This window comes from Pseudomonas sp. RP-B7 (assembly GCF_059803535.1).
The window spans coordinates 1-55,947 of sequence record NZ_JAPFHC010000032.1 but is presented as its reverse complement, the minus strand read 5'-3'; the positions used below and the strand labels follow the sequence as shown (position 1 = coordinate 55,947).

Genomic DNA, 55,947 nt, shown 5'->3' with positions numbered 1-55,947 from the left:
CGGGGGGTCGATGATGTCCATGAAGTGTTCAAGGTTGACGTGGTCCGGCACCCCCGGCAAACGCACGAGCACCGCTGGGGCGATACCAGCAGGTTGGCCAAGGTCCAGGTGGTCGTAGACCAGCACATGACGTACCTGAGGCTGCGGCCCGCTGGCCTGGGCCGCGAGCCCCGCGTTGATGATCAGCACATCAAACGGCTTCGCCGGGATGGCAGTGAGGATCTGGACTTCATCGAAGGTCTGCACCGGCACTATCCGGTGATACCCCAGTTGGTTGAGCATTTTTTCGATGTGCAGCCGCTGCAGGTGCTGTTCATCGGCAATCAGGATGGTTAGTGCTTTGTTCGGCATGGCAAACCCCTGGGCAGGCAGCGCTCGTCAGTGAGCGCCGCCCATTTTCCAGACATCTTCCGAAGACAAAATCAGGCTTGTTCCCCCTTCGCGTAGGAGTTCTCCCAAACCCACCGAACGGTACTCAAGGTTGATTGCAATAAACGCTCAATCTCTGCTGCAGATCAGCGCAAGCGTCACTCACCGCGTCAACCGCCGCCCCAAGAGCCGTCTTGTCCTTGGCTTCACACACCGCCTCCAGCGTTTCACAACAGCTGATCAGCGCCTGCGCCTTGACCATGCGCGCTCCACCCTTGGCCCGATGCGCAACGTCGTGCAACCTGGCAAAGTCGGCCTCTTGTCGCAGCGTCGGCAATAACGCGCGATCCGCTTCCAGGCTGTCGAGCAGCGGCGTCAACAATTCCTTGAGAGCGCCGCGATCATTTTCCGTCAACGCGATCAGCGCGCTCAAGTCATACGCCTCGACGGCATTCGCCGCAGCGACGCTCGCCACCCGCGAGGCCAACGCCGCTCGCAAGTCATCCAGCCCGGTGGGTTTGAACAGGCAGCCATCCATTCCCGCTTGCCGGCAGCGCTCGGTTTCTTCCGGCTGCGCATTGGCCGTAAACCCCAGGAGTAAACACGGCACCAGCCCCCGTGCCTGCTCTTGAGCACGAATATCCTGCGCCAGCTGGTAGCCGTTCTTGAGCGGCATATTGCAATCGGTGATGACACCATCAAATTCCCCCGACTGCCAAAGCGCCAGCCCCTGAACACCGTCTTCGGCGGCGGTGATTCGGTGCCCCAGGAAGCTCAACTGTCGCGCCAACAACAAGCGGTTGGCCGGATAGTCATCCACTACCAGGATGTTCAATGCCCGGGCGGGTGGAGTGTGTGCAACCGCTGCTCCCGTCTCGAGCGCTGACGCCGCTGCCAGGTCCAGTTGCATTCGCACATCAATCCGCGTGCCCTGCCCCAGCACACTGCTCAACTGCAACTGCCCCCCCAGCATTTCGCACAAGTTGCGGCTGATCACCAAACCCAGGCCGGAACCGCTGCGCACCGACTGCTCGTTGTTGCTGCCCTGGATAAACGGGTTGAATAGCCGCTGCTGATCTTCAGCGCTGATGCCGATCCCGGTGTCCAGCACCCACAGCCGCAATATCAGTTGGTCAGCCGTCACCTCCCCTTGCGCACCGAGCAACACCTGGCCGCTGGCGGTGAACTTGATGGCATTACTCAGCAGGTTGGACACCACCTGCTTGAAACGCAGGGGATCGATCAGCACCGTGCGATCAATTGATGGGGCCAGTTCAACCTGCAGCGCCAGGCCCTTGGCCCGCGCCAAGCCCTCGAATACCCGCGCCACGGACATCAACAGGTCGCGCAGGTTGGCCGGCTCCAACGCCAGAGAAATATGCCCGGTCTCAATGCGGGCAATGTCGAGAATATCGCCGATCAACTCCAACATGCCGTGGGACGCCACCGAGGCAACCTCCAGCGCATCACGATCAGCCCGGCCCTGCTCGGCGTTTTTCAACGCCAACTCGATCATGCCGATCACGGCGTTCATTGGCGTGCGGATCTCATGGCTCATGGTCGCCAGAAAAGTCGTCTTGGCGCGGTTGGCAGCGTCGGCCTCGTCCTTGGCGTCCTGCAATTGGCCCAACAGGCGCTGGCGCTCGCTCACATCCACCCAGCCAGCGATCATGCCCACGACCTTATCGTTGCCATCGCGGTACGGCAGCATCCACTGGTAGATCGTCAGGACATCCCCCGAGGGCAACCGAAGTATCCGGTCATGAATCTGCGGCTCGCCCCGGGCCATCAACTGCAGGTAGTCCTCATGAAACGACTGGGCCTGCGGCGGGTTGCCGGTGTCGGTTTCCACGACAGTCTTGCCGATCACATCCTCGAGCTTGAAGCCGAACACATCGAGGTAGGCGTTGTTGCAGGCCATCAAGCGGCCCTGGCGATCACGCACATAAATCGGGTGCGGCGTGCCGTCGATCAGCACACTCATAAAGCGCATCTGATCACTCAGCGCCCGCTCCGCCTGGGCCCTTCGGCGAATCAGGTTACGCAGGTAGATCGCCCAGCCCAGGGTAATCAGCAACAACAGCGCCGCGAGGCCGAACCCTTGAAGAATTGCGTTGCGATGCCGCAGCCAATAGCTGTCCTGGATGATCACCTCACTGCGCCAGTGGTTGCTCAGTTCGTCCATTTCTTCGGGCGTGATGCTCAACAGTGCCTTATCCAGGATCGAGTACAACTCCAACTGGCTGCGGTTGACGCCAAACGTCACACGTGCCGGTTCCGTGCCGACAGTGCTGGTCACCCTCAAGCGATCGCGGTAATAGCGGGCAATCATGTAGCGCGCACTGAGGAGCGACAGCACGGTCGCGTCGACGTTGCCACTGGCCACCATCGCCATGGCTTGCTCAGGGCTTTCGGTATCAACAAAGACGATGCCGGGATAGTCGCGGGCAATTCGCTCGCCCAGGCTGTTGCCACCGACAAAGGCCAGGCGCTTGCCGTGCATATCTTCCAGCGTGATCGGGCTATTACCCTCAATGCGGCTGACGAGCACATAGGGACTGCTCAGGTAGGGCCGGGTAAAACGGATCTTGTCAGCGCGTTCATTGCTGGGGGTGACGACCGCGAGCATATCGACACTGCCCGCACTGGCTTCGTCGATTTGGCGAGGCAGTGAGTTGCCCTTTACCACGTCGAATTTCAGCCCCGTACGCAAGCTGATCCGCGACAGTACCTCGGCACTCAAACCCTCGAGCTGCCCCTGCTCGTTGAAAAATGACAGTGGCAGAAACTTATCCAGAGCGGCCACTTTCACCCGCGGGTGTTTCTCCAGCCAACGTTGCTCGCGTTCACTCAGGCGCAGCCGGTCAACTTCCATGGCCCCGCCGCCACCGGCGCTCCAACGGCGCAGGATTTCCATCTGCGTGGTCACCGGCACGGCCGCCAACGCGGCATTGAGGATACGTAGCAATCGATCATCACCCCGGGTGACCGCAAACGCGAAAGGGTTGACTTCCAGGGCGGAAAAATCCGCCATGCGCACGTTATTCAGGTAGTTTTTATTGATCAGGTAACGCGTGCTGATCGCGTCGCCCAGGTACACATCCGCCTGCTCGAACGCGACCGCCCCCAGCGCCTCAAAGGACGAGGCGTAGAGCAGCAAATGGGCGCGGGGGTAAAATTTCTGTACCGCCTCGGGCTGCATATAGTGATACAGCATGGCCACGCGCTTGCCGGCCAGGTCGGCACTCAAACCCTGGGCTTCTGCGCTGCGGGTCGCCAGCACCGGTTGGTCATTGGCATAGGAGCGCGACAGCGCCAGTTGCGGGTCTACCGCTTCAAAACCGTTGGCGGAGCCGAGAAAATCCACTGCGCCCTGCTTGAGCGCCTCGATGACTTCGTCGCGGGTGTCGTAGCGACGGACCTCTACCCGGATATTCAACGCCTGCGCCACCAGCGCCGCGTAATCGGCGGTGATGCCTTCGAAATCCTCACTGTTGCTCATGTCGAAGGGTGCGTAGTCGGGGGCCGATACGCCCATCGATAACACCCGCCGTTCGCGCAGCCAGCGCCAGTCGGCTTCGTCCAGCGCGACATTGGGGTTTTCGAGGCGAGAGTGGCCCAGCAACTGCAGCGAGTAAGGTTCGTCAAGGGCTTGCGCCGCCAGGGGCAACAGGCTCACCCAGAGCAGCGCGACCAACCCTCGCAGCGCGCGGGCGTTCATTTCAGATCAGCTGATTACGTTGCGCGAACTTGGACAAGTGCACCACCGACGACATGTGCAATTTCTCCTTGAGTCGCGTCTTGTAGGTGCTGATGGTCTTGTGGCTCAGCAACATGTCCTCGGCGATTTCCTTATTACCCAGGCCCAGGGCCAACTTCTGCAACACCGTCAATTCGCGATCAGACAGTGCTTCCACCAGTTCAATCTCGGACGCTTGCAAATCATCACGGCGCACTGAACTGGTGGGCAGGCTGGGGAAACAGCTGTAGTTGGACATCACTGCCTTGATTGCTTTTTGCAACTCGTGCAGCTCACCCGTCTTGGCAACAAAACCCATGGCTCCAGCGCGCATGCAGCGGGTGGAAAAAAACACTGCGAGGTACGAGGTCAACACCAGGATCTTGCATGGCAAGCCCAGCGCCTTGATGCGGCTGATCACTTCCAAACCGCCCAGCTTGGGCATCGCCAAGTCGAGGATAATTAGGTCGGGGCACTGTTCTCGAGCGATCTGCATGGCATCGGCGCCATTGCCCGCCTCGAAGATTTCATTGAAACCTTCCTGCTTTAGCAGAAAGCGAACCGTGGCACGGATGAACGGGTGGTCATCCACAATTAAAGCTTTGCTCATTAAGACTCCCCTGAAGGACAAATTAATCTGACACATCACACGGGACCCAGCTACCTGTGAGAATTGACAGTTCCGACGAGCGGTTCCGCACTTTTCCAGATGCCAGCCAGGCAGTGCCTGGTCCCTCCAATTGAACAACACCATTGATGCCTGAAGTTCTGCGCAGCCTCTTAGGTAGCAGCAAGCGCGCAACCTTAACAATGAAGTGATGTTTGAACTGAAGGGATAGTCCTGACTGCGTGTAGGATTTATCCGTAGGAAATCAGTCAGTCGTGCTCGGGCTCCAGAACGCCTGCACCACCAGGCTGGAGTTGGATATGCGTGTAACCAGTGCATCCAGCTCATCGCCATCGACCGACGTCGCAACCAAAGTGGCCTCGATCTCCACCTCTTCACTGCCAAACGGCCGCACATCCACGTCGCTGGCCGGGTAGTTGCACCGTGCGAGCTCGGCTTCCAGCAACACCATTACCGCCTGCTGCTGACTGCGCTGCGCGATCACATACAGAATGTTGGTGACCTCCGCCGACACCACATCCAGCGGCTGGCGGTTGATGTTATTGACGATCGGCCGCAGCAACGTGTTCGCTGCCAGCACAAACAACGTGCCCAGCAGCGCTTCGAGGATCAGGTCGGCACCGGCGCAAGCGCCGACGGCCGCCGACGCCCAAAGGGTGGCCGCAGTATTCAGCCCGCGCACATTGCCCTCTTCGCGCATGATCACGCCGGCCCCCAGGAAACCGATGCCCGAGACCACGTACGCCACCACCCGCACCGCCCCTTCCGCGCCGCCCAGGCGGTTGGCCATATCGACAAAAATCGCCGCCCCCACCGCCACCAGCACGTTGGTGCGCAAACCAGCCGTGCGCTGGCGATACTGGCGCTCGAAGCCGATCAAGCCGCCGAGGATAAACGCCGCACTGAGACTGACCAGGGTGTCGACCAGCGAGTCGAGGTTGATGTTGTTGATTGCCTGCATAAGAAATCTCCTCAGTTCATTGCCAGCCACATTGATGGATGTGGCTGCTGCGCGAGAACACCGTCATGCAGGTACGACCCGCTGCGCCGCGCCCATCGGGTAGGCGCAGTCAGCTTGGCCCGCCCGCCGTAAAAGGCAGGCGCGTCCGTAGCATCCCGAAATGGCTCGGGTGCTGGTCAGCGTCGATGAGAGGGAGTCCGGCAGGCGCCAGGACTGGCTGCTGCCGGGATGCCGCTTCTCGCGTGTATTGGCGAGACAACGGCATCGAAAGAATGCGCGTTACCTTGCCGAGTATGTGCCGGTAACCAGAACCGGCCGACGACTGTCGCTCGAACAAGTACCCACTGAGGGTCTCCGCTATTGATAAAACCGCGCCAAGGTTACGCCCCGACTACAGACGAGTAAACCGTAGGAAAGTTACTACATGACGAATAAGACGCTTCTTCAGGAGCGGTTCAGCCTGCTTGCGTCAGGACACTTCAATCATCCCGCGTCAGCACTTCGAGCAATTCAATCTCAAAACGCAGGTTGCTGTTGGGCTGGATATGCGCGCCCATCGAGCGCTCGCCGTAGGCCAGGTGCGCCGGCACGAACAGCGTGCGCACACCACCGACTTGCATGCCCATCAGGCCTTGATCCCAGCCCTTGATCACACGGCCCGTGCCAATTACGCACTGGAACGGTTTGCCACGCGCCCACGAGGAGTCGAATACGGTGCCGTCTTCCAGGGTGCCCGTGTACTGGGTAGTGATCAGTGCACCTTTGACCACGGTTTTGCCATCGCCCAGGCGGATGTCAGTGATCTGGAGTTGGTCGTTGTTCATGGCAAATCCCGTTGAATGCGCAAAGGCTGGGGTTTTCCCAGAATTGGTTGGGTTTGGCAAGCGCTTCAGGGTGGCACACGCAAGCCCCTTGCCAGTGGTTTGACCGCGTACCTTGCACTATCGCGAACCACAACTGTCCTAATCTCATGCCCCCCTCGCCCGCTCGGAGCCCCCATGACCCAGGATGTCCTCGCCAAAGAAACCAACCGCCGCCAACTCCAGCAGATCATCTCCGGCCTGTCCGACGGGATCATCCTTGCCGAAGTCGACCAGACCCTCCTCTGGGCCAATGAGGCGGCGCTGAACATGCATGGCGTGGACGACGTGATGGCATTGGGCGCCAACACCCAGGAATACGCCGAGCGCTTCACCTTGCGCTATCGCAACAACCACCCCGTGCTGCTGGACAACTACCCACTGGCCCGTGTGGCGGCAGGCGAGGAGTTCAGCGACGTGGTGGTGGAAGTCACCCCCACTGCCGATCCGGACAGAACGTGGGTCCACCGCCTGCGCAGCCTGGTGATCAGCGATTCCCACGGCGCACCGGAGCTGCTGGTGCTGATCCTCAGCGATGCCACCGAGTGGGCCAGCGCCGAGCAACGCTTCGAAAAAACCTTCAACGCCAACCCGGCACCCGCCGTGATCTGCCGCTTGAGCGACCTGCGTTACATAAAGGTCAACCAGGGGTTTCTGGAGATGACCGGCTACAACCGCGATCAGGTCATCGGCAAATCCGTGTACGAGCTGGATGTGCTGGAACAGGCCGAACGTAAAGACCTGGCGATTGCGCGCCTGGGCGAAGGCGCGACGATCCCGCAGATGCAGGCCGAGCTGAAATTGCCCGGGGGCGGCAGCAAGCTGGTGATCGTCGCCGGGCAACCGCTGGACATGAACGAGGAAGACTGCATGTTGTTTTCCTTCACCGACCTGGAGCCGCGACGCAAGGCGGAAACCGCCCTGCGCCAGAGTGAAGAGCGCTTCGCCAAGTCGTTCCGCCTGACGCCGGTGCCGACATTGGTGTGCAACGCCGGCAACCGCCAGGTGGTGGATGTCAACGAAGCCTTCATGAGCATTACCGGCTATATCAGTGAGGAGCTGCTCGGCAAGGCCATCGAAGACATCGATTTCATCGACAGCCCCCAGGCGGGCACACAGTTGTTTGCCACCCTGGAAAAGTCCGGCAACCTCGACGGCCAGGACCTCAAGGTGCGTAAGAAAGGCAACGAGGTGATCGATTGCGTGGTGTCCGCCGACACCGTGATCATCGATGACGTGCCCTGCTACCTGCTGGTGATGATGAACATCACCGAACGCAAGCGCTCGGAGCTGGAGCTGGTGGCGGCCATCGAGGAGGTGATGCAGGACGCATCTTGGTTCAGCCAGACACTGATCGAAAAACTGGCCAACGCCAAGAGCGTCAACAGCCCCAACCAGCCTGCCATTGCCTTCACCGACCTCACGGCCCGTGAACGCGATGTACTGGGACTTATCTGCGAAGGCTTGGCCGACAAGGAAATCGCCGCGCGCCTGAAACTGGCGCCCAACACCGTGCGCAACCACGTGGCCACGGTGTACTCCAAGCTGGGGGTGCACAGCCGCAGTGCGGCCATCGTTTGGGCCCGTGAACGCGGGCTGTTTGCCGGTGAACTGCGCCTGAAAAAATAGGCCGGCCAAGTGCAAATGCACTAGTGCAGCTAGTGCGAATTCGCCTTATTGCGGCGCCAGGCAAGCCATAACCTTCAAGACATCGAACTTATGTCTTGAAGGAACCAGCATGTTTACCCTCGCCCAACTGCGCAACTGCATCGAAGAAGGCCTGTCGCCGCTGACATGCGAGTTCACCCTGTGCCGGGATGCCTCCTTGACCCTCAAGGTATTTGACGCTGATACCGGCCGGGTGGACCTGGTGGTGACAGGGATCAGCACCAACCGGCTGCAGACCCCGCACGAAGTGGAAAAGATGGTCGAAGAGTTGCGCTACGAATTGCAAAGCAACAATGTCGGCAAGCTCACGCTGAAGGACTGGCCTTCAACGACGAACCAATGAAATAGAACACCCCACCCGCGACGATAAACGCCCCGAGCATGTAGAACATGGCGTGGGCCGGCAGGTTGGCCAGCACCAGCCCACACAACACCGGCCCCATGGCGGCGCCCAGGTTGGACAGGTTCTGCGCGCCGTAGTACATGCCGCGCAGGTGGTCCGGCGCGATGCGGTCGATAAACATATATTCGGCCGGAAACACGATGATCTCCCCCACCGTGAACACCGCCATCGCCAACACCCACCACAGCACGCTGGTGGACAGCGCAAAGCCGATCAGCCCCAGCATGAACATGCTCAAGCCGAAAATCAGCCACTGGCTCAGGTGGCGGTGGGAAATGCGCCGACCAATCACGTACTGCAAGGCAATCACCAGCACGGCGTTGGTAGTAAGGACGGCGCTGATCACGGTGTAAGTGTATTCGGCCGAGGTCGTGGTCACCAGGTATTGCGACAAGTAGGCCGTGAATTGTCCAAACACCACCGCGCTGAGCAAACCGCCGACGGTAAAGCACACCAGGCGATGATCCCTCAACAGCACACGCCCGACGGCAAGGAATGACACAGGCTTGTGTGTCGCGTCGACGGTGGTCAACGTGCGATCGCCCCAGCGCCAGTACAGCAGGAAGAACCCCGCCCCCAGCAGCGCCGACAGGATGAACGGCAGGCTGATGTCCAGCTTGGCCACCACCGCACCGAACGCCGGCCCGACGGCATAGCCGATGTTGGTCAGGGTGTACTTGATCGAGAACACCTCGCTGCGCGCGTCTTCAGGCAACAGGCTGGCGAAACCGGCCTTCACGGCGATGTCGATGACCGCGTAAGCGAGGTTGATCAGGATCAGGCAGCTGTAGAACACCCAGATATTCTGCGCGAGGACCGTGCCAATAAAGCCCAGCACGAACAGTACGCTCAGGCAGAGCAACAGCCGGTAACTGTTGATGCGGTCGACGAGAAAACCACCGTACACGCTGAGCAATGAACCGACGATCAATGAACTGCCGATCACCAGGCCGACCTGGGTGATGTCCAGGGAGAAATGGCTGGTAAGGTAAATCACAAGGTAGGGAAAGGTAATTGCCTTGGCCAGCGTCAGCATCAATGTGGCGGACAACAACAGGTTCACGGTGCGGGGGTAGTTTCTTATTGTGGCAAGCATCCTGCTCTCTTTCCTTGAAGGTAACGCGGCCTTTTAAGCCGCCTACCTTAACGCAAGAATCGGGACAACAGGCAGGTCATTTTTTGACGGGCGTGATCTCAAGGATGGTGCCGTTGGTGGTCTTGAGCAGCACGAATTTATCGTTCACCCGCGCCCATTGGCTGTCGGCTTCAGGCTGCTTGAGGCCGCGCTTTTTCCAATCGCTGACAGCGGATTCCTTGCGCATCAGGATGTCTGGGGCTCGATCGCCTTCTTTCAGATCACGGGTGTTGATATTCGAAGGTTGCACGGTTTCCTGGGGGGTGTCTGCGGCTTGCACGACGAAGCTCGTGCCTGACAGGCTGGTCGCAACAAACAGGCAGGCGGCTAGGCATTTGGCTTTCATGGGTGCTCCTTCAATGAATGATGCGTACCCAGATTCCGACCGCTGCCACGCAGGATCATTCAACCCATATTTCATACCTGTGGTTTGCCTTTATAGCCCGCATGCATCTTTTGCAAAGGGTGCTCGGTGGGTGTCTTGGGGCTGCCGCGCAGCCCAGCGGGAGCAAGCTCCCTCGCCACAAGGTCCTCACCTTGGTCCCATCCGGCCATTGCCCTCGTGAAATAAATCCTGTAATTTTTCATGAAATTTATAGAAATAAATTTCATGACCCCACAAGAAGAACTTGCCACCCTCGCCGCGCTGATCCACGACCTGCGCAAGCACAAGAAACTCACCCTCGCCCAGCTCGCACAAAAAATCGAGCGCTCTGTGGGTTTCCTGTCCCAGGTCGAACGCGGCCTGTCGCGCCCCACCGTGGCCGACTTGACGGCCATCAGCCACGCCCTCGACGTGCCCACCACCTACTTCTACAGCCAGCCAAAACCCAAGGCGGTGGACTGGATCACTCGCCCCAACGAGCGGCGCACGGTGTATTACGCCAATGGCATCACCGACATCCTCGTTTCGCCGAGCATGAACGGTGCCTTTTCGATGCTCGACAGCCTACTGGCACCTGGTGCCAACAGCGGCGAACAAACCATGAGCGATCGCGCCGAACAGGCCGGTTTTGTACTGGAAGGCGAGCTTACGCTGTGGGTCGAAGGTGAAAACGACTGCGTCACTCTCGGCCCCGGCGACAGCTTCCACCTGGCCAGTTTCGCCCATTGCCGCTACGCCAACCTGACCGACCTGCCCGCCCGCGTGCTGTGGGTTTACAACTAGGAGCTGCACCCGTGAAAAGCCATTCCTCTGCGTTGCTGGCCGAAGTACGGAGCTTTCGTCAGAACCATCCCGATGTGCGTTACGTCGACCTGATTGCCCTGGACATTCCCGGGCATTTCTACGGCAAGCGCTACCCGGTGGAGATGCTGGAAAAAGTTGCCGCCGGCAGCCCATTGAAGCTGCCGCAGAACGCTGTGCTGCTGGGGGTCCAGGGTGGGCTGTTCAAGATTGGCGACTACTGCTTCAACGACGGCGACCCGGACGCCAACCGGCGCCTGGTGCCCGGCACGCTCAAGCCGGTGAGCTGGGAATCACAGCCCTTGGGGCAGATGCTAATCACCTCGGATGGCACCGATGCGCCCATCGAATTCGAACCCCGCGAGGTACTGGCCAAGGTATTGGAGCGTCTGCATCACAAGGGCATTCACCCCGTGGTGGCGTTCGAATTGGAGTTCTACCTGTTCGATAAAAAACTCGCCGACGGCCTGCCGCAATTCGCCCGCGACCCGCTGAGCGATGACGCCGACGACCAGCCCAACCTGCATATCGAACGGCTGTCGCGTTTCAGCGAGGTGCTCGACGACATGGCGCAAACCGCCAAGGACCAGGGCATCGACATCACCGTGATTACCGCCGAGCTGGGCCCCGGCCAGTTCGAGATCAACTTCGGCCACCTCGACGACGGCCTGCGCGCCGCCGACTGGGCCGCCCTGTTCAGCCGCAGCACCCGCGGGGTGGCGCTCAAACACGGGTACCGCGCCAGCTTCATGGCCAAGCCATACCTGCAATACCCCGGCAGCGGCATGCATGTGCACGTCAGCCTGTATGACGGCGCCGGCAATAACCTGCTGGCGGCGCACCAGCAACAACCGCTGCGCCACGCGGTGGCGGGCTGCCTGGAGTTGCTGCCGCACTGCATGCCGATCTTCTCGCCCAACCACAACGCCTTCCGCCGCCTGGGCGGCACAGTCAACGCGGCGACCCGTGCCAGCTGGGGTTTCGAAGACCGCGACGCGTGCGTGCGCATCCCCGACTCCGATCCACGCAATCTGCGCATCGAACACCGCCTGGCCAGCGCCGACGCCAACCCGTATCTGGTACTCGCGGCGATCCTGGCAGGTTTGGAACATGGCCTTGAAACCCAGCGCGAGCCCTTCGCCCCACTCAACGAAGACCGCAACAGCGGCGCCGACTTCCCCCTGGAAATGCTCGAGGCCGTACGCGCCATGAGGCACCAACCGGTATTGCGCGATAAGCTGGGCGCCGAATTTGTCGACGTGTACTGCGAGAACAAACGCCAGGACCACTTGGCTTTTCAGCAAGAGATCCATGCGCGGGAATACCGCTGGTTTCTCTAACCCCTCTGATGGAATCACCGATGACCGAGCAAAGCGCCCCAGCCCTCAAGGAAATCTTCAACGTCGAGCGCCTGCAACACATCGCCAGCGAAATGACGGCGGTGTACCCGGCATTCGACGCCAAGGGTTTCCTCACGCACGCCACGGCCGGGCTGGCCGAGTTGTCGGTGTTGCAACGCATGGCGCGGGTCAGCGAAAGCCTGCATGCGGTAATCCCACTGGCGTACCCGCAAACCCTTGAACTGCTCTACGCCCTGGCACCGCGCCTGAACAGCAGTTTCGTCAGCCTGTTCCTGCCGCACTTCGTGGCCAGCTACGGGCAGGATGACTTCAAGCGCTCCATGGCCGCACTCAAGTATTTCACTACCTTTGGCTCCTCCGAATTCGGTATCCGCCAGTTCCTGCTGCGCGACTTCCCGCGCACCCTCGCAGTGATGCAAACCTGGTCGCAGGACGCCAACGAGCACGTACGCCGCCTCGCCAGCGAAGGCTCGCGCCCGCGCCTGCCCTGGTCGTTCCGCCTGGCAGAAGTCCAGGCCAACCCTGAACGCTGCGCGTCGATCCTCGACAACCTCAAGGCCGACCCCAGCCTGTACGTGCGCAAATCGGTGGCCAACCACCTCAACGACATCACCAAAGACCACCCCGACTGGGTACTCACGCTGATCGAAGGCTGGTCGCTGGACAACCCCCACACCGCCTGGATCGCCCGCCACGCCCTGCGCAGCCTGATCAAACAAGGCAACACCCGTGCGCTGACGCTCATGGGCGCCGGGGCGAAAGCCGAGGTGAAGCTGCACCAACTGAGCGTGACCCCCGCGGTGATCAACCTGGGTGAGCGGATCAACCTGTCGTTCAGCCTGGAATCCACCGCCGACACCGCGCAGAAACTGGTGGTGGACTACGCCATCGACTACGTGAAAAGTGCGGGGCACAGCGCAAAAAAGGTGTTCAAGCTCAAGGCGTTCACCTTGGGCGCGGGTGAACAGCACAGCCTTCGGCGCGAGCAACATATCCGTGAGCTGACCACTCGCAAGCACTATCCCGGCAAACACGCAGTCCACATATTGGTCAATGGCGAGAAGCTCGCCAGTGCCGAGTTCGAATTGCTAAAACCCTGACGATGGTCAAACGCAAGGCTCTAGAACGGGCCTTTCAGCAACATTGATTGTCGAACAATCCTGGCCTTCCCCGTTGCGATCCATTATCATCCGGCGCCTTCTCGCTACCTGCCAGGTAGCTGTTTCAATGTGTCACCCGAGGCGCCCATGTACCGTTTTTTGTTTCACCGCCCTTTGATTGCCATCAGTCTGGGGCTTGTTACCCCAGCCGTTTTTGCCGCATTGCAACCCTTGGCCGAAGCCCCGCTGGCCAGCGACACTGAGCTGCATTGCCACTTCAATCGTGACGCCAGCACCGACTGCACCACCACTTACCAGTACACCATTCTCAAGCCCAGCGGTCGCGAGATGCTCTCGCGGATCGACTTCGATTACTCCGAAGGCGATACCTTCGAAGTACTCGGCGCGCAATCCACCCAGCCCGGTGCCAAGCCGGTCGCCCTGGCGGACACGCAGATCGATACGCGCACCGCGCCCAACCCGGACCAGGGTTTCAGTCGCGACAAGCAGACCTCCCTGGCCTTCCCCAACCTGCGCGTTGGCACTCAGATTCGCTACACCGTGCGCGAGCATCACCCCGCCAAGCCGCTGATGACGCAGTTTCATTACGCCCTCAAGTTCGGCCCCAGCGCAGCCCGGCGCGACCACTTCAAGGCACGCTTTACTGCCGAGCGGCCGATCCAGTGGCGCAGTGAAGGGTTCGACGGTTTCCAGGTGACGCCATCAGCCAACGGCAAGACCCTGGACGTGGTGCAAAAAGCCCCGACTTTTCTGAACTACATCAACGAATCCCCCAACGCTGCGCTGCTGCACATCCCACGCATCGAGGTGGGCAGCGCCCTGGAACGCCAGGCGTATTTCGGCGATCTGGGCCAGCGCTACAACCAGATCCTCGGAGCCAACCTGCCGCCGCAAAGCGCCGCTGCCGTCGCCGCCGTGCGCAACCTGGCGCCGGCCGAGCAGGTTGCCCGGTTGATGCAGCACATCAACGATCACTATCGTTACCTCGGCGACTGGCGCGCCACGGAACGCGGTTATGTGCCGTTCAACCTGGCAGAAATCGAGCAGCATGGGTATGGCGACTGTAAAGACCTGGCGATCCTGTTGACCGCCCTGCTCAAGGCCAGCGGCATTCACGCCGAAACCGCCTGGGTCAGCCGCGGTGATCTGGCCGAGTCGTTGCTGATCCCCGGCACCCACGCGCCAAACCACGCCATCGTGCGCGCCCAGGTGGACGGCCAGGTCTGGTGGCTGGACCCGACCAACCCGGTGTTTGCCCCAGGCCAGACCATGCCCGACCTCCAGGACCGCTGGGTGCTGGTCAATGACGCCCAGGGCCAGGTGCGCGAGGAACATATCCCGTTGGAACGTGCCGAAACCACCCTGCGCCTGAATAAACAGGTGCACTACGACCAGCAGGGCAACGCCACGATTCAAGCAACCCTCGCCTTCAGTCGCCTGCCGCTGATGCAACTGAGTGTCGCCGACCGCCAGCAAGGCGCCACCGCCACCGACCAGAACATCTGCGCCAACTTCGGCCACGAGATCAGCGACTGCCGCGTCTCCCGCGCAGCCACAGGTTTTGTCGTACACGACGGGTATAGCATTACGGCCAACATGAGCGACCAGCGTGCCCTGGAAAAACTGGGGAACGACTACGTCTACTCCGATGAGTCGCTCAAAGGCCGCTGGGACACCTTCATCGACTACCGCCGCCAGGGGCAGCAAGCCGACCTGGACCAGGGCAATCCGCAAACGAATGACTACACCATTACCCTGAGCGGCGGGCAGATGGAAAAGACCATTCCCGGCTGCCAGGTACGCTCGCCGTGGTACGACCTGGACCTGGAAGGCAAGCGCGAGGATGGCGTCTTGCGCTATCACTATCGCCTGAGCCAGAAAATGCGCTGGCTGACCCACGATGAAATTGTCAGCGCGGCGTTTGGGAAGATGGTCGACGATGCACGGGCCTGTGCGGAGCAGGTGCATCAGGTGGTGAAACTCTAAACCTTCCTGACACACCAAAATCAAACTGTGGGAGCGGGCTTGCCCGCCCCCACAGGTTTAATCCGGTTTCAGTCAGTTAGTTTCGCCGAGCAGCAACCCTTGCTCCCGCGCGCACAACTCCACCACGTAATCCCACAACACCCGCAGGCGCACCGACTTGTGCAGCTCCCGGCGCGAACTGATCCAGTAGCTGCGCTGGATGTTCTCTGCCGGCAACAACGGCACCAGGTCCGGGTCGCCAGCCGCCATGAAACACGGCAACACGGCGATCCCCAGCCCCGAACGCGCCGCCTGGTGCTGGGCGATCACACTGGTGCTGTGAAACACCACCTTGGGGTTGCGGCAGAAGCTGCTGAGGAATTTCAGCTCCTGGCTGAACAGCAAGTCGTCCACATAGTCGATCCACGCGTGCGCCGCGAGATCTTCACGCTTTTCAATCGACGGACTGCGGTCCAGGTACGCGCGACTGGCGTAGAGGGCCAGGCGATAGTCGGTGAGTTTGCGCGTGACCAGTTGATCGACACTGGGGCGTTCCAGGTGGATGCTGATCTCCGCTTCACGGTTGAGGATGCTGACAAAGCGCGGCACGGCCACCAGCTCCACTTCCAATCCAGGGTAGCGATCAAACAACCCTCCCATGCGACTGGCGAGGAACATCACCCCCAGGCCTTCGGCGACGCCCAAGCGGATCTTGCCCAACGGCGCAGCGCTATGGGTGAGTTCGTCTTCGGCCAGCAGCGCGACGTTCTCCATGGCTTCGGCGTGCTTGAGCAGCGCTTCGCCGGCTGGCGTCAGCTCGTAGCCCTGGGCGTGTTGCACGAACAACGCGGTGCCGAGGCTCTTCTCGATAGCCTCGATATGCCGGGCGACGGTGGCGTGGGTGGTTTTCAGGCGCTGTGCGGCGGTGATCAGGCGGCCACTGCGTTGCAACTCGAGAAAATAGCGCAGGTCATTCCAGTCGAACATGACACCTCCATTGCATCAGCCTGGGCGGCGCTGTTTAAAAACGCACAGCAGCTGGGTAAAAACTAACATTTTTAAGACGAAAACTAACAACTAGGATGGGGGTAATAAGAAAAACAAGCGAGCCCTTCAGATGCCCACTGCAACTGCTGAATTCGACTACATCGTCGTCGGCGCCGGTCCCGCTGGCTGCCTGCTGGCCAATCGTCTGTCCGCCAACCCCGCCCACCGCGTGCTGTTGCTCGAAGCCGGTGGCCGCGACAACTATCCCTGGATCCACATCCCCGTCGGCTACCTGTTCTGCATCGGCAACCCGCGCACCGACTGGTGTTTCAAGACCGAAGTCCAGGAAGGCCTGCAAGGCCGTGCATTGAGTTATCCACGGGGCAAGGTGTTGGGTGGCTGCTCGTCGATCAATGGCATGATCTACATGCGTGGCCAGGCCCAGGATTACGACGGTTGGGCGGCGGCAGGCAACCCGGGCTGGGCGTGGGACGATGTGTTGCCGCTGTTCAAGAAAAGCGAAAACCATTTTGCCGGCAGCTCGCCATTTCACAGCGATGGCGGTGAATGGCGTGTCGAACAACAGCGCTTGCACTGGCCGATCCTCGATGCGTTCCGCGATGCAGCGGCGCAAAGCGGCATCGCCAACACCAACGATTTCAACACGGGTGACAACGAAGGTTGCGGCTACTTCCAGGTCAACCAGAAGGCCGGTGTGCGCTGGAATGCGGCCAAGGCGTTTCTCAAGCCGATCCGCCAGCGGCCCAATCTCACGGTGCTGACCGGCGTGGAAGTCGATCGCGTGCTCCTGGAAAACGGCCGCGCCTCGCAAGTGGTCGGCCGCCAGCTGGGCCAGTCGTTGAACTGGAAGGCACGCAAGGAAATCGTGTTGTGCGCCGGCTCGGTCGGTTCGCCAGGCATTTTGCAGCGTTCGGGGATTGGTCCTTCCAACGTGCTCAAGCCGCTGGGCATCAACCTGCTGCATGAATTGCCCGGCGTCGGCGGCAACCTGCAGGATCACCTGCAACTGCGCCTGATCTACAAACTGGAAAACGCCCGCACCCTCAACCAGATCGCCGGTTCCGTGTGGGGCAAGATGGGCATGGGCCTGCGCTACCTGTATGACCGCAGCGGCCCACTGTCGATGGCGCCCAGCCAACTCGGCGCGTTTGCCCGCTCGAGCCCGGAGCAGACCTCGGCCAACCTTGAATACCATGTGCAACCGCTGTCCCTGGAGCGCTTTGGCGAACCGTTGCACGGGTTCCCGGCGTTTACCGCCTCGGTCTGCGACCTGCGTCCGCAAAGCCGTGGCCGTGTGGACATCCGCTCGGCCAACCCGGCAGATGCGCCGCTGATCCGGCCCAATTACCTCAGCCATCCGCAAGACCTGCGGGTGGCTGCCGATGCGATCCGCCTGACCCGCCGCATCGTCGCCGCGCCGGCCCTGCGCCCGTTCAAGCCGGTGGAATACCTGCCCGGCGACGCACTGCAAACCGAGGACGAACTGCACGAAGCCGCCGCGCGGATCGGCACCACCATCTTCCATCCGGTGGGCACCTGCCGCATGGGCAACGATCCGGATGCCGTGGTCGACGCCCAACTGCGCGTGCATGGCGTACCCGGCCTGCGCATCGCCGATGCCTCGATCATGCCGCGCATCACGTCCGGCAATACCTGTTCACCCACGCTGATGATCGCGGAAAAAGCCGCACAGCTGATCCTTTCGCCGAATACAAGGAGCCTTGCCCCGGAGAGAGAACTGGTCCATGCAATCTGAATAGCGGCGCCACACCTGGCGCCGACAGTGGAACAACAATAAATAATCACTGTGAGGGCTACCCGATGTCAGAACATGTTCAAACCCTGGGCTCGGCGGCAGACGCGAGCACCGGTAACGATTCCAAGAAGGTCATCTTCGCCTCGTCCCTGGGGACGGTGTTCGAGTGGTATGACTTTTTCCTTTACGGCGCCCTTGCGGCGGTGATCAGCAAGCAGTTCTTTGCCGGGGTCAACGACACCACGGCCTTCATCTTTGCCTTGATGGCCTTTGCGGCCGGCTTTGTGGTGCGGCCGTTCGGCGCACTGGTGTTCGGTCGCCTGGGCGACATGATCGGGCGCAAATACACGTTCCTGGTGACCATCATATTGATGGGCGTGGCGACGTTCTGCGTGGGCTTGTTGCCGACCTATGCGAGCATCGGCATTGCGGCGCCGATCATCCTGATCGTGCTGCGCATGCTGCAAGGCCTGGCACTGGGCGGCGAATACGGCGGCGCGGCGACCTATGTGGCCGAGCATGCCCCGGCGGGCAAGCGCGGCTTTCATACCAGCTGGATTCAATCCACCGCGACCATCGGCCTGTTGCTGTCGCTGCTGGTGGTACTGGCCTGCCGTTACTTCACCGGCGACCAGTTCGAAGTGTGGGGCTGGCGTATTCCGTTCCTGTTTTCCATCGTACTGCTGGGCATTTCCACCTGGATTCGCATGAGCCTGCACGAGTCACCGGCGTTTCTGAAAATGAAAGAGGAAGGCAAGGCGAGCAAATCGCCGATCCGTGAGTCGTTCGGCAAGTGGGAAAACCTCAAGGTGGTGCTGATCGCACTGTTCAGTATCAACGGCGGCCAGGCGGTGACCTTCTACGCGGCGCAGTTCTATGTGCTGTTCTTCCTCACCCAGTTCCTGAAAATGGACCCGGCCCTGGCCAACATGTTGTTGATCATCAGCGTGGTGATTGGCGCACCGTTCTTTATCTTCTTCGGCTGGCTGTCGGACAAGGTGGGGCGCAAGCCCGTGCTGATGCTCGGCCTGCTGCTGGCGACCGCGCTGTACTTCCCGATCTTCAAGAGCCTGGCGCACTACACCAACCCGGCCATGGACCAGGCCAGCCAACAGGCACCAATCACCGTGCTGGCCGACCCGGCCACCTGCACCTTCCAGTTCGACCCGGTGGGCAAGGCCAAATTCGACAGCCCATGCGACAAGGTCAAGACCTTCCTCGTCAAGCAGGGCCTGCCCTACAGCAGCGCCGCCGCCCCGGCCGGCAGCCCGGTGCAGGTCAGCATCGGCGAAGTGCGCATCGACGGTTTTGACGAAGCGGCCCTGCGTGGCGCGGTGACCCTGGCGGGCTACCCGAGTTCGGCGGACGTGGCCCAGGTCAACAAAACCATGGTGGTGGTGCTGATCGTCGCGCTGATCCTGATCGCGGCCATGTGCTACGGCCCGCTGGCGGCGTTGATGGTGGAACTGTTCCCGACGCGCATCCGCTACACCTCGATGTCCCTGCCCTACCACATCGGCAACGGTTGGTTTGGCGGGTTCCTGCCGACCGTGTCGTTTGCGTTGGTGGTGTACACCGGGGATATTTTCTACGGCCTGTGGTATCCGGTGGTGGTGACCGGGGTGAGCCTGGTGGTGGGGATGATCTGCCTCAAGGAAACCCGGCACGTGGACATCGACAATAACTGAGGGCCCCCTGAACACGGGAGATTCCCCGTGGGAGCGGGCTTGTGTGGGAGCGGGCTTGCCCGCGAAAGCAGTGGATCAGTCAAACATGTATTGGCTGACACGCCGCCTTCGCGAGCAAGCCCGCTCCCACATTTGTTTTGCGGTGACCACACAAATTGCTGTACATCCATACAGATAATGGTTGATCAATGCCCGCTGACTGAGCATCCTGCACAGCATCAACCCGATCTGATGTGATGACCATGCGGCTGTACCTTTGTGAAAAACCCTCCCAGGCCAAGGACATCGCGGCCGTGCTCGGCGCCAGTCGTCGCGGCGACGGTTGCTGGCTGGGCAATGGAGTCACGGTCACCTGGTGCATCGGCCACCTGCTGGAAACCGCCCCACCCGATGCCTACGACGAAAAGTACAAGCGCTGGGTGCTGGCCGATCTGCCGATCGTTCCGGAAAAATGGAAGATGCGGGTCAAGCCCAAGACCGCCAGCCAGTTCAAGGCGGTCAAGCGCCTGCTGGGGGAAGCCCAGGAACTGGTGATCGCCACCGACGCCGACCGTGAAGGCGAGATGATCGCCCGTGAACTGGTGGAGCACTGCCGCTATCGCGGGCCGATCCAGCGCCTGTGGCTGTCGGCGCTGGACGACGCATCCATCCGCAAGGCCCTCGCCGCACTCAAGCCCGGTGCCGAGACCTTCAGCCTCTATCACTCGGCCCTTGGCCGTTCCCGCGCCGACTGGCTGATCGGCATGAACATGAGTCGCTTGTTTACCCTGCTCGGGCGTCAGTCCGGCTATCAAGGCGTATTGCCCGTGGGCCGCGTGCAGACTCCGACCTTGCGCCTGGTGGTGGACCGCGACCGCAGCATCGCCGACTTCGTGCCGGTGGCGTACTGGGCCATCGCTGTCGACCTGCGACACGCACACATGACCTTTACCGCCCAATGGCGCGCCGCCGAAGATGCCTGTGATGACCAGGGCCGCTGCCTCAACCTGCCATTGGCACAGGAGGCCGCCGCTGGCATGCGCAACGCCGCCAGCGCACGACTGGTCAAGTTGCGCACCGAGCGCATGCGCGACGTGGCGCCCCTGCCCTTCGATCTGGGCACCCTGCAGGAAATCTGTTCGAAAAAACTCGGCCTCGGCGCCCAGGAAACCCTGGACATCGCCCAGTCGCTGTACGAAACCCACAAGGTCATCACCTACCCCCGCAGCGACTGCGGCTACCTGCCGCTGAGCCAGCACAGCGACGCGCCGAAAATTCTCGCGGCGCTGGGCCGTGCAGATGCGGCAGTGAATGAACTGATGCCCCATCTCGACCCGCAACGCCGCTCCCGGGCGTGGAACGACGCCAAGGTCAGCGCCCACCACGGCATCATTCCCACCGGCGCGGGCAAGGATGTCGGGCAACTCACCGGCAAGTACCGTGCGGTGTACACCTTGATTCGCGCACGTTACCTGGCGCAGTTCCTGCCCAACCATGAATACGATCGCACCCAGGCCGACTTCGACTGTGCAGGGCAAGCGTTGCGGGCGGTGGGCAAGGTTGTGATCGAACCGGGCTGGAAGCGCGCCCTGCCGGAAGCCCTGGCGCCGGCAAAGGGACGCGACGTTGCGACACCCCAAGCCTTGCCGCCATTGGTTCAGGGCCAGGATTACGCGGTGGACAAGGTCAACCTCAAGGACCTGTGGACCCAGCCCCCCAAACCCTTTACCGAAGGCGACCTGATCAAGGCGATGAAAAACGTCGCCAAGCTGGTGCAAGACCCGCTCCTCAAGCAAAAGCTCAAGGACACCACCGGCATCGGCACCGAAGCGACCCGTGCCGGGATTATCCAGGGCTTGCTGGACCGTGGTTACCTGGTGAAAAACGGCAAGGCCCTCTCGGCCACCCCGGCGGCATTCAGCCTGATCGACGCCGTGCCCCGCGCCATCGCCGACCCCGGCACCACCGCGATCTGGGAGCAGGCCCTGGACATGGTGCAAAGCGGCGAGATGAGCCTGGAAGAATTCGTCGCCAAACAAGCGGCCTGGATGAGCAAACAGGTGGCACGTTGCAACGGCCTGCGCATGACCATCAGCGGCCCGGCGAGCCCGGCAGGCCGAGGGGCTGCCCCCTGGAAAAAGAAGCGAAAGAGCGCTCCACGCAAGACCGCGGCGGGCCCCAAGCGCGGCAAAAAACCGACAAATGCCGGGTAAAACGGGAAAAAAACCGGTGAATGACGTTTTTCGACGGGTTTAACGCCGCTTTGGACCTTGCTCCAGCGTGAGCCGTCTAGGATTCTGTAGGGGACCCGCTGACTTCCAAACAACAACACCGGAGTGGCCGCCATGAAAACCGTTGCACAAGTGCTCAAAGCCAAGGACCAGAAAAACCAGGAAGTCCATGTCATCAAACACGACCACACCGTGTTTGAAGCGCTGGTCCGCATGTCGGAGAAAAACGTCGGGGCCTTGCCGGTCGTCAAGGATGGCGTAGTGGTAGGCATCATCAGCGAACGGGACTACGCGCGCAAAATCATGCTCAAGGGCCTGTCGTCGGTCACCACGAAGGTCCACGAGGTGATGAGCTCTCCGGTGATCACCGTCGACACCCATAAAAAGGTCGATGAGTGCATGAATATCATGACCGACAGTCACCTGCGCCACCTGCCCGTGGTCGAAGACGGCAAACTGCTTGGGCTGCTGTCCATCGGCGACCTGGTGAAAGAAGCCATTGCCGACCAGGCTGATCTGATCAAGCAGCTGGAGCAATACATCCGCGGCGAATAGGCGACCCCATGCTCGATAGCCTTGAACATCAGGAAGACCACCTCGAGACCCTGCACCGGGCCATGGCGCAACGACGCTTTCTGGTACTGACCGGTGCAGGGATCAGCACGTCTTCGGGAATTCCCGATTATCGCGACAGCGAGGGTGTGCGCCGAGGCAGGGCGCCGATGATGTACCAGGAGTTCCTCGCCACCACGCAAGCCCGCCGCCGTTATTGGGCACGGGCGATGCTGGGTTGGCCGAAGGTGCGAATCGCCCAGCCGAACGCGGCCCATCGGGCGCTGGCAACTCTGCAACAACGCCAGCGCATCAGCGGGTTGGTCACACAAAACGTCGACACCCTGCATGACCAGGCCGGTAGTCATGACGTGATCGAACTGCACGGCAGCCTGCACCGCGTGCTATGCCTGGACTGCCAACAGCGCAGCGAGCGCGACGTGATCCAGCAATTGATGGAGACCGAGAACCCCTACCTGGCCGGCGTCGACGCCGTGCAAGCCCCCGATGGTGACACGCTGCTTGATCCGGCGTTCGAGGAGCGCTTCCAGGTACCCCGCTGCCCCCATTGCACCGGTCAACGCTTGAAACCGGATGTGGTGTTCTTCGGCGAGAACGTCGCCCAAACCACGGCCGCCAAGGCAATGGCGGCCGTGGCGGATGCCGAGGGCTTGCTGGTGGTGGGCTCATCGCTGATGGCGTACTCGGCGTTTCGTCTGTGCAAGGCGATGGTGGAGCAAGGCAAGCCGGTGATAGCGATCAACCTGGGCAAGACGCGTGGGGATGAGTTGTTGCAGGTAAAGATCGAGGCATCGTGCGAGCGGTTGTTGCCGTTGCTTGTTGAGCGCTTGAGATAGCAACACCACCACCTGTTTCAACTATGGAGCTGGCTTGTGTGGGAGCTGGCTTGCCTGGGATAGCGGTAACTCAGTTACAGATGTATCAACTGGCTGATCGCTTTCGCGGGCAAGCCCGCTCCCACAGGTGATTGGTGTTGATGGATAGTGAGTGTTCGGCTGGAGCTGTCGAGCTTTAGCGAAGCTGCGAAGGCGGCGACACTGTTGGTAGAGGTGTTGCGCCGCAACCCTAGAATCTCCCACAGGGGGTTTGTGTCGAGTGGACCATCCTGGATCCAAGACCACCCACACCAAAAAATGACGCCCAAGTCACATTTCCACGCATCTCCCCGTGTCCACGATGATTTATGTAGTGATCAAAAATAATCACTACATAACCGTTGACGTAACCTTTTTGTCCTTGCATTATCGAGACGTCTCCCGGATCGGGAGCGTTGGCAACAGGTGTTTTGAAAGAGCTCGTCTGACCGCCGAGCTGTTTTTTCCGGATGTGCACTGCCCACAAGGCAGATTGATGAAGCTGACCGGCCCGCAAGGATCGGTACAAGGAGCTCAAACGCTGCTTGTCTTCGTTATGAAACCATTGCGTAGCAGTTCATCAGCAAAACTACATGCATCAGGTTCAAGACCCTGCCCGTATTCGGCAGACAGACGCTGACGCCCGGTTTTCGGAACCGGAGACAACTAACGACGTATCAATTGATAGATCGCCAACTGGTCAAGGGGCTTACACATGAATCTGAACAACCAACCAACTATCGATGAATTGGCTGAGATGTTCGCAGCGCAGAAAGACACTCTCGACGACCATGTCCTGTGGATTGGCAAGTCGGGCGAAGTGCAACTTGACTGCCTGGCGCCCAATACCCAAGAAGCCGATTTTGACCGTAATAACCGTGAGTTGGCAGCGCGCTTGAAGGTGTACCGCCGCGGCCAGGGTTATGTCGGCAAGAAGGCTGCGGCTGATCGCAACTTTATCGAGCAAGTATTCGACACACTTAATAATGCTTGGGCGGCCGTCAAGGACAGCTCGCAAGTTAAAGTGATTGATCGCTACTACTAGAAAGTAACTCGCGCACTACTGTGGGAGCTGGTTTGCCTGCGATAACGGTTTAAACTTCAACACTGTTGTTGAATGTTAAATAGCTATCGCAGGCAAGCCAGCTCCCACACTTGTTTGCGGTGTATTCAGAAAGTTGGAAACCGCCCCTTCGCCGCTTCATCGCGAAAAATATCAAACAGCACTTGCGCCGCCGCCGACAGTTCATGCCCCGGCTTGGTCAGCACGCCAATCGGCCGTTCAATCACCGGATCGTTCAAGGTGATGCAATGGGCGCCCGCCTCCTCCATTTGCCGCGCACACAATGCAGGCACGGCGCTGACGCCCAAACCGCTCGCCACCATCTTGCCCACCGTCGCCAATTGATGGCTTTCCAGTGCTACCGGCAACTTCATCTGCAAGTCGCCCAGGTGTTCTTCCAGCATTACCCGAACCGTTGATGGCCGCTGCAATGTGATGAACGGCTGATCCAGCAGGGTTTTCCAGTCAATTTCGCTGCGCTTGGCCAACGGCGAATCGCCCGGCACCACCGCAATGAAGCGATCCAGATACAGCGGGGTAAACGCCAGTGACGAACCTTCAGCGGGCTCGAACGCCACGCCCAGTTCCACCTGGCGTTCGCGCACCATCTCCAGGACCTGTTCGTTGATCAAGTCATGCACCGTCACATTCACCTGAGGGTAACGCGCGCGGAATATCTTCAGGATCGGCGGCAGCAGGTTGCCGGCGAACGAAGGCATCGCGGCGACTGTCACGCGCCCGCGCTGCAGGGTAAAGCGCTGGCGCAGTTCGTCTTCGGCGTTGTCCCAGTCGGCAATCAACCGGCGAGCCAGGGGCAATAGGGATTCACCTTCAGGAGTCAGCGCGACGTTGCGGGTATTGCGGCTGAACAAGCGCCCACCCAGCCCTTCTTCGAGGCCCTTGATGGTCAGGCTCAGCGCCGATTGGGAAAGGTGCAGGCGCTCGCAGGCGGCGGCAAAACTCAGGCTCTGGGCCACGGCGAGAAAGGCCCGCATCTGTTTAACTGTCATAAGGCTACTCCGGACCACCGCTCGACTATGCAGTTTTTTAAATCAATCAACCTTAAAAAACAACTTAACAAATCAATCCAGCAGCGCAACACTCGGTTCATTGGCTGGCCCACAAACAATAAAAGAGGTGCATATGGCAGGTTTCGATAAACGCGTGGCGTCCTATGAAGAAGCGCTGGCAGGCTTGGAAGACGGCATGACCGTACTTGCCGGTGGTTTTGGCCTGTGTGGCATTCCGGAAAACCTCATCGCCGAAATCAAGCGCAAAGGCACCCGCGACCTGACTGTGGTTTCCAACAACTGCGGCGTCGACGGTTTTGGCCTGGGCGTACTGCTGGAACAAAAACAGATCCGCAAAGTGATCGCATCCTACGTCGGTGAAAACGCCCTGTTCGAAAAGCAGCTGCTCAGCGGCGAAATCGAAGTAGTGCTGACCCCCCAAGGCACCCTGGCGGAAAAAATGCGCGCAGGCGGCGCCGGCATCCCGGCCTTCTTCACCGCCACCGGCGTGGGCACTCCAGTCGCCGAAGGCAAGGAAACCCGCGAATTCAACGGCCGCCCGTACCTGATGGAAGAGTCCATCACCGGCGACTTCGCCATCGTCAAGGGCTGGAAAGCCGACCACTTCGGCAACGTCATCTATCGCCACACCGCCCAGAACTTCAACCCGCTGGCCGCCACCGCCGGCAAGATCACCGTGGTCGAAGTCGAAGAAATCGTCGAACCGGGCGAGCTGGACCCGGCGCAGATCCACACCCCTGGCATCTACGTCGACCGGATCATCTGCGGCACGTTCGAGAAGCGCATCGAACAGCGCACCGTACGCAAATAATCCGCCTCCAGCCCGAACAATAAGGACTCATAAAATGGCTCTTACCCGCGAACAAATGGCTCAACGCGTCGCCCGCGAAATGCAGGACGGCTTCTACGTCAACCTCGGCATCGGCATCCCGACCCTGGTGGCCAACTACATCCCCGAAGGCATGGAAGTGATGCTGCAATCGGAAAACGGCCTGCTCGGCATGGGACCGTTTCCTACCGAAGACACCATCGATGCCGACATGATCAACGCCGGCAAACAGACCGTCACCGCACGCATCGGCGCGTCGATTTTCTCCTCTGCCGAATCCTTCGCGATGATCCGCGGCGGCCACGTCGACCTCACCGTGCTTGGCGCGTTTGAAGTGGACGTAGAGGGCAACATCGCCTCGTGGATGATCCCCGGCAAGCTGGTCAAGGGCATGGGCGGCGCCATGGACCTGGTGGCCGGCGCAGAAAACATCATCGTGATCATGACCCATGCGTCCAAGGACGGTGAGTCCAAGCTGCTCAGCCGCTGCAGCCTGCCGCTGACCGGCGCGAACTGCATCAAGCGCGTACTCACGGACCTGGCGTACCTGGAAATCGAAAATGGCGCTTTTGTCCTCAAGGAACGCGCACCTGGCGTCAGCGTTGAAGAGATTGTGAGCAAGACCGCCGGTAAACTGATCGTCCCGGACCACGTTCCAGAAATGCAATTCCAGTGAGGACAGATCTCATGCAAGACGTCGTGATTGTTGCTGCCACCCGCACCGCCGTGGGCAGCTTCCAGGGTTCGCTGGCGAATATTCCGGCACCGGAACTGGGCGCCGCCGTGATCCGTCGCCTGCTGGAGCAGACCGGCCTCGACCCGGCCCTGGTCGATGAAGTGATCCTTGGCCAGGTGCTGACCGCAGGCTCAGGCCAGAACCCGGCGCGCCAGGCGTCGATCCTCGCCGGCCTGCCCCATGCGGTGCCGAGCCTGACCCTGAACAAGGTTTGCGGCTCCGGCCTCAAGGCCCTGCACCTGGGCGCGCAAGCCATTCGCTGCGGCGACGCCGAAGTGATCATCGCCGGCGGCATGGAGAACATGAGCCTGGCCCCCTACGTATTGCCCGCCGCGCGCACCGGCTTGCGCATGGGCCACGCGAAAATGGTCGACAGCATGATCAGCGACGGCCTGTGGGATGCGTTCAACGATTACCACATGGGCATCACCGCCGAGAACCTGGTGGACAAGTACGGCATCAGCCGTGAAGCCCAGGACGCCTTCGCCGCAGCCTCCCAGCAAAAAGCCGTGGCGGCTATCGAGGCCGGACGTTTTGCCGACGAAATCACACCGATCCTGATCCCCCAGCGCAAGGGCGACCCGGTGGCCTTCGCCGTGGATGAACAGCCACGCGCCGGCACCACCGCCGAGTCCCTGGGCAAGCTCAAACCCGCGTTCAAGAAAGTCGGCAGCGTCACCGCCGGCAACGCTTCGAGCCTCAACGACGGCGCTGCCGCGGTACTGCTGATGAGTGCCGACAAGGCCAAGGCCCTCGGCCTGCCGGTGTTGGCACGCATCGCCAGCTACGCCAATGCCGGCGTCGATCCGGCGATCATGGGTATCGGCCCGGTCTCGGCCACCCGCCGCTGCCTGGACAAAGCCGGCTGGAGCCTGGGCGACCTGGACCTGATCGAAGCCAACGAAGCCTTCGCTGCGCAAGCGCTGGCGGTGGGCAAAGAGCTGGAGTGGGATGCGGACAAGGTCAACGTCAACGGTGGCGCGATTGCCATCGGTCACCCGATTGGCGCTTCAGGTTGCCGTGTGCTGGTGACCCTGCTGCATGAAATGATCAAGCGCGATGCCAAGAAAGGTCTGGCGACGCTGTGCATCGGTGGTGGCCAAGGTGTGGCCCTGGCCCTCGAACGCAGCTGATTGGCAAGAGCAACATGGACAAGGCCCGGTTCCACGAAAACCGGGCCTTTTCTTTACCCGCTCGATCTGAATAAACACAGTCCCAGGGTGGAAGCTGTCGAGCCTTAGCGAGGCTGCGAAGGCGGCGGCACTGTTGGTAGAGGTTTTGGCTGAACCACCGCTTTCGCGGGCAAGCCCGCTCCCACAGGTGATCGGTGTTGGCGGGCTGTCAGTGTTCGGCTGGAGATCGCCCAGACACTGCCAATCCCCTGTGGGAGCTGTCGAGCTTCAGCGAGGCTGCGAAGGCGGCGGCACTGTTGATAGAGGTGTTGGCTGAACCACCGCTTTCGCGGGCAAGCCCGCTCCCACAGGTGATTGGTGTTGATGGATAGTGAGTGTTCGGCTGGAGATCGCCCAGGCACTGCCAATCCCCTGTGGGAGCTGTCGAGCTTTAGCGAGACTGCGAAGGCGGCGGCACTGTTGGTAGCGGTGTCGCGCCGCACCCATAGAATCTCCCACATTTGATCTTTATTGCCTGTCGGATTGGGGCACCGCAAACACCGCATTCGCCCGCGCCACAACCTTGTCCCCCACCTGCAGGCTCACCGTGGCAAACGCCATCTGCCGCCCGCGCTTGTGATGCTCCAGCTTCACCACAATCCACTCTCCGACCTGCACCGCGCCCAGGTAATCCAAGGTCATGCTTGCGGTGATCAACGGTAACGGCGGCTCGCTGGAAAACGCCATCGCATAACCCATGCCGACATCCGCCAGAGTCGCCAGCACTCCGCCATGCACGGTGCCACGGCCATTGGCGTGACGATTATCGGCGCGCAGGCCGATCTCCAGTTGCAGGCCTTCGCCCCGGCAATACGCCGGCCCCAACAGATCGAGCAGCGGACTGCTGCGGGGCAGCGAGACAAAACCTTCGGGCACGGCGTGGGCGATCATGGCGATTCTTCCTTGGAGTCAGGCTTGAGGTGTACGCCAGACTCATGGCGACAGCCAGCACCATCAACGGTACAAATCCTCCACGATGCTTTGCGTTAATCCCCCAGACCCGCTTTAATCGCCGTCCAAATTTCCCCGCACCTCCCAAGGAACCGCAATGCGCCATCCGGACGGCAAAGCCACACCATTTTTCTTGATCTTGTTCGCAGGCTTGACCCTCGCCGGTTGCTCGCCCAAGGACCACTCCAGCGCCAGGACGATCAACGGTGAACAAAGCCAGGCCGGTGCACAACTGGCCTATGAACACGAGCTGACCCTGGCCCTGCCCGGCGCCCTGCTCGCGCCGCGCATGCAGGCCACGCGCGAGGCCTGCGAGACGGCACGTTTTGGTGCCTGCAATATCCTCGGCATCACCGAGGACGGTAACGGCGGCGAGATCATCCTGCGCATCGCGCCCACCGGCGTGGAGCCGATCGTCGCCATGGCTGCCGAAGGCGGCAAGCTCGGCCAACGCATCACCACCGCCGAAGACCTGGCCGATGCCGTCGCCGATGTACGCCGCCGCCAGGACCGCCTGCAAGCCCAGCAGCAGCGTCTCGACGAGTTGGCCAAGCGCAAGGACATCACCGTCAGTGACTTGATCGCCTTGAGCAAGGAACAGGCCTCCATCGAAAACGAGCTGCAGCAACTGGCGCAGATCGGCGCCAACCAGCAGCGCCGTCTCGACACCAACCGCGTGACCCTGAACTTCCGCTCCGCCGACGGCGCGAACCAGCCGTCACGCTTCAGTCGCATGTTCAGCAACCTCGGTGACAACCTGGTGAACGGCACCGCCGACGCCCTGGAACGCGCAAGCTATGTGCTGCCGTTTGTGATCCTGGCGTTCCCGGTGGTGTGGTTGTGGGTGTGGTTGTGGCGCCGGTTTATCAAGCGCCGCAGCTGATCAGCGCTGCATGCAACGCTGATAGCGCTCATCCACGCGCTTGGCGAACCACGCGGTGGTCAGGTTGCGGGTGATCTTCGGACTCTTGAGCACGATGCCCGGCAGAATCGCCCGTGGCATCGGCTTGCCGGCAGCCTTGTCGGCCAGCGCGAAAACGCGCTTGTAGAGGGTGGTGTCTTCAAAGTCCAACTGCTCACCCTGCTCCAACTGGCTGCGGATGCTCGGGTTACGCATGTCCAGCTTCGCGCCCAGTGAACGCACCGCCAGCTCGGTGGTGCCGGGCAGCAATGAGCCGTAGCGGATCAAATCCCCATCCAACGCCAGTTCGGTGCCAGAGACGCGGCTGACCGCCGCCTGGAATGCTGCGTTGCGGCTGGCGTACCACCCCGCGTTGAAGTCGGCGAAGCGGTACAGCGGCTGGTCGTAGTTCACCGGGTAGCCGAGCAGATGGGCAATGCCAAAGTACATGCCACCACGCCGGGTGAAGACTTCGCGTCGGATCGTACCGTCAACCGTGTAGGGATAACCCCGCGCCTGTTTCTGTGCAAAGTCGATGCTGACTTGCATGGGACCGGCGGTATGCACCGGGTTGAAGCCACCAAACAAGGTGTTGCCAAGGGGCACCATGCTGATGAAATCGTCAAAGATGCCGCTGAGGTCCTTCTCTGTGCGTGCGGCATTCAGGCGGTCGGCGTAGGACTTGCCGGTGGGCGAGCGCAACTGCAAGGCGCTGCGTACCACAAAGGCCGGCACATGGACTTTTCCGGCACGCCGCAGGATTTCATCCCCAGCGATCTTGCCCATGTTCGGCACAGGCGGGTCGACCTGATAGGTGGACTCCTGCTCGGTCACTGCCAGTACGGCGCAGATGTTCTCGGTGCTCGGGTAGATCTTCTGGGTGTCGAAGGCGGTGTAGATGTCCTGAGCCCAACCGTTGCGGTCCACGAGTTGTGCAGGCAACAAGCGCACAATCTGCGCCTTCACCTCGGCTTCGCTGCGCGCCGGCTGTTGCGGGCCGCGCGAGGTGGAACAACCGGCCAGCACCAGCAATGGGGTGAGGCACAGGATCAGGCGGCGTAGGGACATGGGCGCTTCCTTGAATAACGGCGGGACCGGGTATATCGACCGGCAAGTGTAACCAGGGTTCGCGAACCTGACGCGCTCGCCAACCGGCGCCTATCGTGACAGGATCTGTCATCGACCATTCCTACAAGGAGTTTGAATGCCATGCTCAGCCTGAACTTCCTCGTCACGTGCCTGATTGTGGTGCTGATTCCCGGCACCGGGGTGATTTTTACCGTATCCACCGGCCTCACCGCCGGTAAACGCGCCAGCGTGTTCGCTGCGCTGGGCTGCACCGCCGGGATCATCCCGCACCTGCTGGCCTCGATTCTCGGCCTGTCCGCCCTGCTGCACACCAGTGCCCTGGCGTTCGACATGCTCAAGTATGCCGGCGTCGCCTACCTGCTGTATGTGGCCTATGCCACCTGGAGGGATCGCTCGGCGTTTGCCGTCAGTGACACGCCCACGGTCGCGAGTGCGCGCAGCCTGATGCTGCGCGCCTTCTTGATGAACATTCTGAATCCGAAGCTGACCATTTTCTTCCTGGCCTTTTTGCCGCAGTTCGTCGCGCCGGGCAGCACTTCGCCTAGCGTGCAACTGCTGGTACTGAGCGGCGTGTTCATGGCGATGACATTTGCGGTGTTCGTGGCATATGGCCTGCTGGCCAATGTCTTTCGGCGCGCGGTGATCGAGTCGCCACGGGTGCAGAACTGGCTGCGTCGCAGTTTTGCGGCGGCCTTTGCGGGGTTGGGGTTGAATCTGGCGTTTGCGCAGCGCTGATAGGCAACACAAAACAATGTGGGAGCGGGCTTGCTCGCGAAAGCGGAGTGTCAGTCACTAGATCTTTTACTGAACCACTGCTTTCGCGAGCAAGCCCGCTCCCACATTTTTAGATCCCGGCCAGGGCCAGGTCCATCGCAAAGTAGGTGAAGATCAAATCCGCACCGGCCCGCTTGATCGAACCGAGGGTTTCGCGCACCACGCGAGCTTCATCAATCGCCCCCGCCTGGGCACCGAACTTGATCATCGCGTACTCACCACTCACCTGGTACGCCGCCACCGGCAAGCGCGAGGCTTCGCGGATGTCGCGGATAATGTCGAGGTAGGCCCCGGCCGGCTTGACCATCAGCGCATCCGCACCTTCCTGTTCATCCAGCAGCGACTCACGCACGGCTTCGCGGCGGTTCATCGGGTTCATCTGGTAGCTCTTGCGGTCGCCCTTGAGCGCACTGCCGCCGGCTTCGCGGAACGGGCCGTAGAGGGCCGAGGCGAATTTGGTCGAGTAGGCCATGATCGGGATGTGGGTGAAACCGGCGTCATCCAGGGCACGACGGATCGCCTGGACCTGCCCGTCCATCGCTGCCGACGGTGCGATCACATCGGCGCCGGCGCGGGCGGCGGCCACGGCTTGCTTGCCGAGGTTGACCAGGGTCGCGTCGTTATCGACGTGGGCGCCGTGCATCACGCCGCAGTGGCCGTGGTCGGTGTATTCGCAGAAACAGGTGTCGGACATCACGATCATTTCCGGCACGGCGTCCTTGATGATCGAGGACATCCGCGAGACCAGGCCGCGCTCCTTCCACGTATCGCTGCCGCTGGCGTCCAGGTGGTGGGACACGCCAAAGGTCATCACCGACTTGATGCCGGCGCGGGCGTAGCGCTCGATCTCGGCGGCCAGTTTCTTCTCAGGGATACGCTGCACGCCGGGCATGCTGGTGATCGGCACGAAGTCGTCGATTTCTTCTTCGACGAAAATCGGCAGCACCAGATCGTTGAGGGTGAACTCGGTTTCCTGGAACAAGCCACGCAGCTCCGGGGAGCGGCGCAGGCGGCGTGGGCGGGCTTGGGGGAACTGGCTGGTCATGGCGGTCCTGAAATAGGGTGAAGGCTTTGGGGCGAAAGCTTATGCCCACCGGCATAGGCAACACAAACGCCGAGAGCCCAACAGTGTATTGCGAGGCCCGCAACAATTCATTGATCTAGAGCTGTAGACGCCCTTCAATGCACACCGCGACCGCACCGCCGACCCAGATGTCATCGCCCTGGCGTTCGACACGAATCCGCCCTGCACGCCCGAGGGCCGTGCCCTGACTGACCACATAACGCTCTGGCGCCAAGCCTTCGCCCAGCAGCCATTGGGCGATACCGGCATTCAAGCTGCCGGTGGCCGGGTCTTCCGGGGCGCCGTCTCCAGCGATAAAGCCGCGCACTTCAAACTGCGTGTCCACGTCGTCGCGCACCGGGTCGCAGGGGGCGATCACACCCACCGCCAGACCGAGCAACTGCGAATAGTCCGGCTGCAAACTCAGCACTTGATCGCGATCGGCCAACATCAACGCCAGCCACCCAGCACCATTGTCGACCCACTGGCTGCGCACAACGGCTTCGGGACTCAAGCCCAACCCCAGGCACACTCGCTGCAGCACAGGCGCTTGCACTGGACCGCAACGCAATAACGGCGGAGCAATAAACGCCAGCTCATCACCTTGGCGACGCACACGCACCAAGCCGATCTCGCACTCCTGGACGATGTCCTCGCCCTTGGGTACACCGCCCGCTTGCAACCACGCATGGCACGTGCCCAACGTCGGGTGGCCGGCGAACGGTAGTTCCTGCACGGTGGTGAAAATTCGCACCCGGTAGTCGGCGAGAGGATCACGCGGTGTCAGCAAAAACGTGGTTTCACTGAGGTTGGTCCAATTGGCGAAATCGGCCATCTGCTGGTCCGTCAGGCTGTCAGCGCCAAGCACCACAGCCAGCGGGTTGCCCTTGAGGGGCACGTGGCTGAATACATCCAGTTGTTTGAAATCGAAAATCGGCATGCTTCAGCTCGGAATATTCAGGCCACGGATCACCGCCGGGCGGGCCACAAAGCCGTCCAGCGCGCGCAGTACGTTAGGGAAGTCGGCGATACCCACCAGGTCGCCTGATTCGTAGAAGCCGATCAGGTTGCGGATCCATGGGAAGGTCGCGATGTCGGCGATGCTGTAGTCGTCGCCCATGATCCAGGTGCGGCCCAGCAGGCGCTGCTCCAGCACCGCCAGCAAGCGTCGGGACTCGGCGGCGTAGCGGTCGCGCGGGCGTTTGTCCTCGTAGGCCTTGCCGGCAAACTTGTTGAAGAAGCCCAACTGGCCAAACATCGGCCCGATGCCGCCCATCTGGAACATCAGCCATTGCAGGGTTTCATAGCGGGTGGCCGGGTCCTCGGAGAGCAACTGGCTGGTTTTTTCCGCCAGGTAGATCAGGATCGCGCCGGACTCGAACAGCGCCAATGGCTGGCCGCCGGGGCCGTCGGGGTCGATGATCGCGGGGATCTTGTTGTTGGGGTTCAGGGACAGGAACTCGGGGGACAACTGGTCCTGGGTCTCGAAGCTGACCTTGTGCGCCTCATAGGGCAGGCCCAACTCCTCAAGCATGATCGAGACTTTTACCCCGTTGGGCGTAGGCAGCGAGTACAGTTGCAGGCGTTCGGGGTGTTGAGCGGGCCATTTGCTATTAATCGGGAAGCTGGCAAGCGAGTTCATCGGGAAATCCCCTGGCGCAAAGCCCCCATGATAGTCATCTTCCCGGTGTCCTGCTTGGGTCATCAATGCGCAACATGCGCTGGCTATTATCCCGCGCAGGCGAACCAATGCGCCCTTGCGCACTCTTACCTGCGCTTGAACGGTGAATGGAGGCACCTTGCTGTAACGACAGGAAATACCGCAGGACGCCCTTGGCGTCACTGGGGCCGGGCTTGTCCGCCCTCACTCGATGCACTGAAGACTCCAGACCAATGACAATCAAGCCTCCGTGCCTTGCGTTACGCCTGAAACGCTATTCATACATCATGTTGCCGCTGTTGCTGGTCGGCGGCGCCATCGGCCTGACCCTGGAATCGCGCACCAGCCGCGCCGAGCAGGTAGACGGCGTGCAAACCCTGGTCTTCCTGCGCCACGGCGAAAAACCCGCTGGCGGTCTGGGCCAGCTCAATTGCCAGGGCCTGAACCGGGCGATGAACCTCGCCACGGTACTGCCGGAAAAATTCGGCAAGGCCAACTTTGTGTTCGCCGCCAACCCGACGCGCAATGTCGAGGAAGGTGAGTTCGATAATTCCTACAGCTACATTCGCCCCCTGATGACCATCAGCCCCAGTGCCATCAAGCTCGGCCTGCCGGTGAACATCAAGTTTTCGGCAAACGACACCAGTGCCCTCGCCGATGAACTGGTGGAAGACAAGTACCACAACGCCACCATCTACACCGCCTGGTCTCACGGCTACCTGCCGGAGTTGATCAACAAGGTGGCGAGTGAAGCGTCGGGCGAAAAACACACCATCACCGACGACTGGTCCGGCAGCGACTACGACACCCTGTACGTGCTGACCTTGACCTGGCACAACGGCAAGGCGTCACTGCTGAGCCGCAACTACAAGCAAGGCTTGAACAACGGCGAAGAATCCTGCCCGGAACCGACGCAGGTGAGCGCTGACTCCTGACAATCGGGCCTTGTAGCGAGCGTGCTTGCCCGCGCCTGGCTGCGAAGCGGCCCCAATAAAAACGCCGCATTCTGTCTGACAGAATGCGGCGTCGGGTTTCAGGGCCGCTTCGCAGCCCAGCGCGGTAAACGTTACTGACGGGCTGCAAGTAAGCGCTTGTGGCGATTGCGTCGAGCGATGTTCAGGCACTCGATCACTGCCGAGAACGCCATCGCTGCGTACACGTAGCCTTTTGGCACATGGGCGCCGAAGCCTTCGGCGATCAGCGTCATGCCGATCATGATCAGGAAGCCCAGGGCCAGCATTACCACGGTGGGGTTGTCGTTGATGAACTTGGCCAGCGGTTCAGCCGCCACCAGCATCACGATCACCGAGGTCACCACGGCGATGATCATGATCGGCAAGTGCTCGGTCATGCCCACGGCGGTAATGATGCTGTCGATGGAAAACACTAGGTCCAGCAACAGGATCTGGCCGATGGCCGCCGCGAAACCGATGGTCACCGTATTGCCGACGCTGACCTTCTCCTCGGGCTCCGGGTCCATGCTGTGATGGATCTCGGTGGTAGCCTTCCACACCAGGAACAGGCCGCCGGCGATCAGGATCATGTCCTTCCACGAGAACGCCTGGCCGAACACTTCGAACACCGGCGCCGTCAGTTGCACGATGAACGCGATGGTGCTCAACAGGCCCAGGCGCAATACCAGCGCCATGCTGATGCCGATGCGCCGCGCCTTGGCCCGGTGCTGCTCAGGCAGTTTGTTGGTGAGGATCGAGATAAAGATCAGGTTATCGATGCCCAGCACGATTTCCATGACGATCAACGTCGCCAATGCCACCCAGGCGGTGGGGCTGGCGGCCAGCTGTAAAAGGTAATCCATAGGTCAGTCCTGAGGTTGTGCCGGGGAATTAGGTTTCTTGGGTGTCGGAAGCGTCTTCAGCTTCTTTTTCCTGCTTCTCAGGCTTGATCAAGCCTTGTGTCGCTTCACTCAACGCCTGCTCGGCGGCCTTGTGGGTGTCATCGATCGCTTGCTTGGCCGACTCGGTGGCCTTGCCCAACACCTGCTGGGCGCTTTTTTCGACCTGATCGCAGCCGCTGATCACCACCAATGAAAGCGCAAGCAACGATGCCGCGCCCAGGGAATTGAGTTTCATGATGTATTCCTCGTTAGAACCATTGGGTCCAAATAGTGGCCCCGCGATAGCGAGGCATTCTATGCAGGTGAACAGTTCAGAAAAATTCGTATTTTTCTCACGTATACTTCGGTTTTCACGAAGTGATAGCCAGCATGCTCAATTACCGCCAATTGCATTACTTCTGGGTCGTGGCCAAGACGGGCAGCATCGTGCGCGCCTGCGAGCAACTGAACCTCACGCCCCAGACCATCAGCGGGCAGATCAGCCTGCTTGAGCAAACCTTTGGCATCGCGTTGTTTCAGCGGGTCGGCCGCCAGCTGGAGCTGACCGAAGCCGGGCGCCAGGCCCTGCCCTACGCCGAGCAGATGTTCCAGACCGGCAATGAATTGGAGGCGATGCTGCGCGCGCAGCCCAATGAGCAGCAGATCCTGTTCCGCGTCGGCGTGGCGGATGTGGTGCCCAAATCCATCGTCTACCGCCTGATTGCGCCGACCATGGAGCTGAGCGAACCGATCCGCATCACCTGCCGCGAAGACAAACTCGAACGGTTATTGGCTGACCTGGCGATCCAGCGCCTGGACCTGGTGATTTCCGACAGCCCGATGCCAACGCACCTGGACATCAAGGGCTACAGCCAGAAATTGGGCGAGTGCGGGATCAGCTTTTTCGCCACCCAGGCGTTGGCTGACGCCTACAGCGGCACCTTCCCACAGTGCTTGCAGGGGGCGCCGCTGTTGATTCCGGGTGCAGAAACGGTCGTACGCAGCCGTTTGCAGCGTTGGTTCGCCGAACAGCAGATCCAACCCAGGATCATCGGCGAGTTCGACGACAGCGCCTTGATGCAGGCCTTCGGCCAATCCGGCAGCGGGATTTTCATCGCCCCCAGCGTGATTGCCGATGAAGTGGTGCGCCAATACGGCGTGGCGTTGATTGGCCAGACCACGGCGGTCACCGAGTCGTTCTACGCGATCTCGGTCGAGCGCAAGGTCAAGCATCCCGGCATCGTGGCGATTACCGAAGGTGCCAGGCGGGAGTTGTTCACCGCCCTGCCCTGATGCCTATGTGGCGATGGAGCTTGCGCCCTCGCCACAGCAGGCCAACAGCCATGAATCAGGCATAGTTCGGCGCCGATTTGACACTCATCAGCCACAGGGCCAGCAGGATCGACACGAGGATAAACCCGGACGCAGCAAAACCCAGGCTGCCAAGGCCCAGGGTGTCGATCACATGCCCGCCCACCAGCGCGCCCAAGCCGATGCCCAGGTTGGCCCCGGCGATGTTCAGCGAAGCGGCGAACGCCGGCGCATGGGGCGCGGCCTTCATCAAGCGCACATGGCTGACCAGGAACATTGCCGCCTGGGTCACGCCCCACACCGCCATCGCGGCCGCCAGGCCGATGGTGGAATGAATCGCCGGCACCAACGCAACCATGCCAGCGATCATGAAACCGCAGAACACCATGGACGCAATCAGCGGGTGACGATCCACCGCACGCCCGCCCAACGAGTTGCCGATCAACCCGACCGCGCCAAAGCCCATCAAGCACCAGCCCACCAGCGTGCCGTCGAACCCGGCCAGGCGTTCAAGGATGTCCGCCAGGTAGGTATAAGCGGTGAACATGCCGCAAAACACCAGGATCGACAGCAGGATATGCCCCTGCATCAACGGGTTGCGCAGGATCTTGAACTGCGAGCGCAGCGTCACTTCGGCATTTTTCGGCGCAGTCACCGGCAGGTAGATAAACAGCAGCAACGCCTTGGCCAACGCCACCACCGCGAGGATGGCAAACGCGCTGCGCCAGCCGAACATATCGGAGATCAGCGTGCCCACCGGGATGCCGAACACGGTGGCGCAGACAATGCCGAAGCCGATCTTCTCGATGGCACGCCCGGCGTACTCCGGGCCGACGATGTCCACTGCGGTTTCACTGGCCAGGGCCCAGAACACCGGCAAGCCCAGCGCGGGGATCAAGCGTGCCACGGCCATCACCCAGATGTTTGGCGCCAGCGCAGCCACGGTATTGGCCACTCCGAACAGGATCAGGATGCTGATAAACAGCCGCTTGCGCGGGAAACGCGCGCAGTAGGCCGTGAGAAACGGCCCGAATGCCGCGACGGTAAACGCGAACAAGGTCACCAGCAGCCCGGCTTGGGACACGCTGACATGCAGGTCCCGGGCGATGGACGGCAGCAGGCCGACGATGACGAATTCCGTGGTCAGCACGGTAAAACCGGCGGCCGACAGCAGCAGGATGGGGAACAACATGAAAACTCCAGAAACGACGACAGCAACGACAGCCCGAAGGGCCCGCTGACAGATGGGAAAGGTGAGAGGCGAGAATCTTAACAGAGTATGTCCGGCTTTGCCGAAGCGCCGCCGGTGCGGGTGACGGAATGCCGCAGCAGCGAGGACATTTCCTACGACATGCTAGACTCCGCGGCTGCTTCCTACAGCCCTTTCTGCCTGCAATGCTGCGCCCTACTAAAAAAATCAGAGACAACTGTTTATGACTGCTGCCCCTTCCCTGCTCCAGCGCCTGACACGTGTCAGCCTGGTTACACAAATTGTCATCGGTTTGATCGCCGGCATTCTGCTCGCGCTGTTGGCGCCCCAAGCGGCACAAGCCACCGGGTTTATCGGCAAAGTGTTTGTCACCGCGCTAAAGGCCGTGGCGCCAATCCTGGTGTTTGTGCTGGTAATGGCGTCGATCGCCAACCATAAACACGGCCAGGAAACCCATATCAAACCGATTCTGTTCCTGTACCTGCTTGGCACCTTTGCCGCCGCCGTGGTGGCGGTGATTGCCAGCATGTGGTTCCCGTCGCCCCTGGTGCTGATCACCCATGACACCTCCGTCAGCGCCCCCGGCGGTATCGGCGAAGTGTTGCAAAGCCTGCTGTTGAGCGTGGTGGACAACCCGGTCAGCGCGCTGATGAACGCCAACTTTATCGGCATCCTGGCCTGGGCCATCGGCATGGGCATCGCCATTCGCCATGCTGGCCAAACCACCCGGACCGTACTGGACGACCTGTCCAACGGCGTGACGTTGATCGTACGCGTGGTGATCCGCTTCGCGCCCCTGGGCATTTTCGGCCTGGTCGCCTCGACCCTGGCCACCTCCGGTTTCGGCGCCCTGCTCGGTTACGCGCACCTGCTGGTGGTGCTGATCGGTTGCATGCTCTTCGTGGCGCTGGTGATCAACCCGGCCATCGTGTTCTGGAAACTGCGCCGCAACCCCTACCCACTGGTGCTGATGTGCCTGCGCGAAAGCGGCATCACCGCTTTCTTCACCCGCAGTTCGGCGGCGAATATCCCGGTCAACCTGGCACTGAGCAAGCGCCTGGGCCTGCATGAAGACACCTACTCGGTGTCGATCCCGCTCGGTGCCACCATCAACATGGCCGGCGCCGCCATCACCATCACCGTGCTGACCCTGGCCGCCGTACATACCCTGGGCATCGCCGTCGACCTGCCCACCGCTGTGCTGCTCAGCGTGGTCGCCGCGATCTGCGCTTGCGGCGCTTCGGGCGTGGCCGGAGGCTCGCTGCTGCTGATCCCGCTGGCGTGCAGCCTGTTTGGCATCCCCAGCGAGATCGCGATGCAGGTGGTTGCGGTCGGTTTCATCATCGGCGTATTGCAGGACTCGGCGGAGACTGCGCTGAATTCGTCCACCGATGTGCTGTTTACCGCTGCGGCATGCCTGGGCAAGGAAGAACAGCCGGCCTGACCTGCGCGCATAAAAAAACCGGGGCGGTTCTTGAGTGAACCGCCCCGGCTTTTTTTTGGCCGCTTAGAACGCGCCCATGTAATCGCGCTTGCCCACTTCCACACCGTTGTGACGCAGCAGCGCGTACGCGGTGGTGACGTGGAAGAAGAACTGCGGCAGGCCGTAGGTCAGCAGGTAGGACTGGCCGCTGAAGCGCTTCTCTTTCGGCGTGCCAGGGCGGGTGATGATCTCGATGCCTTCCTTGCCGTCGATTTGCTCAGGCTTGAGGGTGTCGACGAAGGCCAGCACCTTGGCGATCAGGGCTTGCAGGTCGGCGAAAGTCACTTCGCTGTCTTCGTATTTCGGCACTTCGACCTCGGCCAGGCGTGCGGAAACGCCCTTGGCGAAGTCCACGGCGATCTGCACCTGGCGCACCAGTGGGAACATGTCCGGGAACAGGCGCGCTTGCAGCAAGGCGTTCGGCTCGATGTTCTTGGCTGCAGCGTGGGCTTCGGCCTTGGTCAACACACCGCTCAGGGCGGTGAGCATTTGCTTGAAGACTGGGATGGAAGCGGCGTACAGGGAAATAGTCATGGCAGTCTCATGGTGATGGCACGGTTTGAACAGGCGACGATTATAGACCGCCCGCTCGCTTGTCTTTTATTTTTTCCGGCTTACGCTAGGCACTTCACTGCATAGGGAAAGCGCGATGACCGCCGAGCACGACACCGACACCCCTGAGCCGCGCCTGAACAGCACGGAAATCCGCATCCTGGGCTGCCTGATCGAAAAACAGGCGACCAACCCGGAAACCTACCCCCTGACCCTCAACGCCCTGGTGCTGGCCTGCAACCAGAAGACTAGCCGCGAGCCGGTGATGAACCTCAGCCAAGGCCAGGTCGGCCAAAGCCTGCGCGCACTGGAAGGCCAGGGTTTTACCCGCCTGGTGATGGGCAGCCGCGCCGACCGCTGGGAACACCGCGTGGACAAGGCGCTGGAACTGGTGCCGGCCCAGGTGATCCTGACCGGGCTGCTGTTTTTGCGCGGCCCGCAAACCGTCAATGAACTGCTGACCCGCAGCGGGCGCATGCACGACTTTGAAGATGCCGAGCAGGTCGTGCATCAGCTGGAACGCCTGATAGCCCGCGGGTTGGCGCTGTTGGTGCCGCGTCAGGCGGGGCAGCGGGAAGATCGCTATACCCATGCGCTGGGGGACCCGGCAGATATTGAGGTGATTATCGCGGCGCGAGGCAATCCGGTGGAGCGTGGGAGCACGGTTTCAGCCGATCGCATTGAAGAGCTGGAAGCACGGATTGCCGCACTGGAAGAACGCCTGACCCAGCTGGAACAGGCATAACACCCCCCTAAATGTGGGAGCGGGCTTGCTCGCGAATGCAGTGTGTCAGTCACCGGAGATGGTGGCTGAACCACTGCATTCGCGAGCAAGCCCGCTCCCACACAAGCCCACTCCAACATTAGAGCTTCGGGGGGCCTTAGGTTCGGGCGAAGGCGACCGCCGCCTGGAACTGCTCGTCTGTAGGCCGCACCCCGGTGTACAGCACAAACTGCTCCAACGCCTGGATCGCAATCACTTCCAGCCCGGTAATCACGCGCTTACCCTGGGCACGTCCACGCACGATCAGCGGCGTTTCGGCGGGGATCGCTACCACATCGAACACAGTGTCCGCCGCATCGATTGCCTCGGCGTCAAACGCCAACCCATCCGCCTGCGCCCCGCCGGTCATGCCGATGGGTGTCACGTTGATCAGCATCTGCGGGCGGGCGTCGCCCAGGTCCGCCTGCCATTCGTACCCGAGGTTGCGTGCCAACGCCCGGCCCGCCGCTTCGTTGCGCGCCACGATCAGGCCATTACTGTAGCCACCGTCACGCAGGGCGCTGGCCACGGCCTTGGCCATGCCGCCACTGCCGCGCAGGGCGAAGGTCGAGTCTGTGGGTACCGCATGCTTTTTCAGCAGTTGTTCGATAGCGATGTAGTCGGTGTTGTAGGCCTTGAGATGGCCATCGGTGTTGACGATGGTGTTGAGCGAGTCGATGGCTTGAACCGAATCGTCGAGTTCATCCACTAAGGCAATGGCAGCCTCCTTGAACGGCATCGACACCCCGCAACCGCGAATGCCCAGCGCCCGGATACCACCGATCGCGCCGGGCAAATCCCGGCTGCTGAAGGCTTTATAGTAGAAGTTCAGACCCAGCTGTTCGTACAGGTGGTTATGAAAACGCAGGCCAAAATTCCCGGGACGCGCCGACAGCGACATACACAGTTGGGTGTCCTTGTTGGGGTGCATTTGCATGGAAAACTCCTCTGAGTAAGCAAATCGGTACAGACCTTACACAACCTTTACCTAGCGGCCGTGCTGTTTTCTTGAAATACGTTGTCTTAAAAGTATCCCCGCGACAATCCTTGAGTCTATTGATTGCAGACCACAAGCGCAGGGGCTAACCGAGGAATGACCATGATTCGTACAATCCCCAAGATCGCCTTGCTGGTTGGCGCACTCGCGATGGCAGGCCAAGCCTCCGCCCACGGTGGTGGTGGATGGGGTGGCCCGGCCGTATTGGGTGCTTTAGTCGGCGCCGCCGTCGTAGGCTCCGTGGTTGCCAGCCAGCCGCGTGAAGTCTATGTGCAGCAGCAACCGGTGTACGTCCAGCCGCAGCCGGTGTATGCAGCTCCGCCGCCGGTCTACTACGCACCGCCACCGCCGGTGTACGTGCAACAACAGGTCTACTACCGCCCGGCGCCGGTCTATTACGGTCCTCCGCGTGGCTACTACGGCCCTCCGCACGGGTACTACGGTCGCGGCTGGTAAGCGCCAATTGTCTGAAACAGGCCTCGCCCACCCCGCGGGGCCTTTTTTTTGCATGGAAAGTCTGGATTCATCGCGCCAAGGTCGCTGTGAGGACAATGGTCGAGGCGCAATCGCACATCATCAACACCATTGTCTACTTGCTCGAACGGGGCTCGCGCTGTCATGTTTGTGTCACGACACACTCTCACTATCGAGCCTGTCCACCCAATAACAACAAGGACGACTGACCATGCCCACACAAAACCCGCACCATACCGCTGGCCTCTGTACGTCCAGCAAGGTCTATAGCGCGCTTACCGAACTCAAGCACCTGGAAGGCCACCGCAGCGCCAAATTCCTTGCGTTGCTCGCAGAAAGCCTGGTGCGCAAGGGCTTGCTCAGCGAGCAGGAAGTGGTGGTGATGCTCGATCAAGTGGTGGACTGACGCGTCCCGTCAATGTCCACTATCGAGACAGGTGATTTTTCCCCGGTCCCTGCGCCGCGTAAGGTGACCTCCATAGCGATTGGAGGTTCTTATGCCCACTGTTCAAATCATGTCCGTCATCGGCAGCGCCGTCCCCGCCCCCCTGCGTGAGCTGGGCTTGCTGGCCTGCTGGTATGTGGTGCGCGATGGCGAGGCCATCAGCGGTCCGCTCACCTCGCTGTCCGCCGCCGAAAAACAACTGCAACGTGCCTCGAACTTCAAACTTCACGCCTGAGCCTCACGGCAATGGCAACTTGACCCGCGGCTTGCTCTCCACGAACAGCGCCCAGCTGGACATGAACAACGCCGCCACCAGCGGCCCGATCACAAAGCCGTTCAGGCCAAACACCGACAGCCCGCCCAAGGTGGAAATCAGGATCAAGTAATCCGGCATTTTGGTGTCCTTGCCCACCAGGATCGGCCGCAGCACGTTGTCCACCAGCCCGATCACAAACACCCCGAACAAGGCCAGCACCACCCCCTGCCAGATCGAACCGCTCAACAGGAAGTAGGCGGCCACCGGTCCCCACACAATCCCCGCGCCCACCGCTGGCAACAGCGACAGAAACGCCATCAGCACCGCCCAGAGCAAAGCGCTGGGAATGTCCAGGAACCAGAAGATCAACCCGCCCAGCGCACCTTGGGTCACGGCCACCAACACGTTGCCCTTGACCGTGGCACGCACCACCCGATTGAACTTGAGCTGCAACCGACGCTTCTGTGGCTCGGCCAACGGCACCGCCGTGCGCACTTTGCGCACCAGATCAGGGCCGTCGCGCAACAGGAAAAACAGCAGATACAGCATGATGAAAAAGCTCACCAGGAAATCAAACGTGCCCTGGCCAAAGCTGAACGCCTGGGACGCAAAAAACTGACTGCCCTGCATCGCGCTCTTGACGATCTTCTCGCGCAGCCCTTCCAGGTTGCCCATGCCGAAGCGGTCCAGCAGGTGCTGGAAGTACGGCGGCAGGAAGTTCTTGAACTGCTCGATATACCCGGCCACGTCCAGTTTGCCGCTTTCGATGTTTTTATAGAGCGTCGCCCCCTCTTGCACCAGCAAGGCACTGGTGATGATCACCGGCAAGATCGCGATCACCAGGCACACCGTCAAGGTACTCAGGGACGTCAGATTGCGGTTCCAGCCAAAGCGCTGCTGCAGACGGCGCTGCATCGGCGCAAAGATGATGCCGAGGATCACTGCCCAGAACACCGCGCCGTAGAACGGCAGCAAGATCCAGATAAACGCGATGGTCACCAGGCCCAGCAGTAGCAGCAAGGTCTTGAATTGCAGGTTGGTTTGATTCATGTCCGGTCCATGTCAGAAAAACAGAGGACCTGTGTAGGCCCCTGCTGCTTAGTCCACGCCCAGTGCCACGAGTGCCCTCTTTGTTGCAAGGCTAGACCCAGATCAATAAACCACAGACCGACTTGCTCTACCCTGCCGCACTTTTTTGACTCAAGTGCTCACCATGCCCCCTGTTATCGCCCCCGAATTGCTCGCCCCTGCCGGCACCCTGAAGAACATGCGCTACGCCTTCGCCTACGGGGCCGATGCGGTCTACGCCGGCCAGCCGCGCTACAGCCTGCGGGTGCGCAACAACGAGTTCGACCATGCCAACCTGGCCCTCGGCATCGACGAAGCCCATGCGCTGGGCAAGCGCTTCTACGTGGTGGTCAACATCGCACCGCACAACGCCAAGCTGAAGACCTTCCTCAAGGACTTGGCCCCCGTGATCGCCATGGGCCCGGACGCGCTGATCATGTCCGATCCCGGGCTGATCATGCTGGTGCGCCGACATTTCCCACAGATGCCGATCCACCTGTCGGTGCAGGCCAATACGGTGAACTGGGCCAGCGTGGAGTTCTGGCAACAACAAGGGATCTGCCGGGTGATCCTGTCGCGGGAATTGTCCCTGGAAGAGATCGGCGAAATCCGCCAACAGGTGCCAGCCATGGAGCTGGAAGTGTTTGTGCACGGGGCGTTGTGCATGGCCTATTCCGGGCGCTGCCTGCTCTCTGGCTATATGAACAAGCGCGACGCCAACCAAGGCACCTGCACCAATGCCTGCCGCTGGAAATACCAGGCCACGCCGGCGGTGGAAAACACCACGGGGGACATCGTCCAGCAATTCCAGCCGACCCTGGGGATCGGCGCACCGACCGACCAGGTGTTCCTGCTCCAGGAAGCCAACCGTCCCGACGAGCAGATGCCCGCCTTTGAAGACGAGCACGGCACCTACATCATGAACGCCAAGGACCTGCGCGCGGTGCAGCACGTGGAGCGCCTGACCCACATGGGCGTGCACTCGCTGAAAATCGAAGGCCGTACCAAGTCCCACTTCTACTGCGCACGCACCACCCAGGTGTACCGCCGGGCGATAGACGACGCGGTGGCCGGGCGTGAATTTGACCGCAACCTGATGACCGACCTGGAGTCCCTGGCGCAACGCGGCTACACCGAAGGCTTCCTGCGTCGGCATGTGCACGACGAATACCAGAATTACCAGAACGGCAGTTCAGTTTCGGAGCGCCAGCAGTTTGTCGGGGAATTCACCGGCGAGCGTCGGGGCGAGCTGGCCGAGGTGAAGGTGAAGAACCGTTTTGCCGTAGGCAATCATTTGGAATTGATGACGCCTGCGGGAAATTTCCACTTCGACCTGGAGATGATGCACAACGCCAAAGGCGAAGCCGTCGAGGTGGCGCCGGGGGACGGGCACACGGTGTATGTGCCGGTCCCGGCGCAGATGGATCTGCGTTTTGGCCTGTTGATGCGCGATGTCTGAACAGGCCTAGGCTGTGTGCTGCCCGGGCTCAGATCCGGAACTGCCCGACCAACTGCCCCAAGCGCTGGCCCAGGTCCGCCAGGCTGCGCGAGGTCTGGGCGCCCAGTTGGGTCTCGTCGGCCACGCTGTCCACCGCCACGGCGATCTGATGCACGCTGCGGTTGATCTCTTCGGCTACGGCCGTCTGTTCTTCGGCGGCGCTGGCGATCTGCGCGTTCATCGAATTGATGGTACCGATCAACTGCGCCATGGTGTCCAGGGACGCGCCGGCCTGGTTGGCCTGTGCCGAGGTGCCGTCGCCGGCATCGCTGGAGCGGCGCATCGCATCCACGGCGGCTTCCGTGCCCTTTTGCAGGCGGTCGATCATGCCCTGGATTTCCTGGGTGCTGGTCTGGGTGCGGCTGGCCAGGGCGCGTACTTCGTCGGCGACCACCGCAAAACCACGCCCGGCCTCCCCCGCCCGTGCGGCTTCGATCGCGGCGTTGAGTGCCAGCAGGTTGGTCTGTTCGGCGATAGAGCGGATCACGCCAAGCACGCTGACAATCGATGACACGTCCTGTTGCAGGCTGTCGAGGGACACGCCACTGCTGCGAATATCGCTAACCAGCGCGTGGATCTGCGCGATGCTGCCGTCCACCACGCGCTTGGCAGCCTGACCTTCGGCGTCGGTCTGTTGCGCGGCAACGGCAGCGCCCTGGGCACTGCGCGCCACTTCATGGGCGGCCGACGACATCTGATTGATCGCCGTCGCCACCTGATCGGTTTCGTGGCGTTGGCGCTCCATGGCCTGCTCGGAACGCTGGGCCTGGTCGGAAACCTGGCTGACCAGCCCGGTGAGCTGCGCCGTCATTTCAGTGATCTGGCGCACCAGGCCATGGATCTTGTCGACAAAACGGTTGAACGCCCCGGCCAGATCGCCCAATTCGTCCTGGCTGGTGATGGCCAGGCGGCGGGTCAAATCGCCTTCGCCGGCGGCGATGTCATCGAGGTTGGCTTTCATCAGGTGCAACGGCCGCAGGATGGTATTGGCCACCACCAGGCCCACGGCAGCAATGACCAGCAGCACCACCACCGCCACGCCGAGGATGCTCAACAACACGCCTTCCATGCGCGTCTTCACCTTGGCTTCGACCACCGCCACCTGGGCTTCGATGCCGTCCAGGTTCACCGATGTACCGATGACCATGTCCCATTTGGGCAGGTATTCGGTGTAGCCCATCTTGGGCACCAGTTCGGTTTGCCCCGGCTGGGTCGAGCTGTATTGCAGGTAATGGGTGCCGTCCTTGCCGACCTTGACCAGGTCGCGGTTGACGTACACGCCGTTGGGGTCGCGGTTGTCCTTGAAGCTCTTGCCCACGCCGTCGGGGCTGTTGCCCTTGAACAGGCGGATGGTCTCGGAGTCGTAGCCGAAGAAGTAGCCGTCCTTGCCATAGCTGGTGTTGGACAACAGCTTGACCACCTCGGCGCGTGCGCCGGTATCACCGGGGGCGGCTGCGTCGTAGAGCGGCTTGATGGTGGTCATGGCCACTTCGACATAGCTTTGCAGGGTGGCCTTGGCGTCGTTGAGCAGGCGCTGGCGGGTTTCATCCACCTCGTTGCGCGCCTGGCCCTGGAGAATCCACACCGTGGTCAGGCTGATGACCACGGCAAACAGCAACACCGGCACGACAGCTAGGCACAAGACTTTGGCCTTCAGGCTCAGACGCATGGTTTTTCTCTCTTATTAGGGGCGACTTGAGAGGTTAACGGCTGCGCAGGAAATAACTGTAGTGAGCGGGCTTGCCCCGCGCTGGGGGGCGAAGCCGCCCTAAATCCAGCCACCGCGGTCCTCCTGAAACACCGAGGCGGACTGGTTGGGGCGGCTTCGCAGCCCGGCGCGAGCAAGCTCGCTCACTACAATCAGCGGTGTTAGAGGGTCATTGCGGCCAACCAGCCGAAGGCCAGCAGCGGAATGTTGTAGTGCAGGAAGGTCGGCACCACGGTGTCCCAGATGTGGTGGTGTTGGCCGTCGATGTTCAGGCCGGAGGTCGGGCCCAGAGTTGAGTCCGACGCGGGCGAACCAGCATCGCCCAACGCGCCAGCGGTGCCGACGATGCAGACGATGGCCATCGGGCTGAAGCCCAACTGCACACACAACGGCACAAAAATCGCCGCCAGGATCGGCACCGTGGAGAACGACGAACCGATGCCCATGGTCACCAACAACCCCACCAACAGCATCAACAACGCACCGACGCCACGACTATGGCCGATGAACGCCGCCGAGGCTTGCACCAGCGAGCGCACATCGCCGGTGGCCTTGAGCACTTCGGCAAAGCCCGAGGCGGCGATCATGATGAAGCCGATCATCGCCATCATCTTCATGCCTTCGGTGAACAGGTCGTCGGTGTCGCTCCAGCGCACGATGCCCGACACCGAAAAGATCAGGAAACCCACCAGCGCGCCGATGATCATTGAGTCCAGCCACAGCTGGATGATGAACGCCGAGGCGATCGCCAGGCCGGCCACCAGCAGGGTCAGCGGGTTGTACTGCACCGCCACTTGTTCGACCCGTTCGATTTTCTCCAGGTCGTACACGCGCTTTTTGCGATAACTGACAAACACTGCCACCAGCAGGCCTACAACCATGCCCAGTGCAGGCAGGCCCATGGCGTGGGTGACGTTGACCTGGCTGATGTCCACGCCGCTCTTGGCCACGTTGGCCAGCAGGATCTGGTTGAGGAAGATGTTGCCAAAACCCACCGGCAGGAACATGTACGGCGTGATCAGGCCGAACGTCATCACACAGGCGATCAGGCGGCGGTCCAGTTGCAGCTTGGTCAGCACGTACAGCAGCGGCGGCACCAGCAACGGGATAAACGCGATGTGAATCGGCAGGATGTTCTGCGAAGCAATTGCCACCACCCACAGCAGGCCGATCAGCAGCCATTTGACGTGGCTGCCGCCGCTGGCTTCCTGGCGGTCCACCAGCATCAGCGCCTTGTCGGCCAAGGCGTGGGCCAAACCGGATTTGGCAATGGCCACGGCGAACGCGCCGAGCAAGGCGTAGGACAACGCCACGGTGGCGCCGCCGCCCAACCCGCCATTGAAGGCCTTGAGCGTGGCGTCGATGCCCAACCCGCCGGTGAGACCACCGACCAGCGCGCCGACGATGATGGCGATGACCACATGCACGCGGGACAGGCTGAGCACCAGCATGGTGCCGACCGCGGCAATGACTGCGTTAATCATGGATACCTCAAGCAGAAACATAAAAAACAGGCATGCCCGCGCCAAGACAGGCCAAGGGTGGCTGTCAGCGTGCAGGCTTGAAGGAGGTCTTATTAGAGGGCGCGCACTTTGCCGCAGGTGGGGCTGCATGTCAAAAAACCAGCTTTGTAGCAAGCGAGTTTGCTCGCGCTGGAGTGCGCAGCGCTCCCAGCCTTTTTTGGGGCCGCTACGCAGCCCGGCGCGAGCAAGCTCGCTCACTACAGGGCAAAATTCAATTGAACGTTTAAATAATAAAGATCGAGAAAGATCGGCCGATAGCCTGATTCACTGTGTTTTAAGGTTAAGGATGCTCCTCGATGTCCCTCAGACAGCTGTCCATTCAATGGAAAATCACCCTGCTCGCCGGCCTTTGCCTGCTGGGAATCGTGACCCTGCTGGTGGGTCTGTCGCTGTATCGCATGGAGCAGAGTTCGCAGCAGGTCAAGGCGTCCAGCATGCAGATGCTCGACGAAGCGGCCCAGGCGCGTATCGAGGCCCAGGGTGAAGGGCAGGCACTGGGCATCCGTCGCCAGTTCATGGACGCCTATCAATACGGCCACGGCTTTTCGCGCCAGGTGCTGTTCTTGCGTGAACAGGCAGAAAAGCGCTTCCTCGACGCCTTCGACACCCGCGAAGACCTGACCCGCCAGGTCAAGGCCGCATTGCAGGCCAACCCGGACCTGCTCGGCCTGTCCCTGGTGTTCGAAGCCAACGCGCTGGATGGCAAGGACGAACTGTTCGCCAACCAGGCCGAGCTGGGCAGTAACGACAAGGGCCGCTTCGCCTTGTACTGGTCGCAACCAACCCCCGGCAAACTGGAGTCGATGGCCCTGCCGGAAAGCGATATGGCCGACACCAGCATCGGCCCCAGCGGCGAAAAAGCCAACGCCTGGTTCACCTGCCCGCGCACCACCCTCAAGCCGTGTGTGATCGAGCCCTACTTCTATGTGATCAACGGACAAAACGTGCTGATGACCAGCATCGTGTTCCCGCTGATGGTCAACGGTAAAGTCGTCGCCTCGCTGTCGGTGGACATCAACCTCAACAGCCTGCAGGCCGTGAGCCAGCAGGCCAGCCGCAAGCTGTATGACGGCCAGACCCAGGTCAGCATCCTCAGCGCCACCGGCCTGCTCGCTGGCTACAGCCCGGATGCGAGCAAGCTCAGCCAGCGCCTGGATCAGGTCGATAGCGCCAGCGGCGCGCAACTGATCGGTTTCTTGGCCAGCGGCACGCAGATCCGTAGCCTGCGCACCGACCACCAACTCAAGGTGCTGGCACCCTTCGCGCCGATCCCCGATGGCAAATCGTGGGGGGTGTTGCTGGATGTGCCGGAAAAAGTCCTGGTCGCTCCCGCCGAAGCACTGAAAACGCAGCTGGATGCCGACAATGCCAGGGGCACCTTGCTGGAGCTGGGCCTGGGCTTGTTGGCAGCGGTCGTCGGCCTGATCCTGGTGTGGCTGATGGCCCGCAGCGTGACCCGGCCGATCCTCGGCGTGGCGCACATGCTTGAAGACATCGCCAGCGGCGAAGGCGACCTGACCCGTCGCCTGGCCTACGACAAACAGGACGAACTCGGCCAACTGGCTGGCTGGTTCAACCGTTTCCTCGACAAACTGCAACCGATCATCGCCGAGGTGAAGCGCTCGGTGCAGGACGCCCGTGGCACCGCCGACCAATCCGCCGCGATTGCGACTGAAACCAGCGCCGGCATGGAGCAGCAGTATCGCCAGGTCGACCAAGTGGCCACCGCTTCCCACGAAATGAGCGCCACCGCCCAGGACGTCGCCCGCAGCGCGGCCCAAGCGGCGCAAGCAGCCCGCGATGCCGACCAGGCCACCCGCGAAGGGCTGACCGTGATCGACCGCACCACCACCAACATTGGCAACCTGGCGGCCGACATGAGCACCGCCATGGCCCAGGTCGAAGGCTTGGCCGCCAACAGCGAGAAAATCGGCTCGGTGCTCGAAGTGATTCGCGGCATTGCCGAGCAAACCAACCTGCTCGCACTCAACGCCGCCATCGAAGCCGCCCGCGCCGGTGAGGCCGGCCGTGGTTTTGCGGTGGTGGCCGACGAAGTGCGCAACCTGGCACGCCGTACCCAGGAATCGGTGGAAGAAACCCGCCTGGTGATCGAACACCTGCAAAGCGGCACCGAGGAGGTGGTGGGGTCCATGGGCAACAGCTATCGCCAGGCCCAGGGCAGCGTCGAACAGGTCGGCCAGGCCGTCACCGCCCTGCGCCAGATCGGCGAGGCGGTCACGGTGATCAGCGACATGAACCTGCAAATCGCCAGCGCCGCCGAAGAGCAAAGCGCGGTGGCCGAAGAGATCAACAGCAACGTCGCGACGATTCGCGATGTGACCGAGTCGCTGTCGGAACAGGCCAACGAATCGGCGCGGGTCAGCCAGGCATTGAACAGCCTGGCGAATCAGCAGCAGGGCTTGATGGATCAGTTCCGGGTCTGAATGAGCGGCACCGGCCCTGATCCTTAAACAAATCTAATGTTGGAGCGGGCTTGTGTGGGAGCGGGCTTGCTCGCGAAGGCGGTGGGTCAGTAACAGATGCAGTGTCTGACCCACCGCCTTCGCGAGCAAGCCCGCTCCCACATTTTGATCGGTGCTGTGTCAGCCCTGCCGCTTGGGCAACTCGATCAAAGCCTTCAGACCGCCCAACTCGCTTTCCTGCAACTGCAACATCCCGCCCCATACCTCGACGATATCCCGCACGATCCCCAACCCAAGGCCATGTCCATCGATTTGTTCGTCCAGGCGCGCGCCACGGCTGAACACCTGGTCACGCTGGATTTCGGGGATGCCGGGGCCATCATCGTCCACCGCCAGCCAGAAACTGTGCGCTGTTTCGCTGACGGTCAAACGCACATCGGCATCTGCCCATTTGCAGGCGTTGTCCAGCAGGTTGCCCAACAGCTCCAGCAAGTCGGCACGGTCCCACGGCAGGTGCAGGCCGGGCGCTGCGTGGTAGCTCAGGTCCAGGTGGTCGCCGTGGATCATGGTCAAGGTGGCCAGCAGGTTCGGCAATTCCTGATCACAGTCGAACAAAGCGCCAGGCAGGGTTTCACCGGCCAGGCGCGCACGATTGAGTTCGCGGTTGAGGCGCTGCTGCACCTGTTCCAACTGCTCGCGCAGGAGTTTGCCGAGTTCAGGGTGATCCTTGAGCGCCTCGCTGGAAGCCGCACTCAGCAACACCGCCAGCGGGGTTTTCAGGGCATGGCCAAGGTTGCCCAGGGCATTGCGCGAACGTTTGAGACTGTCCTCGGTGTGCGCCAGCAAGTGGTTGATCTGCGCCACCAGCGGCTCCAGCTCCTGTGGCACCTGGGTGTCGAGCTGCGAGCGCTGGCCCTGTTGCAACTGGGCGATCTGGTTGCGCGCGGTTTCCAGCGGGCGCAAGGCGCGACGCACCGTGACCCGTTGCAGGATCAGCACCAACAGCAAGGCGGCCAGGCCCAGTACCAGACCGATCTGACGCATCAGGCGAAAGCTTTCGCGCACCGGCGTGTAGTCCTGGGCCACGCTGATGGAAATCGACTGGCCGAAGCGCTTGTAGTCCTCACGCAGCACCAGCAGTTGCTGGCCTTCCGGTCCCAGTTGCAGGTTGCCCTTGAGCCCGGCCTCGGGCAGGTGCGGCAGGTCCTGGTCCCACAAAGAGCGCGAGCGCCAGTGTTTGTCGGCAAAATCAATGCGGAAATAGTGCCCGGAAAACGGCCGCTGATAGGCCGGCGACACGCGCTTCTCATGCAACTCCAAACCGTCCGGGCCACGCACCAGCGCGACCAGCAGGCTTTCACTGTCGTTACGCAGCCCCGATTCCAGATAGCGCTGCAGACCCGCTTCGAACAGCCACAGACTGGTTTGCGCCAACGCGATGCCGACGATCACCATCACACTGACCAACCCCAGGCTCAGGCGCCGCTGGATCGATCTCATGCAGGGCTGGCGCCAAAGCGGTAACCCTGGCCACGCCGGGTTTCGATCACGCTGCGGCCCAACTTGCGGCGCAGGTGGTTGACGTGGACTTCGAGCACATTCGAGTCGCGCTCGGTTTCGCCGTCATAGAGATGCTCGGCCAGGTGGCTTTTCGACAGGATCTGCTCGGGGTGCAACATGAAGTAGCGCAGCAGGCGGAATTCGGCGGCGGTCAGTTGAATCTCCGCGCCATCGCGCAGCACGCACTGGCGCCCTTCATCCAGGTGCAAGCCGGCGGCTTGCAAGGTGGGTTGGTTGGCGTGGCCGTGGGCGCGGCGCAACAGCGCCTGGATGCGCAAGTACAGTTCTTCCGGGTGAAAGGGTTTGCTCAGGTAGTCGTCGGCACCGGCCTTGAGCCCTTCGATGCGCTCGGCCCAGGAATCGCGTGCGGTAAGGATCAGCACCGGGATGGACAAGGCGGCTGCACGCCATTGTGCCAGCACCTCGAGCCCCGGCAGGCCAGGCAGACCGAGGTCGAGGATAATCAGGTCATAGGGCTCGCTGCGGCCTTGATACGCTGCGTCGCGGCCATCAGCCAGCCAGTCGACGGCATACCCCTGGCGCTGCAGGCCAGCCAGTAACTCGTCGGCCAGCGGGACGTTGTCTTCCACCAGAAGCAGGCGCATCAGTCTTCCTCGTCTTTGATCAGCACACCCGTGCTGGCGTCCAGCTTGATCTCGCGCACCACGCCCGCCGCGGTGACCAGTTCCACTTCATAGGCGTACTGGCCGTGCTTTTTCTCAAGCTCGGCCTCCAGCAAACGCGAGCCGGGGTGACGCGCCATGGCTTGTTGCAGCAACTGCTCCAGCGGCAGGATCACCCCTTGCTGGCGCAGAGCCAAGGCTTCGTCCTGATCCAGGTCGCGGGCCGTCAGGCTTGAGCAAAAAACCAGCAGGGCCAGCGCAACTGCACTGCCGGCGCGTCGATATACCTTCATTACGTTTCCTGATGATTCTTGAGGACATGCCCGGTCAGCGCGTCCAATTCAACGTCCCATTCAATGCCGTTGGGGTCTTGCAGCTCGACCTGGTAGAGGTACCTGCCGTATTCCTCGTCCAGGTCGGTGTCGAGCACGGTTGAACCGGGATGCAGCGCCAAGGCCGCGGCCTCCAACTGGTCGAAGGCGACAATAGTAACAGTGCCGGGCAATTTCAGCGTTTTGTCGGGGTCCACTGCACCCGCCTGTGCCGCCACGACGGCGGTGATAGCGGCGACCAGCACTGTGAGGCGCTTCATAGGGAGTCTCCGTTTCAAGGTGTTTTCCTACGCCGGCCACCCTACCTGCAGCAACTTAACTGAAACTGAATTGCCACCATGGCAATTGCCGACAAGCCTCTTTACCCATCATCGTGCGAGATTTCCTATACTGCCCCGCTCGCTTCAACAGAGACCGGTATGACAGCCATCCACATCAAGTTTCCCGCCCTGACCCTCAAGGCCGGTAAGCGGGCCTTTACGCGTATTCGTGAACAAGGCCTCAAGCCGGCCGACGTCGGCATCCTGCCTGGCGCAGCCGGTGGGCCCAAGGCGCTGGGTATCCAGGGCCTGGACCTGGCGCTGTTTGGCGATTGGCTGGCGCGTGCGCCCCGCGAACGAGCGCTGATCGGCGCGTCGATCGGCTCCTGGCGGTTTGCCAGCGCCTGCCTGCCCGACCCGGTGCAAGGCCTGCTCGACCTCGGCCGCTTGTACAACGAGCAGCGTTTCGCCAAGGGCGTGACCATGGCCGAAGTCAGCCAGAGCTGCCAGCGCATGCTCGACGACCTGCTGGCCGGACGCGATGCACGGGTGCTGGACAACCCGGACTACCGCCTGAACATCATGGTGGTCAAGAGCCACGGCCTGCTCGCCGATGACCACCGCGGGCGCCTCGGGCTGGGCCTGTCGTCGGTGATCGCCGATAACCTGCGCGGCCGTGCGCGGTTGTCGCGGCATTTCGAGCGGTTGATCATCCATGACCCGCGCCAGGCGCCACCCGTGCATCCACTGCAGGATTTCCCGTCGCGCTTCCTGGCCCTGGAACTCGGCAACCTGCGCCAGGCCCTGCTTGCCTCCGGCTCGATCCCCATGGTCATGCAAGGCGTGCGCGACCTGCCCGGGGGGGGGGGGGGG

At 61.4% G+C, this 55,947-nt stretch carries 52 protein-coding genes and 2 pseudogenes (1 of these 54 only partly in view); 28 read left to right on the top strand and 26 right to left on the bottom strand.

From position 1 onward, the window contains the following. The 5 genes from OPU96_RS23580 to OPU96_RS23560 all read right to left on the bottom strand — a co-directional run. Nucleotides 1-351, bottom strand: the 5' portion of a protein-coding gene (locus OPU96_RS23580) for an ANTAR domain-containing protein (RefSeq protein WP_226456053.1). 72 nt of this gene lie to the left of the window's left edge; the window shows 351 of its 423 coding nt (coding positions 1-351); the start codon lies at nt 349-351; its stop codon lies beyond the left edge, outside the window. Nucleotides 352-475: 124 nt separating this feature from the next. After that, on the bottom strand, nt 476-4,090 hold the full coding sequence (locus tag OPU96_RS23575; RefSeq protein ID WP_226456054.1) for a transporter substrate-binding domain-containing protein: 3,615 nt from the start codon (nt 4,088-4,090) through the stop codon (nt 476-478). A 1-nt stretch (nt 4,091) separates the two neighbouring features. Continuing rightward, nucleotides 4,092-4,718 (bottom strand): response regulator transcription factor, encoded by a 627-nt coding sequence (locus OPU96_RS23570; RefSeq protein ID WP_192300378.1) that lies wholly within the window; start codon nt 4,716-4,718, stop codon nt 4,092-4,094. 262 nt (nt 4,719-4,980) lie between these two features. After that, entirely contained in the window at nt 4,981-5,697 is a 717-nt protein-coding gene (locus tag OPU96_RS23565; protein ID WP_192300377.1) for an MgtC/SapB family protein, read from the bottom strand. A gap of 479 nt (nt 5,698-6,176) precedes the next feature. Next, nucleotides 6,177-6,521, bottom strand: coding sequence for an FKBP-type peptidyl-prolyl cis-trans isomerase (locus tag OPU96_RS23560; RefSeq protein ID WP_192300376.1), 345 nt, complete (start codon nt 6,519-6,521; stop codon nt 6,177-6,179). A gap of 174 nt (nt 6,522-6,695) precedes the next feature. Between OPU96_RS23560 and OPU96_RS23555 the strand changes: the two genes are divergently transcribed. After that, on the top strand, nt 6,696-8,186 hold the full coding sequence (locus tag OPU96_RS23555) for a PAS domain S-box protein (protein WP_498559784.1): 1,491 nt from the start codon (nt 6,696-6,698) through the stop codon (nt 8,184-8,186). A 109-nt stretch (nt 8,187-8,295) separates the two neighbouring features. After that, nucleotides 8,296-8,568, top strand: coding sequence for a DUF1652 domain-containing protein (locus OPU96_RS23550; protein WP_226456056.1), 273 nt, complete (start codon nt 8,296-8,298; stop codon nt 8,566-8,568). Here the strand turns inward: OPU96_RS23550 and OPU96_RS23545 are convergent. Continuing rightward, nucleotides 8,531-9,724 carry an MFS transporter gene (locus OPU96_RS23545; protein WP_498559783.1) on the bottom strand — a complete coding sequence of 398 codons (1,194 nt, stop codon included), beginning with the start codon at nt 9,722-9,724 and terminating at the stop codon, nt 8,531-8,533. The two genes, OPU96_RS23550 and OPU96_RS23545, sit on opposite strands and share 38 nt — an antisense overlap. Nucleotides 9,725-9,800: 76 nt before the next feature. After that, nucleotides 9,801-10,109 carry an RcnB family protein gene (locus OPU96_RS23540; protein ID WP_226456058.1) on the bottom strand — a complete coding sequence of 103 codons (309 nt, stop codon included), beginning with the start codon at nt 10,107-10,109 and terminating at the stop codon, nt 9,801-9,803. Nucleotides 10,110-10,373: 264 nt separating this feature from the next. Here OPU96_RS23540 and OPU96_RS23535 point away from each other — a divergent pair, with 264 nt between their 5' ends. From OPU96_RS23535 to OPU96_RS23520, 4 genes are all read left to right on the top strand, one after another. Beyond that, nucleotides 10,374-10,931: a helix-turn-helix domain-containing protein gene (locus OPU96_RS23535; RefSeq protein ID WP_192300370.1), complete on the top strand. Its 558-nt coding sequence runs from the start codon at nt 10,374-10,376 to the stop codon at nt 10,929-10,931. 11 nt (nt 10,932-10,942) lie between these two features. After that, on the top strand, nt 10,943-12,289 hold the full coding sequence (locus tag OPU96_RS23530; RefSeq protein WP_305392395.1) for a glutamine synthetase family protein: 1,347 nt from the start codon (nt 10,943-10,945) through the stop codon (nt 12,287-12,289). A gap of 20 nt (nt 12,290-12,309) precedes the next feature. Continuing rightward, nucleotides 12,310-13,410 carry a DNA alkylation repair protein gene (locus tag OPU96_RS23525; RefSeq protein WP_498559782.1) on the top strand — a complete coding sequence of 367 codons (1,101 nt, stop codon included), beginning with the start codon at nt 12,310-12,312 and terminating at the stop codon, nt 13,408-13,410. Between the two features lie 147 nt (nt 13,411-13,557). After that, complete coding sequence (locus tag OPU96_RS23520) at nt 13,558-15,417, top strand: DUF3857 domain-containing transglutaminase family protein (protein WP_226456064.1); 1,860 nt, start codon at nt 13,558-13,560, stop codon at nt 15,415-15,417. Between the two features lie 72 nt (nt 15,418-15,489). Here the strand turns inward: OPU96_RS23520 and OPU96_RS23515 are convergent, their stop codons facing one another. After that, a complete protein-coding gene (locus OPU96_RS23515) occupies nt 15,490-16,383 on the bottom strand; it encodes a LysR family transcriptional regulator (protein ID WP_498559781.1) in 894 nt (297 codons plus the stop codon). A 130-nt stretch (nt 16,384-16,513) separates the two neighbouring features. Here OPU96_RS23515 and OPU96_RS23510 point away from each other — a divergent pair, with 130 nt between their 5' ends. The 6 genes from OPU96_RS23510 (at nt 16,514) to OPU96_RS23485 (ending at nt 24,530) form a co-directional block, all read left to right on the top strand. Beyond that, the gene (locus OPU96_RS23510; protein WP_498559780.1) at nt 16,514-18,160 is read left to right on the top strand and encodes a GMC family oxidoreductase; all 1,647 of its coding nucleotides are present in this window, start codon (nt 16,514-16,516) and stop codon (nt 18,158-18,160) included. Nucleotides 18,161-18,225: 65 nt separating this feature from the next. Continuing rightward, nucleotides 18,226-19,848 carry an MFS transporter gene (locus OPU96_RS23505; RefSeq protein WP_226456067.1) on the top strand — a complete coding sequence of 541 codons (1,623 nt, stop codon included), beginning with the start codon at nt 18,226-18,228 and terminating at the stop codon, nt 19,846-19,848. A gap of 242 nt (nt 19,849-20,090) precedes the next feature. Continuing rightward, a complete protein-coding gene (locus tag OPU96_RS23500) occupies nt 20,091-22,040 on the top strand; it encodes a DNA topoisomerase III (protein ID WP_498559779.1) in 1,950 nt (649 codons plus the stop codon). A gap of 132 nt (nt 22,041-22,172) precedes the next feature. Further along, on the top strand, nt 22,173-22,613 hold the full coding sequence (locus OPU96_RS23495) for a CBS domain-containing protein (protein WP_024074507.1): 441 nt from the start codon (nt 22,173-22,175) through the stop codon (nt 22,611-22,613). Between the two features lie 8 nt (nt 22,614-22,621). Beyond that, nucleotides 22,622-23,467, top strand: a complete 846-nt coding sequence (locus OPU96_RS23490) for an NAD-dependent protein deacetylase (RefSeq protein WP_498559778.1) — start codon at nt 22,622-22,624, stop codon at nt 23,465-23,467. Nucleotides 23,468-24,200: 733 nt separating this feature from the next. Continuing rightward, nucleotides 24,201-24,530 (top strand): hypothetical protein, encoded by a 330-nt coding sequence (locus OPU96_RS23485; protein ID WP_226456070.1) that lies wholly within the window; start codon nt 24,201-24,203, stop codon nt 24,528-24,530. A 125-nt stretch (nt 24,531-24,655) separates the two neighbouring features. Here OPU96_RS23485 and OPU96_RS23480 read toward each other — a convergent pair whose 3' ends face one another. After that, a complete protein-coding gene (locus OPU96_RS23480; protein ID WP_192300357.1) occupies nt 24,656-25,558 on the bottom strand; it encodes a LysR family transcriptional regulator in 903 nt (300 codons plus the stop codon). A gap of 133 nt (nt 25,559-25,691) precedes the next feature. Here OPU96_RS23480 and OPU96_RS23475 point away from each other — a divergent pair, with 133 nt between their 5' ends. The 3 genes from OPU96_RS23475 to OPU96_RS23465 are packed head-to-tail and all read left to right on the top strand — an operon-like array spanning nt 25,692 to nt 28,277. Next, nucleotides 25,692-26,390 (top strand): CoA transferase subunit A, encoded by a 699-nt coding sequence (locus OPU96_RS23475; RefSeq protein ID WP_192300356.1) that lies wholly within the window; start codon nt 25,692-25,694, stop codon nt 26,388-26,390. 34 nt (nt 26,391-26,424) lie between these two features. Continuing rightward, nucleotides 26,425-27,084, top strand: a complete 660-nt coding sequence (locus OPU96_RS23470) for a CoA transferase subunit B (RefSeq protein WP_192300355.1) — start codon at nt 26,425-26,427, stop codon at nt 27,082-27,084. Nucleotides 27,085-27,095: 11 nt separating this feature from the next. Next, on the top strand, nt 27,096-28,277 hold the full coding sequence (locus OPU96_RS23465) for an acetyl-CoA C-acetyltransferase (RefSeq protein WP_498559777.1): 1,182 nt from the start codon (nt 27,096-27,098) through the stop codon (nt 28,275-28,277). 507 nt (nt 28,278-28,784) lie between these two features. On the opposite strand, the gene OPU96_RS23460 is transcribed toward OPU96_RS23465, so the two are convergent. After that, nucleotides 28,785-29,207: a PaaI family thioesterase gene (locus tag OPU96_RS23460; protein ID WP_192300353.1), complete on the bottom strand. Its 423-nt coding sequence runs from the start codon at nt 29,205-29,207 to the stop codon at nt 28,785-28,787. 157 nt (nt 29,208-29,364) lie between these two features. Between OPU96_RS23460 and OPU96_RS23455 the strand changes: the two genes are divergently transcribed. Further along, on the top strand, nt 29,365-30,150 hold the full coding sequence (locus OPU96_RS23455; protein WP_226456071.1) for a DUF4349 domain-containing protein: 786 nt from the start codon (nt 29,365-29,367) through the stop codon (nt 30,148-30,150). Here OPU96_RS23455 and OPU96_RS23450 read toward each other — a convergent pair whose 3' ends face one another. Beyond that, nucleotides 30,151-31,236 carry a DUF1615 domain-containing protein gene (locus tag OPU96_RS23450; protein WP_498559776.1) on the bottom strand — a complete coding sequence of 362 codons (1,086 nt, stop codon included), beginning with the start codon at nt 31,234-31,236 and terminating at the stop codon, nt 30,151-30,153. 141 nt (nt 31,237-31,377) lie between these two features. Here OPU96_RS23450 and OPU96_RS23445 point away from each other — a divergent pair, with 141 nt between their 5' ends. After that, nucleotides 31,378-31,992 carry a LysE family translocator gene (locus OPU96_RS23445; RefSeq protein ID WP_226456073.1) on the top strand — a complete coding sequence of 205 codons (615 nt, stop codon included), beginning with the start codon at nt 31,378-31,380 and terminating at the stop codon, nt 31,990-31,992. A gap of 109 nt (nt 31,993-32,101) precedes the next feature. Here the strand turns inward: OPU96_RS23445 and hemB are convergent, their stop codons facing one another. From hemB to OPU96_RS23430, 3 genes are all read right to left on the bottom strand, one after another. Next, complete coding sequence (gene hemB / locus OPU96_RS23440) at nt 32,102-33,076, bottom strand: porphobilinogen synthase (protein WP_192300349.1); 975 nt, start codon at nt 33,074-33,076, stop codon at nt 32,102-32,104. Between the two features lie 115 nt (nt 33,077-33,191). Beyond that, nucleotides 33,192-34,034 carry a PhzF family phenazine biosynthesis protein gene (locus OPU96_RS23435; protein WP_192300348.1) on the bottom strand — a complete coding sequence of 281 codons (843 nt, stop codon included), beginning with the start codon at nt 34,032-34,034 and terminating at the stop codon, nt 33,192-33,194. Nucleotides 34,035-34,037: 3 nt separating this feature from the next. Then, a complete protein-coding gene (locus OPU96_RS23430) occupies nt 34,038-34,736 on the bottom strand; it encodes a glutathione S-transferase N-terminal domain-containing protein (protein WP_226456075.1) in 699 nt (232 codons plus the stop codon). 251 nt (nt 34,737-34,987) lie between these two features. Between OPU96_RS23430 and OPU96_RS23425 the strand changes: the two genes are divergently transcribed. Further along, a complete protein-coding gene (locus OPU96_RS23425) occupies nt 34,988-35,689 on the top strand; it encodes a histidine phosphatase family protein (protein WP_192300346.1) in 702 nt (233 codons plus the stop codon). A gap of 131 nt (nt 35,690-35,820) precedes the next feature. Here the strand turns inward: OPU96_RS23425 and OPU96_RS23420 are convergent, their stop codons facing one another. Together OPU96_RS23420 and OPU96_RS23415 are read right to left on the bottom strand one after the other, a co-directional pair. Then, on the bottom strand, nt 35,821-36,570 hold the full coding sequence (locus tag OPU96_RS23420; protein WP_192300342.1) for a TerC family protein: 750 nt from the start codon (nt 36,568-36,570) through the stop codon (nt 35,821-35,823). 28 nt (nt 36,571-36,598) lie between these two features. Then, a complete protein-coding gene (locus OPU96_RS23415; RefSeq protein ID WP_192300341.1) occupies nt 36,599-36,844 on the bottom strand; it encodes a hypothetical protein in 246 nt (81 codons plus the stop codon). A 134-nt stretch (nt 36,845-36,978) separates the two neighbouring features. On the opposite strand from OPU96_RS23415, the gene nhaR reads away from it, so the two are divergent. After that, nucleotides 36,979-37,881 carry a transcriptional activator NhaR gene (gene nhaR / locus OPU96_RS23410; protein ID WP_192300340.1) on the top strand — a complete coding sequence of 301 codons (903 nt, stop codon included), beginning with the start codon at nt 36,979-36,981 and terminating at the stop codon, nt 37,879-37,881. 55 nt (nt 37,882-37,936) lie between these two features. Here the strand turns inward: nhaR and OPU96_RS23405 are convergent, their stop codons facing one another. After that, the gene (locus OPU96_RS23405) at nt 37,937-39,091 is read right to left on the bottom strand and encodes an MFS transporter (RefSeq protein ID WP_463984870.1); all 1,155 of its coding nucleotides are present in this window, start codon (nt 39,089-39,091) and stop codon (nt 37,937-37,939) included. Nucleotides 39,092-39,332: 241 nt separating this feature from the next. Between OPU96_RS23405 and sstT the strand changes: the two genes are divergently transcribed. Further along, complete coding sequence (gene sstT, locus OPU96_RS23400) at nt 39,333-40,553, top strand: serine/threonine transporter SstT (protein WP_192300338.1); 1,221 nt, start codon at nt 39,333-39,335, stop codon at nt 40,551-40,553. Nucleotides 40,554-40,616: 63 nt separating this feature from the next. Here sstT and OPU96_RS23395 read toward each other — a convergent pair whose 3' ends face one another. After that, nucleotides 40,617-41,126: a DUF1993 domain-containing protein gene (locus OPU96_RS23395; protein WP_498559775.1), complete on the bottom strand. Its 510-nt coding sequence runs from the start codon at nt 41,124-41,126 to the stop codon at nt 40,617-40,619. Nucleotides 41,127-41,241: 115 nt separating this feature from the next. On the opposite strand from OPU96_RS23395, the gene OPU96_RS23390 reads away from it, so the two are divergent. Next, nucleotides 41,242-41,889 carry a YceH family protein gene (locus OPU96_RS23390; protein WP_192300336.1) on the top strand — a complete coding sequence of 216 codons (648 nt, stop codon included), beginning with the start codon at nt 41,242-41,244 and terminating at the stop codon, nt 41,887-41,889. 136 nt (nt 41,890-42,025) lie between these two features. Here the strand turns inward: OPU96_RS23390 and OPU96_RS23385 are convergent, their stop codons facing one another. Further along, on the bottom strand, nt 42,026-42,844 hold the full coding sequence (locus OPU96_RS23385; protein WP_226456079.1) for a shikimate 5-dehydrogenase: 819 nt from the start codon (nt 42,842-42,844) through the stop codon (nt 42,026-42,028). A 156-nt stretch (nt 42,845-43,000) separates the two neighbouring features. Between OPU96_RS23385 and OPU96_RS23380 the strand changes: the two genes are divergently transcribed. The 3 genes from OPU96_RS23380 to OPU96_RS23370 all read left to right on the top strand — a co-directional run bounded on the left by OPU96_RS23380 (nt 43,001) and on the right by OPU96_RS23370 (nt 44,058). Further along, the gene (locus tag OPU96_RS23380) at nt 43,001-43,360 is read left to right on the top strand and encodes a hypothetical protein (RefSeq protein WP_122490077.1); all 360 of its coding nucleotides are present in this window, start codon (nt 43,001-43,003) and stop codon (nt 43,358-43,360) included. Between the two features lie 229 nt (nt 43,361-43,589). Then, the gene (locus tag OPU96_RS23375; protein ID WP_192300334.1) at nt 43,590-43,784 is read left to right on the top strand and encodes a hypothetical protein; all 195 of its coding nucleotides are present in this window, start codon (nt 43,590-43,592) and stop codon (nt 43,782-43,784) included. A gap of 91 nt (nt 43,785-43,875) precedes the next feature. Further along, on the top strand, nt 43,876-44,058 hold the full coding sequence (locus OPU96_RS23370) for a hypothetical protein (RefSeq protein ID WP_305392385.1): 183 nt from the start codon (nt 43,876-43,878) through the stop codon (nt 44,056-44,058). Nucleotides 44,059-44,061: 3 nt separating this feature from the next. Here OPU96_RS23370 and OPU96_RS23365 read toward each other — a convergent pair whose 3' ends face one another. Further along, on the bottom strand, nt 44,062-45,129 hold the full coding sequence (locus OPU96_RS23365; RefSeq protein ID WP_226456081.1) for an AI-2E family transporter: 1,068 nt from the start codon (nt 45,127-45,129) through the stop codon (nt 44,062-44,064). A gap of 163 nt (nt 45,130-45,292) precedes the next feature. Here OPU96_RS23365 and trhP point away from each other — a divergent pair, with 163 nt between their 5' ends. After that, on the top strand, nt 45,293-46,606 hold the full coding sequence (trhP, locus tag OPU96_RS23360; RefSeq protein WP_305392384.1) for a prephenate-dependent tRNA uridine(34) hydroxylase TrhP: 1,314 nt from the start codon (nt 45,293-45,295) through the stop codon (nt 46,604-46,606). Nucleotides 46,607-46,634: 28 nt separating this feature from the next. Here trhP and ctpM read toward each other — a convergent pair whose 3' ends face one another. Together ctpM and OPU96_RS23350 are read right to left on the bottom strand one after the other, a co-directional pair. Next, nucleotides 46,635-48,314 carry a methyl-accepting chemotaxis protein CtpM gene (gene ctpM / locus OPU96_RS23355; protein ID WP_226456082.1) on the bottom strand — a complete coding sequence of 560 codons (1,680 nt, stop codon included), beginning with the start codon at nt 48,312-48,314 and terminating at the stop codon, nt 46,635-46,637. 200 nt (nt 48,315-48,514) lie between these two features. Beyond that, on the bottom strand, nt 48,515-49,834 hold the full coding sequence (locus tag OPU96_RS23350; RefSeq protein ID WP_305392759.1) for a Na+/H+ antiporter family protein: 1,320 nt from the start codon (nt 49,832-49,834) through the stop codon (nt 48,515-48,517). A 338-nt stretch (nt 49,835-50,172) separates the two neighbouring features. Here OPU96_RS23350 and OPU96_RS23345 point away from each other — a divergent pair. After that, a pseudogene (locus OPU96_RS23345) lies at nt 50,173-51,462 on the top strand (methyl-accepting chemotaxis protein); the annotation flags it as partial. 348 nt (nt 51,463-51,810) lie between these two features. Beyond that, nucleotides 51,811-52,320, top strand: a pseudogene (locus tag OPU96_RS23340) (methyl-accepting chemotaxis protein); the annotation flags it as partial. Between the two features lie 159 nt (nt 52,321-52,479). Here OPU96_RS23340 and OPU96_RS23335 read toward each other — a convergent pair. Genes OPU96_RS23335 through OPU96_RS23320 form a run of 4 tightly spaced genes read right to left on the bottom strand, consistent with a single transcriptional unit; the run spans nt 52,480 to nt 55,074 of the window. After that, nucleotides 52,480-53,799, bottom strand: coding sequence for a sensor histidine kinase (locus tag OPU96_RS23335; protein ID WP_226456084.1), 1,320 nt, complete (start codon nt 53,797-53,799; stop codon nt 52,480-52,482). Then, a complete protein-coding gene (locus tag OPU96_RS23330) occupies nt 53,796-54,464 on the bottom strand; it encodes a response regulator transcription factor (protein ID WP_226456085.1) in 669 nt (222 codons plus the stop codon). Before OPU96_RS23330 ends, OPU96_RS23335 begins: the two co-directional genes overlap by 4 nt. Continuing rightward, nucleotides 54,464-54,775, bottom strand: a complete 312-nt coding sequence (locus tag OPU96_RS23325; protein WP_192300326.1) for a PepSY domain-containing protein — start codon at nt 54,773-54,775, stop codon at nt 54,464-54,466. The genes OPU96_RS23330 and OPU96_RS23325 overlap by 1 nt, the downstream gene beginning before the upstream one ends. Further along, the gene (locus OPU96_RS23320; protein ID WP_498559774.1) at nt 54,775-55,074 is read right to left on the bottom strand and encodes a PepSY domain-containing protein; all 300 of its coding nucleotides are present in this window, start codon (nt 55,072-55,074) and stop codon (nt 54,775-54,777) included. Before OPU96_RS23320 ends, OPU96_RS23325 begins: the two co-directional genes overlap by 1 nt. 159 nt (nt 55,075-55,233) lie before the next feature. On the opposite strand from OPU96_RS23320, the gene OPU96_RS23315 reads away from it, so the two are divergent. After that, nucleotides 55,234-55,947: patatin-like phospholipase family protein (locus OPU96_RS23315; RefSeq protein WP_498559773.1), on the top strand; the 714-nt coding region annotated here is incomplete at its 3' end.

Bases quoted from the DNA above. Each gene is read 5' to 3' on its own strand.
- OPU96_RS23555 (WP_498559784.1), top strand. From the start codon at position 6,696: ATGACCCAGGATGTCCTCGCCAAAGAAACCAACCGCCGCCAACTCCAG.
- OPU96_RS23460 (WP_192300353.1), bottom strand. From the start codon at position 29,207: ATGATCGCCCACGCCGTGCCCGAAGGTTTTGTCTCGCTGCCCCGCAGC.
- OPU96_RS23425 (WP_192300346.1), top strand. From the start codon at position 34,988: ATGACAATCAAGCCTCCGTGCCTTGCGTTACGCCTGAAACGCTATTCA.
- OPU96_RS23565 (WP_192300377.1), bottom strand. From the start codon at position 5,697: ATGCAGGCAATCAACAACATCAACCTCGACTCGCTGGTCGACACCCTG.
- OPU96_RS23520 (WP_226456064.1), top strand. From the start codon at position 13,558: ATGTACCGTTTTTTGTTTCACCGCCCTTTGATTGCCATCAGTCTGGGG.
- OPU96_RS23475 (WP_192300356.1), top strand. From the start codon at position 25,692: ATGGCAGGTTTCGATAAACGCGTGGCGTCCTATGAAGAAGCGCTGGCA.
- OPU96_RS23430 (WP_226456075.1), bottom strand. From the start codon at position 34,736: ATGAACTCGCTTGCCAGCTTCCCGATTAATAGCAAATGGCCCGCTCAA.
- OPU96_RS23415 (WP_192300341.1), bottom strand. From the start codon at position 36,844: ATGAAACTCAATTCCCTGGGCGCGGCATCGTTGCTTGCGCTTTCATTG.
- OPU96_RS23550 (WP_226456056.1), top strand. From the start codon at position 8,296: ATGTTTACCCTCGCCCAACTGCGCAACTGCATCGAAGAAGGCCTGTCG.
- OPU96_RS23470 (WP_192300355.1), top strand. From the start codon at position 26,425: ATGGCTCTTACCCGCGAACAAATGGCTCAACGCGTCGCCCGCGAAATG.
- OPU96_RS23540 (WP_226456058.1), bottom strand. From the start codon at position 10,109: ATGAAAGCCAAATGCCTAGCCGCCTGCCTGTTTGTTGCGACCAGCCTG.
- OPU96_RS23480 (WP_192300357.1), bottom strand. From the start codon at position 25,558: ATGACAGTTAAACAGATGCGGGCCTTTCTCGCCGTGGCCCAGAGCCTG.
- OPU96_RS23495 (WP_024074507.1), top strand. From the start codon at position 22,173: ATGAAAACCGTTGCACAAGTGCTCAAAGCCAAGGACCAGAAAAACCAG.
- OPU96_RS23570 (WP_192300378.1), bottom strand. From the start codon at position 4,718: ATGAGCAAAGCTTTAATTGTGGATGACCACCCGTTCATCCGTGCCACG.
- OPU96_RS23330 (WP_226456085.1), bottom strand. From the start codon at position 54,464: ATGCGCCTGCTTCTGGTGGAAGACAACGTCCCGCTGGCCGACGAGTTA.
- OPU96_RS23490 (WP_498559778.1), top strand. From the start codon at position 22,622: ATGCTCGATAGCCTTGAACATCAGGAAGACCACCTCGAGACCCTGCAC.
- sstT (WP_192300338.1), top strand. From the start codon at position 39,333: ATGACTGCTGCCCCTTCCCTGCTCCAGCGCCTGACACGTGTCAGCCTG.
- OPU96_RS23365 (WP_226456081.1), bottom strand. From the start codon at position 45,129: ATGAATCAAACCAACCTGCAATTCAAGACCTTGCTGCTACTGCTGGGC.
- OPU96_RS23435 (WP_192300348.1), bottom strand. From the start codon at position 34,034: ATGCCGATTTTCGATTTCAAACAACTGGATGTATTCAGCCACGTGCCC.
- OPU96_RS23465 (WP_498559777.1), top strand. From the start codon at position 27,096: ATGCAAGACGTCGTGATTGTTGCTGCCACCCGCACCGCCGTGGGCAGC.
- OPU96_RS23445 (WP_226456073.1), top strand. From the start codon at position 31,378: ATGCTCAGCCTGAACTTCCTCGTCACGTGCCTGATTGTGGTGCTGATT.
- OPU96_RS23325 (WP_192300326.1), bottom strand. From the start codon at position 54,775: ATGAAGGTATATCGACGCGCCGGCAGTGCAGTTGCGCTGGCCCTGCTG.
- OPU96_RS23380 (WP_122490077.1), top strand. From the start codon at position 43,001: ATGACCATGATTCGTACAATCCCCAAGATCGCCTTGCTGGTTGGCGCA.
- hemB (WP_192300349.1), bottom strand. From the start codon at position 33,076: ATGACCAGCCAGTTCCCCCAAGCCCGCCCACGCCGCCTGCGCCGCTCC.
- trhP (WP_305392384.1), top strand. From the start codon at position 45,293: ATGCCCCCTGTTATCGCCCCCGAATTGCTCGCCCCTGCCGGCACCCTG.
- OPU96_RS23335 (WP_226456084.1), bottom strand. From the start codon at position 53,799: ATGAGATCGATCCAGCGGCGCCTGAGCCTGGGGTTGGTCAGTGTGATG.
- OPU96_RS23375 (WP_192300334.1), top strand. From the start codon at position 43,590: ATGCCCACACAAAACCCGCACCATACCGCTGGCCTCTGTACGTCCAGC.
- OPU96_RS23420 (WP_192300342.1), bottom strand. From the start codon at position 36,570: ATGGATTACCTTTTACAGCTGGCCGCCAGCCCCACCGCCTGGGTGGCA.
- OPU96_RS23405 (WP_463984870.1), bottom strand. From the start codon at position 39,091: ATGTTGTTCCCCATCCTGCTGCTGTCGGCCGCCGGTTTTACCGTGCTG.
- OPU96_RS23320 (WP_498559774.1), bottom strand. From the start codon at position 55,074: ATGAAGCGCCTCACAGTGCTGGTCGCCGCTATCACCGCCGTCGTGGCG.
- OPU96_RS23515 (WP_498559781.1), bottom strand. From the start codon at position 16,383: ATGTTCGACTGGAATGACCTGCGCTATTTTCTCGAGTTGCAACGCAGT.
- OPU96_RS23545 (WP_498559783.1), bottom strand. From the start codon at position 9,724: ATGCTTGCCACAATAAGAAACTACCCCCGCACCGTGAACCTGTTGTTG.
- OPU96_RS23455 (WP_226456071.1), top strand. From the start codon at position 29,365: ATGCGCCATCCGGACGGCAAAGCCACACCATTTTTCTTGATCTTGTTC.
- OPU96_RS23525 (WP_498559782.1), top strand. From the start codon at position 12,310: ATGACCGAGCAAAGCGCCCCAGCCCTCAAGGAAATCTTCAACGTCGAG.
- OPU96_RS23575 (WP_226456054.1), bottom strand. From the start codon at position 4,090: ATGAACGCCCGCGCGCTGCGAGGGTTGGTCGCGCTGCTCTGGGTGAGC.
- OPU96_RS23450 (WP_498559776.1), bottom strand. From the start codon at position 31,236: ATGTCCCTACGCCGCCTGATCCTGTGCCTCACCCCATTGCTGGTGCTG.
- OPU96_RS23505 (WP_226456067.1), top strand. From the start codon at position 18,226: ATGTCAGAACATGTTCAAACCCTGGGCTCGGCGGCAGACGCGAGCACC.
- OPU96_RS23395 (WP_498559775.1), bottom strand. From the start codon at position 41,126: ATGACTATTTCCCTGTACGCCGCTTCCATCCCAGTCTTCAAGCAAATG.
- OPU96_RS23560 (WP_192300376.1), bottom strand. From the start codon at position 6,521: ATGAACAACGACCAACTCCAGATCACTGACATCCGCCTGGGCGATGGC.
- OPU96_RS23385 (WP_226456079.1), bottom strand. From the start codon at position 42,844: ATGCAAATGCACCCCAACAAGGACACCCAACTGTGTATGTCGCTGTCG.
- OPU96_RS23485 (WP_226456070.1), top strand. From the start codon at position 24,201: ATGAATCTGAACAACCAACCAACTATCGATGAATTGGCTGAGATGTTC.
- OPU96_RS23370 (WP_305392385.1), top strand. From the start codon at position 43,876: ATGCCCACTGTTCAAATCATGTCCGTCATCGGCAGCGCCGTCCCCGCC.
- OPU96_RS23500 (WP_498559779.1), top strand. From the start codon at position 20,091: ATGCGGCTGTACCTTTGTGAAAAACCCTCCCAGGCCAAGGACATCGCG.
- nhaR (WP_192300340.1), top strand. From the start codon at position 36,979: ATGCTCAATTACCGCCAATTGCATTACTTCTGGGTCGTGGCCAAGACG.
- OPU96_RS23535 (WP_192300370.1), top strand. From the start codon at position 10,374: ATGACCCCACAAGAAGAACTTGCCACCCTCGCCGCGCTGATCCACGAC.
- ctpM (WP_226456082.1), bottom strand. From the start codon at position 48,314: ATGCGTCTGAGCCTGAAGGCCAAAGTCTTGTGCCTAGCTGTCGTGCCG.
- OPU96_RS23390 (WP_192300336.1), top strand. From the start codon at position 41,242: ATGACCGCCGAGCACGACACCGACACCCCTGAGCCGCGCCTGAACAGC.
- OPU96_RS23510 (WP_498559780.1), top strand. From the start codon at position 16,514: ATGCCCACTGCAACTGCTGAATTCGACTACATCGTCGTCGGCGCCGGT.